The 56,302-nt window shown below is 69.0% G+C and carries 53 protein-coding genes and 7 pseudogenes (1 of these 60 cut by a window edge); 39 read left to right on the forward strand and 21 right to left on the reverse strand.

What is annotated here, in order from left to right:
* A partial coding sequence (locus tag ABZ725_RS49425) for an alcohol dehydrogenase catalytic domain-containing protein (protein WP_358808936.1) occupies positions 1-432 on the reverse strand: 432 nt, incomplete at its 3' end.
* A gap of 1,245 nt (positions 433-1,677) precedes the next feature.
* Positions 1,678-2,495 (reverse strand): IS5 family transposase gene (locus ABZ725_RS49430; protein WP_358808937.1). Its coding sequence is split into 2 segments (ribosomal slippage): positions 1,678-2,153 and positions 2,153-2,495, totalling 819 coding nucleotides; the frame shifts between segments, so codons are not numbered across the junction.
* A gap of 460 nt (positions 2,496-2,955) precedes the next feature.
* On the opposite strand from ABZ725_RS49430, the gene ABZ725_RS49435 reads away from it, so the two are divergent.
* Positions 2,956-3,696: a GNAT family N-acetyltransferase gene (locus ABZ725_RS49435; RefSeq protein WP_358808938.1), complete on the forward strand. Its 741-nt coding sequence runs from the start codon at positions 2,956-2,958 to the stop codon at positions 3,694-3,696.
* 79 nt (positions 3,697-3,775) lie between these two features.
* Here the strand turns inward: ABZ725_RS49435 and ABZ725_RS49440 are convergent, their stop codons facing one another.
* Positions 3,776-4,276 (reverse strand): hypothetical protein, encoded by a 501-nt coding sequence (locus tag ABZ725_RS49440; protein WP_358808939.1) that lies wholly within the window; start codon positions 4,274-4,276, stop codon positions 3,776-3,778.
* Between the two features lie 9 nt (positions 4,277-4,285).
* Between ABZ725_RS49440 and ABZ725_RS49445 the strand changes: the two genes are divergently transcribed.
* Positions 4,286-4,552 carry an alpha/beta hydrolase gene (locus ABZ725_RS49445; protein ID WP_358808940.1) on the forward strand — a complete coding sequence of 89 codons (267 nt, stop codon included), beginning with the start codon at positions 4,286-4,288 and terminating at the stop codon, positions 4,550-4,552.
* A gap of 515 nt (positions 4,553-5,067) precedes the next feature.
* Here the strand turns inward: ABZ725_RS49445 and ABZ725_RS49450 are convergent.
* Positions 5,068-5,529 carry a helix-turn-helix domain-containing protein gene (locus ABZ725_RS49450; RefSeq protein WP_358808941.1) on the reverse strand — a complete coding sequence of 154 codons (462 nt, stop codon included), beginning with the start codon at positions 5,527-5,529 and terminating at the stop codon, positions 5,068-5,070.
* Positions 5,530-5,659: 130 nt separating this feature from the next.
* On the opposite strand from ABZ725_RS49450, the gene ABZ725_RS49455 reads away from it, so the two are divergent.
* The 19 genes from ABZ725_RS49455 to catC all read left to right on the forward strand — a co-directional run bounded on the left by ABZ725_RS49455 (position 5,660) and on the right by catC (position 21,744).
* Positions 5,660-6,286: a hypothetical protein gene (locus ABZ725_RS49455; protein ID WP_358808942.1), complete on the forward strand. Its 627-nt coding sequence runs from the start codon at positions 5,660-5,662 to the stop codon at positions 6,284-6,286.
* 2 nt (positions 6,287-6,288) lie between these two features.
* Positions 6,289-7,149 carry an MBL fold metallo-hydrolase gene (locus ABZ725_RS49460; protein WP_358808943.1) on the forward strand — a complete coding sequence of 287 codons (861 nt, stop codon included), beginning with the start codon at positions 6,289-6,291 and terminating at the stop codon, positions 7,147-7,149.
* Positions 7,150-7,305: 156 nt separating this feature from the next.
* Positions 7,306-7,881 (forward strand): sigma-70 family RNA polymerase sigma factor, encoded by a 576-nt coding sequence (locus tag ABZ725_RS49465; protein WP_358808944.1) that lies wholly within the window; start codon positions 7,306-7,308, stop codon positions 7,879-7,881.
* Positions 7,878-8,486, forward strand: coding sequence for a hypothetical protein (locus tag ABZ725_RS49470; RefSeq protein ID WP_358808945.1), 609 nt, complete (start codon positions 7,878-7,880; stop codon positions 8,484-8,486). Before ABZ725_RS49465 ends, ABZ725_RS49470 begins: the two co-directional genes overlap by 4 nt.
* A 765-nt stretch (positions 8,487-9,251) precedes the next feature.
* A complete protein-coding gene (locus ABZ725_RS49475) occupies positions 9,252-9,695 on the forward strand; it encodes a nuclear transport factor 2 family protein (protein WP_358808946.1) in 444 nt (147 codons plus the stop codon).
* A 35-nt stretch (positions 9,696-9,730) separates the two neighbouring features.
* Positions 9,731-10,003 (forward strand): hypothetical protein, encoded by a 273-nt coding sequence (locus ABZ725_RS49480; RefSeq protein ID WP_358808947.1) that lies wholly within the window; start codon positions 9,731-9,733, stop codon positions 10,001-10,003.
* Between the two features lie 106 nt (positions 10,004-10,109).
* On the forward strand, positions 10,110-10,706 hold the full coding sequence (locus ABZ725_RS49485) for a response regulator (protein WP_358808995.1): 597 nt from the start codon (positions 10,110-10,112) through the stop codon (positions 10,704-10,706).
* Positions 10,707-10,726: 20 nt separating this feature from the next.
* On the forward strand, positions 10,727-12,202 hold the full coding sequence (locus ABZ725_RS49490; RefSeq protein WP_358808948.1) for a PAS domain S-box protein: 1,476 nt from the start codon (positions 10,727-10,729) through the stop codon (positions 12,200-12,202).
* Between the two features lie 452 nt (positions 12,203-12,654).
* Positions 12,655-13,767 carry an acyl-CoA dehydrogenase family protein gene (locus ABZ725_RS49495; RefSeq protein ID WP_358808949.1) on the forward strand — a complete coding sequence of 371 codons (1,113 nt, stop codon included), beginning with the start codon at positions 12,655-12,657 and terminating at the stop codon, positions 13,765-13,767.
* A 14-nt stretch (positions 13,768-13,781) separates the two neighbouring features.
* A complete protein-coding gene (locus tag ABZ725_RS49500) occupies positions 13,782-14,141 on the forward strand; it encodes a hypothetical protein (protein WP_358808950.1) in 360 nt (119 codons plus the stop codon).
* Positions 14,138-15,397 carry an aromatic ring-hydroxylating dioxygenase subunit alpha gene (locus ABZ725_RS49505; RefSeq protein ID WP_358808951.1) on the forward strand — a complete coding sequence of 420 codons (1,260 nt, stop codon included), beginning with the start codon at positions 14,138-14,140 and terminating at the stop codon, positions 15,395-15,397. Before ABZ725_RS49500 ends, ABZ725_RS49505 begins: the two co-directional genes overlap by 4 nt.
* The gene (locus ABZ725_RS49510; protein WP_358808952.1) at positions 15,387-15,914 is read left to right on the forward strand and encodes an aromatic-ring-hydroxylating dioxygenase subunit beta; all 528 of its coding nucleotides are present in this window, start codon (positions 15,387-15,389) and stop codon (positions 15,912-15,914) included. The genes ABZ725_RS49505 and ABZ725_RS49510 overlap by 11 nt, the downstream gene beginning before the upstream one ends.
* A complete protein-coding gene (locus ABZ725_RS49515) occupies positions 15,911-16,672 on the forward strand; it encodes an SDR family NAD(P)-dependent oxidoreductase (RefSeq protein ID WP_358808953.1) in 762 nt (253 codons plus the stop codon). The genes ABZ725_RS49510 and ABZ725_RS49515 overlap by 4 nt, the downstream gene beginning before the upstream one ends.
* 41 nt (positions 16,673-16,713) lie before the next feature.
* Positions 16,714-17,661 carry a PDR/VanB family oxidoreductase gene (locus ABZ725_RS49520; RefSeq protein ID WP_358808954.1) on the forward strand — a complete coding sequence of 316 codons (948 nt, stop codon included), beginning with the start codon at positions 16,714-16,716 and terminating at the stop codon, positions 17,659-17,661.
* A 53-nt stretch (positions 17,662-17,714) separates the two neighbouring features.
* Positions 17,715-18,230, forward strand: a complete 516-nt coding sequence (locus ABZ725_RS49525) for a flavin reductase (protein WP_358808955.1) — start codon at positions 17,715-17,717, stop codon at positions 18,228-18,230.
* On the forward strand, positions 18,227-19,393 hold the full coding sequence (locus ABZ725_RS49530) for an amidase (protein ID WP_358808956.1): 1,167 nt from the start codon (positions 18,227-18,229) through the stop codon (positions 19,391-19,393). The genes ABZ725_RS49525 and ABZ725_RS49530 overlap by 4 nt, the downstream gene beginning before the upstream one ends.
* On the forward strand, positions 19,390-20,493 hold the full coding sequence (locus ABZ725_RS49535) for an enolase C-terminal domain-like protein (protein WP_358808957.1): 1,104 nt from the start codon (positions 19,390-19,392) through the stop codon (positions 20,491-20,493). The genes ABZ725_RS49530 and ABZ725_RS49535 overlap by 4 nt, the downstream gene beginning before the upstream one ends.
* A 79-nt stretch (positions 20,494-20,572) precedes the next feature.
* Positions 20,573-21,424, forward strand: a complete 852-nt coding sequence (gene catA, locus ABZ725_RS49540) for a catechol 1,2-dioxygenase (protein ID WP_358808958.1) — start codon at positions 20,573-20,575, stop codon at positions 21,422-21,424.
* 41 nt (positions 21,425-21,465) lie between these two features.
* Positions 21,466-21,744 (forward strand): muconolactone Delta-isomerase, encoded by a 279-nt coding sequence (gene catC, locus ABZ725_RS49545; protein WP_358808959.1) that lies wholly within the window; start codon positions 21,466-21,468, stop codon positions 21,742-21,744.
* A 156-nt stretch (positions 21,745-21,900) separates the two neighbouring features.
* Here catC and ABZ725_RS49550 read toward each other — a convergent pair.
* Positions 21,901-22,287: pseudogene (locus ABZ725_RS49550) on the reverse strand (alpha/beta fold hydrolase); the annotation flags it as partial.
* A 56-nt stretch (positions 22,288-22,343) separates the two neighbouring features.
* Between ABZ725_RS49550 and ABZ725_RS49555 the strand changes: the two are divergent.
* From ABZ725_RS49555 to ABZ725_RS49580, 6 genes and pseudogenes are all read left to right on the forward strand, one after another.
* Positions 22,344-25,115 carry an AAA family ATPase gene (locus tag ABZ725_RS49555; protein ID WP_358808960.1) on the forward strand — a complete coding sequence of 924 codons (2,772 nt, stop codon included), beginning with the start codon at positions 22,344-22,346 and terminating at the stop codon, positions 25,113-25,115.
* Between the two features lie 88 nt (positions 25,116-25,203).
* Positions 25,204-26,242: pseudogene (locus tag ABZ725_RS49560) on the forward strand (GNAT family N-acetyltransferase); the annotation flags it as partial.
* 280 nt (positions 26,243-26,522) lie between these two features.
* Positions 26,523-26,927 (forward strand): heme-binding protein, encoded by a 405-nt coding sequence (locus tag ABZ725_RS49565; RefSeq protein WP_358808961.1) that lies wholly within the window; start codon positions 26,523-26,525, stop codon positions 26,925-26,927.
* A complete protein-coding gene (locus ABZ725_RS49570; protein ID WP_358808962.1) occupies positions 26,924-27,718 on the forward strand; it encodes an SDR family oxidoreductase in 795 nt (264 codons plus the stop codon). Before ABZ725_RS49565 ends, ABZ725_RS49570 begins: the two co-directional genes overlap by 4 nt.
* 68 nt (positions 27,719-27,786) lie before the next feature.
* Positions 27,787-28,464 carry a response regulator transcription factor gene (locus tag ABZ725_RS49575; protein WP_358808963.1) on the forward strand — a complete coding sequence of 226 codons (678 nt, stop codon included), beginning with the start codon at positions 27,787-27,789 and terminating at the stop codon, positions 28,462-28,464.
* A complete protein-coding gene (locus tag ABZ725_RS49580; RefSeq protein WP_358808964.1) occupies positions 28,457-29,755 on the forward strand; it encodes a HAMP domain-containing sensor histidine kinase in 1,299 nt (432 codons plus the stop codon). The genes ABZ725_RS49575 and ABZ725_RS49580 overlap by 8 nt, the downstream gene beginning before the upstream one ends.
* Before the next feature lie 82 nt (positions 29,756-29,837).
* Here the strand turns inward: ABZ725_RS49580 and ABZ725_RS49585 are convergent, their stop codons facing one another.
* The 6 genes from ABZ725_RS49585 to ABZ725_RS49610 all read right to left on the reverse strand — a co-directional run bounded on the left by ABZ725_RS49585 (position 29,838) and on the right by ABZ725_RS49610 (position 35,139).
* Entirely contained in the window at positions 29,838-30,233 is a 396-nt protein-coding gene (locus ABZ725_RS49585; RefSeq protein WP_358808965.1) for a hypothetical protein, read from the reverse strand.
* Between the two features lie 676 nt (positions 30,234-30,909).
* Positions 30,910-32,343: an aldehyde dehydrogenase family protein gene (locus ABZ725_RS49590; RefSeq protein WP_358808966.1), complete on the reverse strand. Its 1,434-nt coding sequence runs from the start codon at positions 32,341-32,343 to the stop codon at positions 30,910-30,912.
* A 26-nt stretch (positions 32,344-32,369) separates the two neighbouring features.
* The gene (locus ABZ725_RS49595; protein ID WP_358808967.1) at positions 32,370-32,759 is read right to left on the reverse strand and encodes a GMC oxidoreductase; all 390 of its coding nucleotides are present in this window, start codon (positions 32,757-32,759) and stop codon (positions 32,370-32,372) included.
* Between the two features lie 66 nt (positions 32,760-32,825).
* Positions 32,826-33,782: a helix-turn-helix domain-containing protein gene (locus ABZ725_RS49600; protein WP_358808968.1), complete on the reverse strand. Its 957-nt coding sequence runs from the start codon at positions 33,780-33,782 to the stop codon at positions 32,826-32,828.
* A 52-nt stretch (positions 33,783-33,834) separates the two neighbouring features.
* Positions 33,835-33,981, reverse strand: a complete 147-nt coding sequence (locus tag ABZ725_RS49605) for a hypothetical protein (protein WP_358808969.1) — start codon at positions 33,979-33,981, stop codon at positions 33,835-33,837.
* 204 nt (positions 33,982-34,185) lie between these two features.
* Entirely contained in the window at positions 34,186-35,139 is a 954-nt protein-coding gene (locus tag ABZ725_RS49610) for an AraC family transcriptional regulator (protein WP_358808970.1), read from the reverse strand.
* 181 nt (positions 35,140-35,320) lie between these two features.
* On the opposite strand from ABZ725_RS49610, the gene ABZ725_RS49615 reads away from it, so the two are divergent.
* The 3 genes and pseudogenes from ABZ725_RS49615 to ABZ725_RS49625 all read left to right on the forward strand — a co-directional run bounded on the left by ABZ725_RS49615 (position 35,321) and on the right by ABZ725_RS49625 (position 37,162).
* Positions 35,321-35,911 carry a flavodoxin family protein gene (locus tag ABZ725_RS49615; RefSeq protein ID WP_358808971.1) on the forward strand — a complete coding sequence of 197 codons (591 nt, stop codon included), beginning with the start codon at positions 35,321-35,323 and terminating at the stop codon, positions 35,909-35,911.
* Positions 35,912-36,571: 660 nt separating this feature from the next.
* Positions 36,572-36,721: pseudogene (locus tag ABZ725_RS49620) on the forward strand (transposase family protein); the annotation flags it as partial.
* Positions 36,695-37,162 carry a transposase gene (locus ABZ725_RS49625; protein ID WP_358808996.1) on the forward strand — a complete coding sequence of 156 codons (468 nt, stop codon included), beginning with the start codon at positions 36,695-36,697 and terminating at the stop codon, positions 37,160-37,162. The pseudogene ABZ725_RS49620 and the gene ABZ725_RS49625, both read left to right, overlap by 27 nt.
* Positions 37,163-37,756: 594 nt before the next feature.
* Here ABZ725_RS49625 and ABZ725_RS49630 read toward each other — a convergent pair.
* Entirely contained in the window at positions 37,757-38,707 is a 951-nt protein-coding gene (locus ABZ725_RS49630; protein WP_358808972.1) for a beta-ketoacyl-ACP synthase III, read from the reverse strand.
* 112 nt (positions 38,708-38,819) lie between these two features.
* On the opposite strand from ABZ725_RS49630, the gene ABZ725_RS49635 reads away from it, so the two are divergent.
* Positions 38,820-39,422: a TetR/AcrR family transcriptional regulator gene (locus ABZ725_RS49635; protein WP_358808973.1), complete on the forward strand. Its 603-nt coding sequence runs from the start codon at positions 38,820-38,822 to the stop codon at positions 39,420-39,422.
* A 297-nt stretch (positions 39,423-39,719) separates the two neighbouring features.
* On the opposite strand, the gene ABZ725_RS49640 is transcribed toward ABZ725_RS49635, so the two are convergent.
* The gene (locus ABZ725_RS49640) at positions 39,720-40,676 is read right to left on the reverse strand and encodes a helix-turn-helix domain-containing protein (protein WP_358808974.1); all 957 of its coding nucleotides are present in this window, start codon (positions 40,674-40,676) and stop codon (positions 39,720-39,722) included.
* 145 nt (positions 40,677-40,821) lie between these two features.
* On the opposite strand from ABZ725_RS49640, the gene ABZ725_RS49645 reads away from it, so the two are divergent.
* Together ABZ725_RS49645 and ABZ725_RS49650 are read left to right on the forward strand one after the other, a co-directional pair.
* Positions 40,822-41,280 carry a hypothetical protein gene (locus ABZ725_RS49645; protein WP_358808975.1) on the forward strand — a complete coding sequence of 153 codons (459 nt, stop codon included), beginning with the start codon at positions 40,822-40,824 and terminating at the stop codon, positions 41,278-41,280.
* A 52-nt stretch (positions 41,281-41,332) separates the two neighbouring features.
* Positions 41,333-41,416 (forward strand): annotated as a pseudogene (locus ABZ725_RS49650) (twin-arginine translocation signal domain-containing protein); the annotation flags it as partial.
* Positions 41,417-41,492: 76 nt separating this feature from the next.
* On the opposite strand, the gene ABZ725_RS49655 reads toward ABZ725_RS49650, so the two are convergent.
* Positions 41,493-43,790 (reverse strand): SpoIIE family protein phosphatase, encoded by a 2,298-nt coding sequence (locus ABZ725_RS49655; protein WP_358808976.1) that lies wholly within the window; start codon positions 43,788-43,790, stop codon positions 41,493-41,495.
* A 448-nt stretch (positions 43,791-44,238) separates the two neighbouring features.
* Between ABZ725_RS49655 and ABZ725_RS49660 the strand changes: the two are divergent.
* Positions 44,239-44,481, forward strand: a pseudogene (locus ABZ725_RS49660) (transposase); the annotation flags it as partial.
* 159 nt (positions 44,482-44,640) lie between these two features.
* Here the strand turns inward: ABZ725_RS49660 and hpaD are convergent.
* From hpaD to ABZ725_RS49690, 6 genes are read right to left on the reverse strand one after another with little or no spacing between them, the layout of a single operon-like run.
* Positions 44,641-45,654, reverse strand: a complete 1,014-nt coding sequence (hpaD, locus tag ABZ725_RS49665) for a 3,4-dihydroxyphenylacetate 2,3-dioxygenase (protein WP_358808977.1) — start codon at positions 45,652-45,654, stop codon at positions 44,641-44,643.
* Positions 45,651-47,132, reverse strand: a complete 1,482-nt coding sequence (hpaE, locus tag ABZ725_RS49670) for a 5-carboxymethyl-2-hydroxymuconate semialdehyde dehydrogenase (protein WP_358808978.1) — start codon at positions 47,130-47,132, stop codon at positions 45,651-45,653. The genes hpaD and hpaE overlap by 4 nt, the downstream gene beginning before the upstream one ends.
* Positions 47,129-48,061, reverse strand: coding sequence for a 4-hydroxy-tetrahydrodipicolinate synthase (gene dapA / locus ABZ725_RS49675; RefSeq protein WP_358808979.1), 933 nt, complete (start codon positions 48,059-48,061; stop codon positions 47,129-47,131). Before dapA ends, hpaE begins: the two co-directional genes overlap by 4 nt.
* On the reverse strand, positions 48,058-49,494 hold the full coding sequence (locus tag ABZ725_RS49680; RefSeq protein WP_358808980.1) for a fumarylacetoacetate hydrolase family protein: 1,437 nt from the start codon (positions 49,492-49,494) through the stop codon (positions 48,058-48,060). The genes dapA and ABZ725_RS49680 overlap by 4 nt, the downstream gene beginning before the upstream one ends.
* Positions 49,494-50,945, reverse strand: coding sequence for a 4-hydroxyphenylacetate 3-monooxygenase, oxygenase component (hpaB, locus tag ABZ725_RS49685; RefSeq protein WP_358808981.1), 1,452 nt, complete (start codon positions 50,943-50,945; stop codon positions 49,494-49,496). Before hpaB ends, ABZ725_RS49680 begins: the two co-directional genes overlap by 1 nt.
* 29 nt (positions 50,946-50,974) lie before the next feature.
* Positions 50,975-51,478: a flavin reductase family protein gene (locus ABZ725_RS49690; RefSeq protein ID WP_358808982.1), complete on the reverse strand. Its 504-nt coding sequence runs from the start codon at positions 51,476-51,478 to the stop codon at positions 50,975-50,977.
* A gap of 212 nt (positions 51,479-51,690) precedes the next feature.
* Here ABZ725_RS49690 and ABZ725_RS49695 point away from each other — a divergent pair, with 212 nt between their 5' ends.
* The 5 genes and pseudogenes from ABZ725_RS49695 to ABZ725_RS49715 form a co-directional block, all read left to right on the forward strand.
* On the forward strand, positions 51,691-52,230 hold the full coding sequence (locus ABZ725_RS49695) for a MarR family transcriptional regulator (RefSeq protein ID WP_358808983.1): 540 nt from the start codon (positions 51,691-51,693) through the stop codon (positions 52,228-52,230).
* A 104-nt stretch (positions 52,231-52,334) separates the two neighbouring features.
* Positions 52,335-53,273, forward strand: a complete 939-nt coding sequence (locus tag ABZ725_RS49700; RefSeq protein ID WP_358808984.1) for a helix-turn-helix domain-containing protein — start codon at positions 52,335-52,337, stop codon at positions 53,271-53,273.
* 163 nt (positions 53,274-53,436) lie between these two features.
* Positions 53,437-54,447, forward strand: coding sequence for a carbon-nitrogen hydrolase family protein (locus ABZ725_RS49705; RefSeq protein ID WP_358808985.1), 1,011 nt, complete (start codon positions 53,437-53,439; stop codon positions 54,445-54,447).
* Between the two features lie 185 nt (positions 54,448-54,632).
* Positions 54,633-54,914 (forward strand): annotated as a pseudogene (locus tag ABZ725_RS49710) (response regulator); the annotation flags it as partial.
* A 66-nt stretch (positions 54,915-54,980) separates the two neighbouring features.
* A pseudogene (locus ABZ725_RS49715) lies at positions 54,981-55,555 on the forward strand (integrase core domain-containing protein); the annotation flags it as partial.
* 665 nt (positions 55,556-56,220) lie between these two features.
* On the opposite strand, the gene ABZ725_RS49720 reads toward ABZ725_RS49715, so the two are convergent.
* Positions 56,221-56,302, reverse strand: partial view of an HD domain-containing protein gene (locus tag ABZ725_RS49720; protein ID WP_358808986.1) — the 3' portion only. 590 nt of this gene lie beyond the right edge of the window; 82 of the gene's 672 nt are visible here — the last part of the coding sequence; its start codon lies beyond the right edge, outside the window; the stop codon is at positions 56,221-56,223.

A 56,302-nucleotide genomic window follows, 5' to 3' on the forward strand; every position in this document is an offset into this window, starting at 1 on the left:
CGTGTCCGCCGGCCCGGGATCCGCCGCGAACACGCAGGCGTATGCGGTCGTGCCGGCCACGTACAACGACCCGGCCACGTCCCAGGACAGCCCCTTTGGACGCGAGACCACGTCCACGTCGTCGACCACGACGAACTCCGCGTGGCTCGCCCTGTCATGGGTGAAGCCCAAGACCTCATCGCCCACCGCGAAGCCGCGCACCTGCGGGCCGACCTCCACCACGACACCGGCCAGATCGCTGCCCTGCCCGGAGGGGAACGTGGCCGGCCAGCGTCCGTGCCGCGCGCCCTTGCGGATCATCACCTCGCCGGGCTGGATCCCGGCCGCGCGGACCTCGACCAGCACCTGTCCGGGGCCGGGCGTCGGCTGCTCCACCTCCTCCACCCGCAGCACATCGATCCCGCCGTACTCGTGGAACCGCACAGCCTTCATCGCGTGATCACCCCTTTCCCTCGCTCGGACAAGCCTTGGACGGCCACGCGCCGGATGCCGAACATCGACCGTGCCATCGCATTCAACGGCTCAGGGACGGGGTTGTCTTCCCAGGACTGCCGCCGACAGCGATGACGTCCGCGCCGACATCGGCCCCGCCGGGAAAGCACCCCTGGCCTGATCTACACCGTGCAACCCGAGCACGCGGGACGTCGACGGAGAGTGACGGCATAAGTGGCCGTACGTGGGGAATTCTCATCTCCCCGGTGTCAACCTCAGTAGGAGGCGTCCCAGTAGCGCCTGGCGTCCGCTCTCAACCCGACCGTCAGACACCCGATGTTGAGATGTGGTGGCGTGTTTCAGGGAGTGCCGCAGCTGGTGGCTCCGCCGGGGCAGGTGACGCTGTCGTTGGACGCCAAGCCCGCGATCCCGAGCGCCAGGACGATGAGAGCCAGGATGATCAAAGGTACGTGGTCTGCGGCCCAACTGCCGTGCTCGTGCGGAGGTTTCGGAGCGCTGGGCTGTGGGCTCGCATTGTCGCGTGCGGGCTCGGCGCCGGGCCCGTCGTGTCCCGCTGTCGCCATCGTGTCACCCGCCGTCGTTGTCCTTTTCATGATGACACGGCAATCGGGCCTCACCCGTCAAGCCCCGTGCCGCGTGGGCTCTCCGAGGATGTGCGCCTCGTCAGGGTCCTGTCTGTGAATGGGCAGGCACAGGGTGCTCGGGCTCTACGCAGGCAGGGGAGGCCCCGAGGGCAGGGTTGTGTCAGGGGGCCGTTCACGGTGGATCCGCTCGGCCTCCCTGGGGCCGACCCGGCTCACCCGCAGATGCCGACGGATCAACGTCCTGACCCGGTCCAAAGTCCAACGCTGATCCTCGAACCCGTGCGCCCACGGCCCTCACAGAGCTCCTCCTCCAGCACGGCGAACTGGGCGTCGGTGACGGTAGGGGAGTTCGTCGGACCGGCAGAGCGCAAGGCGTCGATGCCGCCCTCGCGCCAGGCGCGGCGTCAACGTTCCACGGATCGCACCCTCACCTGCAGGTCCTTCGCGAGCACCGTGGGCTTCTCACCCGCCGCGAACCGCTCGTCGGCCCGAAGCCGGATCCCATGGAGGACGCGACCGGCCCCGACGAGCCGAACGGCGGGGACGACCTCGTGATCGCCCCGCTGCAGTCCGCCCGTCGCCGCCGCCACGGCTGGTGGCGGTAGTTGACAAATCTGCTAGCGATCACTAAGACCGTGCCCTATGTGGTGAGGCGGACGAGTCGCTTGTAGCAGCAGATGGCGGCAGCAAGTCCGAGAAATGCCAGGTAGTTGCGGGGATGGCGCTCGTAGCGGGGGCTGAGTCTGCGATAGCCGGACAGCCACGACATCGTGCGCTCGATCACCCACCTCCGACGCCCTAAGTGTTCGCTGGACTCGATGCCCTTGCGGGCGATGCGCACTCCGATTCGCTTGCCACGTAGCCATCGTCGCAGGTCGGGTCGGTCGTACGCCTTGTCGGCGTGTAGGCGCTGGGGCTTGAAATGGCGGCCGCGGTGGGGGTCGTGTCTCGTTTGGTGACCCGCCACCATAGGCTTCAGTCCCTCGCTGTCGTGGGTGTTGCCGGCCGAGACGCCGACGAGGAGGGGCAGTCCGTTCGCGTCCGACAAGACGTGCATCTTCGAACCCGGCTTCCCCCGGTCCACGGGGCTCGGACCTGTGTGTTCGCCCCCTTTTTAGCCCTGACGTGGGCGGTGTCGAGGACGACGCGGGTGACGTCGATGAGGCCGGCGTCGTCGAACCGGTGCAGCACAGCCTCATGGAGGCGGCCCCAGACACCGGCTCTCGACCAGATCAGGAACCTGCGGTGAGCCGTCGACTTCGATATGCCGAAACAGGGCGGCAGTTGGCGCCAGGCGCAGCCGCTGACCAGGACGTAGACGATCGCCGCGAACAGCGTCTCATCAGGAGTGTCCTGCGTTCCGCCGCCTTGCGGCCGCACCCTCGAGGGCGGGATCAGCGGCTTCGCGATCTCCCACAGCCCGTCCGGAACAATCCAACTCCACGTACCCCGCCCCATGCACGGACCAACGACCGCCTCACCACATAGGACACGGTCTAAGTGGATGACGCTCTGACCTGCGGATCTAGTGATCGTCGACGGATTTTCGGCTGTGGCGTAATGTGGTCCTGAGCTGGGGTTTCCGGACAGCTTTGGGACCTGAAGAGGCTTCGAAGTGCAGGTTTAGTGATCGTCTTGGAATGTAGTGATCGGCGCAGGATTTCTATGTAACCGCATGGTCCGGGTGCCTAGGTTTGTGCAGGTCAGAGACGGGTCTGGCGGATCGCGCCTGTGGTCGACTACCGAAGAGAAGCAAGGTCACAGGATGGGGGAGTGGACCGTCTACGCGCTGGACAGGCAGGCCGCCAGCGGCTCCCGCCTACCGAATTCGCTGCGCCCAACTCACTGTCCGAACTGCGTGGGCGGTGGAGGCCCCGGTCACAGGGTCCGGCCGCGAGCCCGGGGGTAGTTCTCGGAGATGGCGAAGAAGACGAAGAAGGCGAAGAAGACGGGCTCTTCGGCCGGGCTGGTCCGGCTGACGCGGCAGCAGGTGCTGGACGGCGTGCCCGGACCGGACGGGATGCGGATCGGGTTCGCCGTGCCGGAGGAGGCCGGCACGGTAACAGCATTGTTGAAGACGGCCGCCGACGACCTGGAGACCGGTCATCTCGAGGCGCTCGCCCAGGGGCGGTGCGGGACGTGGCTGCTGGATGCCCTTGCGGGCGCTGACTTGGGCGAGCCGCTCGTACGGGCGACGGCGGCCGGTGAACTTCAGGCTGCAGTAGCCGAGTTGTCCCTGCCGTTGGTTGCTCGGGATGGCAACGGGCAGGTGGTCGGAGCGCTGCTGGGTGTCCCGTCCGGCACGGTAGTCTCCGGGTTATCCCGGGTGCCGGTGTCCCGGCAGCAGATCCTCATGTCGATGCTGACGTACGCGAAGATCAAGGCGGTCGCGGTGTCCGAGGACGCCCGCGGGCGAGGGATCGGAGCCGCGCTGCTCAAACGGTGCATGCAGTTGTACGGGCAACTGGATTACACGCTGCTGTTCGGCGAGTTCGGCACCGGGCGCGATCTGGGGCCGTACTACACACGGCAGGGCTTCAACGTGCTGCGGGCCGGGCAGGCCGTCGACGTCGGGACCCTGCTCACCGGCGTACCGCTCCATCTCGGGGCGGGACCGGGTCTGACGTTCTTCTACCGGTGGCGTGCACGCGGCAGGTGACCGTCTGACCGTGTATCCGCGAACGGCCTGAGCACGGCACCGGGCGGGGCCGCTGAGTGGCGCCCGATGACCGGCAGTATCAGAACAGGTCTCGGACGGGATCGTGTGTGCCGAAGGCGCGGGCGCTGGCGTCCTCCATGAGTCTGCAGAAGGCTTCTTCGTGGTCTTGCAGGGTGCCGGGGGGACGGTTGTTGTCTCTGCTCCAGCGAGGCAGGCCTGAGCCGTCGATGGCTGGTCGAGGGATCGGGGTGAGCCAGTAGTCGCTGGTGATGACGCGGGCGGTTCCGTCATCGCGGTCATATGCGAGGGCCTGGGGGCAGTCGTTGCTGCTGTCTCCTGAGCCAAGAAGCACGGTGGGTGATTGCAGCGCGTCGGCGATCGAGCGGACCTTGCCCACCTCGCTCTCGGTCAGTTGGCGTCCGTGCCGTTTCACCTCGGCGGGAATGATGGTGCCGTCTGCCAGGAGCAGGACGATGTCGGCTTCGCCGATCTGCTGCTTTCCACGGTAGAACTCGACTCCGGGGTGCGCGCCCACCAGGTAGCCGGGCCGGTTCGCCAGCGCTGCGATCAGCCAGCGCATGATCAAGGAGTGGTAGACGGAGTCGCCGACGCGGTGCGGGTGCTGATGGGCGCGGACGACATCACCGACCGGCTCGGTGAGATCACGGTGCCGTCCCTGGTCGTCCACGGCGACGCGGACCAGCCGATCCCGTACCCGCTAGGCAAGGCGCTGGCCGCCCAGCTGCCCGGAAGCCAGGAACTGGTCACGGTCACCGGCGCCGGGCACACCCCGAACCTGACCCATCCCGACCGCGTCACCCCGGCGCTGGCCGCCTTCCTGCGCCGGCACGCCTGACGGGCCTGTGCCCGCGCAGTTCTCTCATCCGCACGACATCCGACCCTGGAAGGAAACCATCATGTCCACTCCCATCACCGACCCGGCGCAGTTCCCCCCGGCCTTCGAGAAGGCCATGACCTCCGGGAACTTCGACGAGGTCATGAGGCTGCTGGCGCCCGGTGCCGTCATGCGCACCATCACCGGTGAGACGGTCACCGGTCAGGCGCTGCGCGACTACACGGCCGGGTCGATCGCCGGCAAGCGCCCGGCTGTCCAACGGCCCGTCGCGTGTCGTGGCCGGAGGGGTTCCTCGCTGATCAGCGAGGAATGGACCCTCGAGATCACCACCCCCGACTGCGACCGCAAGAAGGCCACCGGCACCACCGCCGACGTCGCTCGCCGCGGCCACGACGGCACCTGGCGCATGGCCGTCCTCAACCCCTCGGCACCGCCTGAGCATGCGCGTGAGGCCGGGCTCGCGGGAGCCCTGCCGCACACCGCCGTGAAGGGGCTCCGGGCAGGCATGTGTCGGCTCAGTGCCGTACCTGCGGCGGGTGGGTGCCTCCCACCACGGTCAGGTCCTCGAAGTGGATCTCCTCGCCGCAGGCGGCGCAGTCCGCTCGGGTGTGCAGGATCGCACCGCAGTGGTGCTGGAACTCCGCCGTGGCGAGGCCGTCCCGGCAGTAGGTGTCGCCCCACTCCTTGAGCGCGGCGAGTACCGGGAGCAGGGCCTGGCCCGCCTCCGTGAGCAGGTATTCGTCGCGGGGCGGATGCTCGCTGTAGCGCTGTCGTTCCACGACGCCGGCCGCTTCCAGTCGACGCAGGCGGGTGGACAGCAGCGTCCGGGAGAGTCCGACGGCCTCCGTTATCTCGGAGAAGCGCCGGTTGCCGTACAGCAGCTCGCGCACGATCGGCAGCGAATGGCGTTCCCCGACGACGGCCACCGCGTCGGTTACGGAGCAGACGCGCGGTGTCGGTGCAGATTCAGTACTCACTGTGCTAGATTACCGTCGGGGGTGAGTCCATTTTCTGTACTCACTTCCCGGGTGTGCGCCCGCAGCCCTCGACTGGGCCCGGTAAGGCCGTGCACCGACACCCCTCTACGAACGGCAAGAGGCGAACGCCATGAACAGCGAAGCCAACAAGAAGGTCGTCCTCGCGGCCATCGACGACACCACCGGACGCAAGAACCAGGTGCACCGCGTCCTGGCGCAGGGGGACTTCGTCGTCACGCACGCCACGACCACCTTCCCCGACGGCAGCCGGGCCGCGGCCTTCGATCTCTGGCAGGTCGCGGACGGCCGGATCGCCGGCCACTGGGGTGACCAGGAGCCGGTCGTGGAGCAGACGGCCAACGGTCACACCCAGGTCGACGGCGCCGCCGTCATCGACGTGACGGCCGACACGGACCTCACGCGCAGGGTGGCGGAGGAGACGGTGCGCACGATCCTGGTCGACAACGACTTCTCCGACGTGGGCCACTATCTGGCGGGCGAGTCCTACATCCAGCACAACCCTCGCTTCGCCGACGGCGTCAGCGGACTGGCGGCCGCACTGGGGGAATTGGCGAAGTCCGGTCACTCCCTCAAGTACTCCGATGTCCTGGACGTCGTCGCCGAGGGGGACTTCGCCTACGTCCGTTCGGTGGGTGTCTTCGCGGGCGCCGACTTCGTGTTCCATGACCTGTTCCGGGTGGCGGACGGGCGAGCCGTCGAGCACTGGGACGTCATGGTCCCGCGGGAAGGAGCCTAGTCATGGCCGCCCAGAGCGAGTTGACGTACGACGTCTTCATCTCCGATCCGATCCCCACCAGCGTCACGGATCCCATCCCCAACGGAGAGATGTTCGGCTGGTCGCCGATGTCGACCACGCTGATCCAGGGGGAGGAGAACGCGGTGCTGGTCGATCCGCCGCTGACGATCGAGCAGGCCCAGAAGGTGGGTGACTGGGTCGAGCAGTCGGGCAAGAACCTCGAACACATCTTCATCACGCACGGCCACGGCGACCATTGGTTCGGCGCCGGTCCGCTGGTCGAGCGCTTCCCCGGCACAGTGGTGCTCGCCGGCGAGGACAGCATCCGTCTCATGCGGCAGCAGAGTTCGGCGGAGTTCAGAAGCGCGATGTGGGACAAGCTGTTCCCGGGCCAGATCCCGCTGGCTCCGGCGCTTGCCCAGCCCGTACCGCCGCAGGGGTTCCTTCTCGAGGGCAACCTTCTGCGCTCCGTCGAGGTCGGTCACAGTGACACCGACGGCACCACCGTGCTGCACGTTCCCTCGATCGGGCTCGTCGTCGCCGGCGACGTCGTTTACAACGGCGTACACGCCTACCTCTCCGAATCTGCCGACGGCGGGCGGGAGAAGTGGCTTCAGGCCCTCGACATCGTCGAGCGTCTCGCACCGCGGCACATCGTCTCCGGGCACAAGAACAAGGCACTTCCGGACAGCCCGGACACCATCGAGGAGACCCGGCAGTACATCCGTGACGCGGACCGGCTCCTGAAGGAGTCGGCGAGCCGGATCGAGTTCTTCGACGCCCTGTGCGCCCTGCACCCCGAACGCCTCAACCGGGCGGTCGTATGGCTCACGGCCACCGCGCTCATGGACGAGCAGGGCTGAACACCTGAGACTGTCGAGTCGTCATCGCGCGATGCCCGGCCGGAGAATATCCGGCCGGGCATTCCGCATGGCACGGGCCCTTCGGCTTCGACCGACGGGAATCAGGCGGTGGTGAAAGGAACCGGCCGGTGCCGGACAGGACGGGTTGTGGAATCCATGACGGAACAGGAGATGCGCCGCGGGCGAAAGGCGCGCTTCGAAGGACTGGCGCAGGTGGTGGCCGAACCACTGCACCGGTATCTGCTACGACGGACCAGCCCCGACCTGGTCGATGACGTCCTGTCGGACACGATGCTGGTGCTGTGGCGTCGCCTCGACGACGTGCCAGGTCTCGGGACCGCTCCCGCCCCCGATCCCGACGAGGTGCTGCCGTGGTGCTACGGAGTGGCGCGGGGCTGTCTGGCGAACGCCCACCGCGCCGACGGACGCAGGCTACGCCTGTTGGGGCGGCTGATCCGGACCCGGCAGCCCCCGCCGGCGACGGCCGCCGACCACTTTTTTGACCTGCATGCCGCGCTCGACCGGCTCGGGGAACTGGACCGCGAGGTGGTGCGACTGTGGGCCTGGGAGGAACTGGCGCCGCGTCAGATCGCGGAGGCGACCGGGCTCACCTCCAAGGCCGTCAGCCTGCGGCTCCACCGGGTGAAGAAGAAACTCGCCACCCTGGGGCCGTCACGACAGAACGCCAACCGGGCCGGACACAAGCCGGATGAAGGAAGGAGCAGTCAGTGAACGACGACGAACTGCTGGCCCGACTCAGGGCTGCGGACCCGGCACTGACCCCGAGCGCTCCGCCGCCCGACATCAACCGCCTTGTGGAGGCTGTCTTGAACACCGACACCACACCCCCGTCCGAGAAGACCGTCGACGCCGACACGACCCGCCCTGTGAGGACCGTCGTGGGACGGGGACGTCGCCGTCTCCTCACCCTCGCGGCCGCCGCCGCGCTGCTTCTCCTCGGAGGCGGCATCGCCGGAGGGATCATGCTGAACGACGACAAGGGTCACTCGTCCGCGTCCGCTCCGCTGGCTCTGACCACCGAGAGCAACGGGGCCAGCGGCAAGTGCATGCCACCGACCCCCGATTTGCTGAGCATCTATCCGACGCTCTTCGAGGGGACGGTGACCTCCGTCAAGGGGTCCTCGGTCACCTTCCACGTCGACCGCTGGTTCCGCGGCGGTGACACGGAGACGGTGCAGCTCCAGAACGGCGACCCGAGTGTCTCGGAGACTCTGACGTTCCAGGTCGGAGACCACTACATCGTGGCCGCCACCAAGGACGGCGGCGTCCCGTGGTGCGGTGTGGCCTCGGGGGAGTCCTTGGATCTGTTTCACTAGGCATCGGGGCGCTCCGGCATTCGGCGGGCATGACGAGTGAAGCTGCGCCCGAGGCGACTGGCATGCCGACCGTAACCGGACGGGCTGGGCGGCCGACGGTGAAGGAGGCCAGAGGCTGGCGGGAGGCCGACCGGCGCTCCCTCCCGTTCGGGCGGGACCAGTAGTCACTCCGTGCCGCGCCCGAGAGCGTGCGTGCGCACCGACAGCGTGAGCGGATGGTGCTTCCGGTACCGGAAGGTCAGGTCGCCCGTCCAGCCGTCCCGGGCCTGCGGGAGCGGCCCGTCACCGTCGCGAGGAGGTCTCCCACCGGCCGCCCTACGACCTCGCTTCCTCGCTGATCCCGGCACCCGGTGCCGACCGTCTGTCGGGGACGGACCGGAACGCCTGTGGACAGTCGGCCGCAGAGAAGAAGCGCATGGATGTACTTTTCCATCAGATCACCGTCTGAAAGTCACAGATGTTCCGAGTAGCGCATGCGGCGATCTCCTGTGGCCGGCACATCGGCTGCGGGCGCGAGCTTCCACACCGCGATGGGCGGCCGGCATCCGGGGCGGGGCAGCCGGGAACAGGAGGTCCGCCGTGCTGTCCGGCCCTGAGCTCTTCGCGTCCCCGGGCCGCATGACGGGCGTGCTGTGCTGAAGTAGGGGAAACCTTTACACCGGGAAAGGTTCTTCCCACGTGAATACCCCGATACCAGGGTTGTTCCGGACCCCTCGGATTCTTAGTCTCATTGGAAAGAAACCTTTGGGATTCGAGGAATCGCCCATGGCTTTCCCGCGCGACCGGGTGATGAGCACTCTTACCCGTTACCTGCAGTTGTGTGATGTTCCAGGCCCGGACGGTGCGGAGGGCGGCGAACTCGGCGATCTGTTCACGGACGACGCGGTCTGGGAAGGTGCGGGCCCGAAGTACGGTGAGAAGTTCGGCCGTACTCAGGGCCGGCAGCCGATCATCGACATGATTTCGGCGTACCTGCCGCCGCACAGCCACTTCCAGGAGAACCTTCACCTGCTCTTCCCCGGAAACATCGAGCTCAGTGAATCGACGGCCCGGGGAAGCTGGCTGATGCAACAGCTCTCACGTTATGAATCGGGCGCTGCCGAGATGATGGTGGCCAGGCTGGACGTGACCTTCCGGCTGGACGAGCGGCGGGCGCTGATCCAGCGGTTCCGGACCGAGCAACTCTTCAGCGCTCCGCTGGCGAGGTGAGCGTGGATGTGGGCACGAAGGGAGAAAAGAAGGCGATGACCGACTTGAGCGGCGGGCACACCACCTTCCTGACCTGCTACGACGACCTGCACGGCTACGGCTGGCATCATGTCGACCTCTTCGTCCACGACTCCGTGGGCCGGGAGATCAACTGGGTCCACTGGCAGGTCGCCGAGGACGGGCCGGACGCTGCGGACCGCGAGACCACCCGTGTCGAGCCGGCGCTGCGCCGGACCAGCGAGTGGGAACATGGGATCAGGGCGGACGGCAGCAGCTACTGGACGGCGCAAGCGGCCTGGGACGAGTGAGCCGGAGATGATGACCATGAGTGCCCCTTACACATCCCCGGCACCGCAGGCCCACCAGGCGTCGTCGGGTCCGACGGACAGGCACCCCCCTGGCGTCGTCTACATCATCGACGACGATCAGGAGTTGTGCAGGTCACTGGCCTGGCTGCTGGAGTCGGTGAGGATGCGGCCGCAGTGGTTCACGGACGTGCAGACCTTCCTCGATTCCTACGACCGGGACCAGCCCGCCTGCATGGTGCTGGATGTACGCATGCCGGAAGTGAGCGGCTTCGAACTGCAGGAGATCCTGAACCGGGCCGGGTCAGTCATCCCGGTCATCTTCGTGTCCGCCCACGGCGACATCAGGATGTCGGTGCGGGCCCTGCAGAACGGCGCCGTGGACTTCCTGGAGAAGCCCTACGACCCTCAGCAGATGCTCGAGGTCGTCCAGCAGGCGTTGCGCACCGCGCAGGAACGGTTCGCCTTGGCGGCCAGGCAACAGCGGCTCCAGGCACGCCTTGACAGCCTCAGCCCACGTGAACGCGAGATCCTTCGAATGGTGATCGACGGCGTGCCCAGCAAGAACATCGCGACCCGATTGGGGATCAGCACCAAGACCGTCGATGTGCACCGCACCCGCATTCGGGAGAAGGCCGGTGCCGAGAGTATGGCGACCCTCGTGCGAGACGTGCTCCAGGCAGGTCTCGGCCTGCCGTCCCAGTGATACGGATACGGAGCAGCGGTGTGGCCGACCTCGAACCCGACGACTACCGGGAACTCGTCCAGGCGCTGAAGTACTGCGTGCTGCTGCACGACGCCCAGACGTACGAGATCCTCTGGGCGAACAAAGCAGCCTGCGAACTGCTGGAGTGGACGGTCGACGAGCTCAAGCCGCTCAAGGCGCCGGACATGAGCAAGAACGCACAGCAGTACAGCCGCGAACTCGGACACCGCTGGCTGCGCCGGGCAGCCGACTACGGAGTGAGCGCCACTGAGTGGTGCTATCGGTCGAAGAGCGGTGAGGAGATCCTGACCGAGGCCATCGCGATCCGGGTGGAGCTGCCGTCCCGACCGGTTCTGATGGTGCAGTTCCGCGACATCGCCGAGGAGAAGGCCACCCAGCGGGACCTGTTCCGGACCGAGGGCCGGATGCGGGCGTTTCTGGGCAGTATCGCGGAGGGCATCGTCGTCCTCGACGACGACGGTGTGGTGGCGTTCGCCAGCGAGTCCGCCGCCAAACTGCTGGACGTGGACGTCGCCGCGCTGACCGGATCGGACTTCGCCCGCTTCTGCGATCCCGAGTCCCGGGCGGTCCTGGCGCAGAGCATCGGGAAGACATCCAAGGGTGCACCTCCCCAGGATTCGAGGTACCGGCTGGCCGCGCCCGGTGGCGATCCCCGGTGGTACGCGGGCACCTGCCAGTACATCGACATCGAGAGCGATCTGCGCGGACATCTTCTACTCTTCCATGACATCACCGACCGGGTGCGCGCTGAGGAAGAACACCGCCGGGACACCCAGTACCTCAACCACCTGGCCAGGTACAACGCGATGGGTGACATGGCGATGGCCATCGCCCACGAGGTCAGCCAGCCGCTCGCCGCCGCGTACAACTTCATCGAGGGCGCCCGCAGCAGGCTGGGCGAGTCCGACCTCGCCGATCGCGAGCAGGTCGCCTGGGGGCTGGAGAACGCCAAGCGCCAGATCGAGCGATCGAGCCAGATCCTCAAGAGCCTGAGGCAGTACGTTGTCCGGCTGGAACAGTCCGAGCAACTGATCGACCTCAACGCGATCGTCAGGGACTGCCTGTACTTCATCGACCTGCGAGCCCAGCAGCATTCCGTCGGCCTGGTACTCGATCTGACGGCCGAGCCGCTGCCGGTGCGCTGCGAGAAGGTCCTCATCGGCCAGGTCGTGATGAATCTCGCCTTCAACGCCATCGACGAGATGGCGCGGTGGCCGGTGGAACAGCGCAGAGTCGAACTGGCCACCCGGAGCACACCCGGGTATGCCGAACTGGTCGTGCGCGACTACGGACAGGGTCTCTCCGCGGTGCCCGGGGGCAAGGTCTTCGACGGCGCTTTCACGTCGAAGGAGAACGGGAACGGCATCGGCCTGGCCTTGAGCCACCGCATCGTCACCCGGCACCGAGGCCGCATCGAGGCCACGGAGAACACTCCTCACGGAGCGACCTTCTCCTTCGCCCTCCCCTCGGCCTGAGCACCGGGTTCCCGTAAGGGATTCCTTATCCCTCCTCGCCATGCGTCTCAAGGCGCTGACCGGGTACGACTCAGGTTCCCGTCCGGTCGAGCAGCCTGCGGTCGGTGCGAGCAGCACGGCCGCCAGCTGACCGGAGTGGCGGAGTGGTGAGCCGACGCCCTGCCGGGCCGGACCCGGCAGGGCGTCGGCTCACCAGGCGGCTGCGCCACCAGCGCAGAGCAGGGCCGCGGCCCGACCGGCGAACCGCGCGATCCGGTCCTGGAACAGGGCACCTTCCTCGTCCCCGCCCTGGCCGCTGTCTTCGCCCCTCGCCACCGAGCAGTAAGCAACGAGCGTACGGGAAATCCCCTACACGAAGCATCCAAGTCCCAATGGTGGGAGCGGATCCGCCACACATAACGTGATGACAAGGCGGAGGGAAGAACCGCCCAGAAATGCGAGGAGAACCTCTCATGACGCAGACGCTCGATCAGGTGTTGGCCCTGGTGGCCGAGCGGCGCTCTGAATTCGAGGAAAAGCGGCACGTCCCGCGGGATGTGATCTCGGAATTCAAGAGTGTGGGTATCTACCGGGCCAGCACCCCGAAGCTGTTCGGCGGCGACGCCTTGCCTCCCGCCGAATTCCTTCGCCTCATCGAGCGGATTTCGATGGTCGACGGCTCGGCTGGCTGGGTCGCGAGCTTCGGCTCGTCCTCCGTGTATCTGGCCTCACTTCCCCTGGACACCCAGGCCCAGTTGTACGCCGACGGCCCCGACGTGGCCTTCGCGGGCGGTCTTTTCCCGGTGCAGCAGGCAGAACTCGTCGAGGGCGGCTACCGGGTCTCGGGCCGCTGGAAGTTCGCCAGCGGCTGCATGGGTGCGGATCTGCTCGGCGTGGGCATCAAGGCAGGTGAGGACAGGGCCGGCCGACCGCTCACCGCCGTTCTGCGGCCCGAGCAGGTGGAGATCGCCGAGAACTGGGACGTCATCGGCATGCGAGGCACGGGCAGTCACGATCTGGTCGTCGACGGAGTCGTCGTACTGGAGGAGTGGACGTTCGTCCGCGGCGGTGAGCCCACCGTCGACGAGCCTTTGTACCGCTACCCGACCGTCCCGTACGCCGCACAGGTGCTGGCCGTCGTCGGCCTCGGCGTGGCCCGCGCTGCGCTCGACCTGGCCATCGCCGACGGCGGCCGGGCCGGCTATACCAGCGCACCCAAGCCCGCCGAGCGCGCCACTTACCGCATCGCGGTCGGCCAGGCCGAGGCGCAACTCCGGTCCGCACGCGCCTTCTTCTACGAGGCGACGGAGGAGACGTGGGCCACGGTGGCAGCGGGAGATTCCGCGTCCACCGAGCAGGCCAGCCTTCTGCGACTCGCCTCCGCACACCTGGCCAAGACCTCCTTCGAGGTCGTACGAGCCGCGTACCAACTGAGTGGCATCGCAGCCATCGCCGACGGCAGCCCCATGCAGCGATTCCTGCGCGACGCCTCGGTCGTGCCGCAGCACGCCTTCCTGCAGGAAGGCATGTACGACGGCGCCGGCGCGGTCCTCATGGGCGTCCAGCCCTTCCCCGGCTACCTCTGAAAGGCAGGAAACCCATGCTCGACGCACCACTGAGAGTGCTGTTCTGCATCGGCGTCAACCAGAACTTCTTCGACCTTCCGACCGGTCAGGGCAAGTCAGTCTGGGACGGCTTCACGACCATGCTCACCCAGCTGTACGAGCTGCCCGGCGTCAGTGTCCTCGGCACCGTCGACGACGACCGGCACATGGTGGGCCCGTCCGACTCCTGGCCGTGGACCTGCTACGTCCTCGCCGATGTCGTGGACCAGCAGACCGTCGCCGCGGCCTGCAACCTCTTCCGTACCGTCCAGGTGGGTGAGCACGGCCTGTGGCGCTACATGAAGATCGAGGCGCGCGTCGGCCGGCCGCTTCCTGAGCCGGAGGTGGCCCGATGACCCCCGACGTCTCCTCCCTGGTCGAGTCCGACCGCGTCGCCGGGACTCTCTACAGCGACCCGGCCCTCTTCGAAGGCGAGATGGACCGGATCTTCCACCGCACCTGGGTGTGGGTGGCGCACGAGAGCGAGGTCGCCAAGGCCGGCGACTTCAAAACGGCGTGGGTGGGCCGCCGCCCCGTCATCGTCGCCCGCGACCGCCGTGGCGGCGTCAACGTCCTGCTCAACCGCTGCCGGCATCGCGGCGCCAGCGTCTGCGAGACCCCCAAGGGCAACGGCAACGGCTTCACCTGCCCGTACCACGCCTGGTCGTACGCTCTGGACGGCACCCTGCGCGGCATCCCGTACCCCGAGGGCTACGAGGACGTCGTGGAGAAGAAGGACTTGCCGCTGCAACGGCTCAAGGTCGGCACGTACGCGGGCATGGTCTTCGCCAGCTTTGACCAGGACATCGAGCCGCTGGAGGACTTCCTGGGCGGCGCCCGGCTGTGGATCGACCGCTTCATGAAGCAGGGCGCCGGCTACCCGATCAAGGTGCAGGGCGAGCACAGGTTCCGCTTCCACGGCAACTGGAAGATCCAGCTGGAGAACACCACCGACTGGTACCACTTCCCGATCGTGCACCGCTCCTGGATGTCGTCGGTCGACGCCGAGACCGCGAGCATGCTGTCGATCATGACCGACGAGAGTGCGGTCACCCACGCCCTCGGCAACGGCCACAGTGTGTCCATCTCCGTCGCGGAACACGCCGACCTGGACGTCGACGACGGCACCGAGAAGCTCCAGGACCGCTTCGCCCACATCGTCGAGGAACTGTCCAAGGACATGCCTCCGGAGCGGGTGCGGCGTATCGTCCGCTCCCTGCACGGCGCCGGGTTCAATCTCAACCTGTTCCCGAACGTGGCCATGTCGATGGCGTTCTTCCGCGTCCTGCGCCCGCTCTCGGTCGCGGAGACGGAGGTCCGCCATGTGGCGCTCGGCCTGGACGGCGGCCCGGAGATCGTCAACCGCGAACGGCTGCGGATCCACGAGCACTTCCAGGGCCCGTTCGGCTTCGGCAGCCCCGACGACGCCGAGGCGTGGAACCGCGTCCAGCGCGGCGTGGCCGGCGGCGCGGACATGCCGATCCTGGTCAACCGTGGCCTGGGCCGCGAGAAGCCCAATGACCTCGGGCAGCCCACCTCCCACGCGACCGACGAGACCGGGATGCGGGAGGCGTACGCGATGTGGAAGAGGATGATGACCGATGACAAGTAACGCCCCCGGCACGGCGGTTGCGGAGGTCGCTGAACTTCCGCTCGACGATCCCCGCGCCCTCGCGGCCGTGTCACTGATCTGGCGTGAGGCCCACCTGCTGGACGCCCGAGGCTACGAGGAATGGGACGGACTGTGGTCCGAGGGCGGCGAGTACATCGTCCCCATCGACCGTGAGGCGACCGACTTCGCCTCCCGCCTCAACCTCGTCCACGACGACGACCGGATGCGCCGTATGCGCATCGAGCGCCTCACCGGCGGGTTCTCCATCTCGGCCACTGCCGCGGCCCGCACCGTCCGCTCGGTCTCCCGGTTCGTGGTGACCGGACGTGAGGAGGACGCGATCGAGGTCTGCTCCGCGCAGATCCTGGTCGGCTACAAGCGGGAGGAGACCTTCGTCCTGGCCGCTGACGTCTCCCATCGGATCGTGTTCGGTGCGGACGGCCCGCGTATCTCCCGGAAGATCGTGCGGCTGGTCAACTCCGAGGACGCCGTCACGGCGTCGGGGTTCCTGCTGTGAGCCCGCACGAGGAGGAGATACAGCACGTCGCCGTGGTGACGGGGGCGGCCGGTGGTCTGGGCGCCTGCATCGCGGGCCGACTGTACGACCGGGGTTACCGCGTCGCGCTGACGGATGTGGACGAGGAGGCCGCGGTCAAGGCGGCGGCGGGCCTTGATCCGGAGGGCGGCCAGGCCGTCGGGCTGGCGCTGGACGTCCGCGACAAGGACGCCTTCACCCGGGTCCGCGACCACCTGGTGAAACGCTGGGGCGCGGTTCATGTGCTGGTCAACAACGCCGGGCAGTCCAAGGTCGAAGCACTGATGGAGATCAGCCGCGAAAGCTTCGAGGCGGTCGTGTCGACCAACCTCAACGGCACCTTCTACGGCTGCCAGGTGTTCGGTGCGTACTTCGCCGAGCGCGGCTACGGACGCATCGTCAACATGGCCTCGCTCGCCGGCCAGAACGGCGGCACGGCGACCGGCGCCCACTACGCGGCGGCGAAGGGCGGAGTGGCGACCCTGACGAAGGTGTTCGCCCGCGAACTCGGCCCGCACGGGGTGACGGTGAACGCCATCTCGCCGGGACCGCAGGACCTGCCGGTGGTCCGCGCGATGGTTCCGCCCGACCAGCTCGCCGCGATCGAACAGGCTATCCCCGTACAGCGGTTGGGGCGCCCCCGGTTCATCGCCGACATGGCCGTACTGCTCGCCTCCGAACACGCCGACGCGGTCACCGGAGCCTGCTGGGACGCCAACGGCGGCCTGTACATGCGCTGACAGAGCCGTCAGCCCACCTCAACGAACCCGAAGGCAGACGGATGTTCCCTGTAACCGTCACCGACACCGTCGATGAAACCGACACCATCAAGGTCCTACGGCTCGTCCGCACCGACGGCGCGCCCCTTGCCCCGTACGCGGCCGGCGCGCACATCGACGTGACCGGGCCCACCGGGATCACCCGTCCCTACTCACTGTGCGGTCCGCCGGAAGACACCGGCGCCTACACGATCGCCGTGAAACGCGAAGCCGACTCACGTGGCGGCTCCCGTGCCCTGTACGACAAGACCGCACCGGGCACGGAGCTGACCATCGGTACGCCCCGGCAACTGTTCGGCCTTGCCCAGGACGCGGTCGAGCACCACCTGGTTGCGGCGGGCATCGGCATCACACCGCTGCTGGCGATGGCGTACGAACTGCACAGCAGAAGCGCAGAGTTCACGCTGCACTACGTGGCGCGCAGCCGGGCCGAGGCGGCCTTCGCCGGACTGCTCACGCGATCCGGTTTCACCGACCGGGTCGTGTGCCACTTCGGGCTCGGCCGGGACGCGGCGGGTGAGGCGCTCACCGCGCAACTGACCGGCCTGCCGACAGGAGCACACGTCTACACCTGCGGCCCGCAGAGCTTCATGGACCGTGTCACCGCGCTCGCGGCCCACAGCCTGCCCGAGGAGCAGATCCACTCCGAGCTGTTCCAGGCCGGTGAGCCGTCCGACACGGGCGAGGTCTTCGAGGTCGAGCTCGACACGGGCGAGGTCTACGCCGTACCGCCGGGCAAGAGCATCGCGGAGGTGCTGGAGGAGAACGGCGTCCCGCTGGAGACCTCCTGCCGCGAGGGCATCTGCGGAACCTGCGTGCTGCGCGTGATCGAAGGCGAACCCGACCACCGCGACCACTGTCTGTCCGCGAAGGAGAAGGCGGCCGGGGACCAGATCGCCGCCTGTGTGTCGCGTGCGAAGTCGTCGCGGCTGGTGGTCGAGCTGTGGTGAGCACTCCGAGGTACGACAACGAGAGCTACGACAACGAGAGGAGGAGGGAAACCGTGCCCCCCAGCCGAACCGACTTCCGGGAGGCGATGGCTCACCTTCCGGCAGCCGTCAACATCCTGACCACCAACGGGCCGAACGGCCGTTGCGGTATCACCCTCAGCGCGGTCTGTTCGGTGACGGACGATCCTCCGACCATCCTCGTGTGCGTGAACCGCGGCAGCGCCATGCACGACGTCTTCAAGGCGAACGGACGCGTGGGGCTCAACGTCCTCGGCGGAGACCAGCAGGAACTCGCCCTGCACTTCGCCGGAGCCACCAAGGTCGCCATGGCCGAACGCTTCACCTGGGACGTCTGGGACCGAACCGAGGACGTGCCGGTCCTCAAGGACGCTCCGGTCACCGCGGTCGGCACGATCAAGCACACCGTCCCCATGGGATCCCACAGTGTGCTCTTCGTCGACATCGAGCAGATCCGCACCCGCGCCGGCGGGCAGAGCCTCGTCTACTTCAACCGGGCGTTCCACCGGCTCGACGCCACACCCCTCCTCCCGGAAGGTGCCGGGACATGACCACGGTCGAGGACGCGCTGGTGCGCTTGGAGCAGACCGAGCCGGAGATCCGCGCGTGGGTCCGCGTGGACGCCGACGGCGCCCGCGCGGCGGCGCGCCAGGCACCGGAAGGTCCGTTGCACGGCCTGCCGTTCGGGGTGAAGGACATCATCGACGTGGCCGGGCTGCCCACCGAGTGCGGTTCCCCACTGCGTCGCAGCCGGGCCGCCGAGGGCGACGCCTGGCTGGTGGACCGGCTGCGCCGGGCGGGCGCCGTACCGCTGGGCAAGACGGTCACCACCGAGTTCGCGTACTTCCAGCCAGGCCCCACCCGTAACCCGCACAGCCTCGCCCACACCCCGGGCGGCTCCTCCAGCGGCTCGGCTGCCGCCGTCGCCGCGGGCGTCGTACCCCTCGCTCTGGGCTCGCAGACCGCCGGTTCACTGACCAGGCCAGCCTCCTACTGCGGAGTCGCCGGGTATGTCGCTCCTGTGGGCGCCTGGTCCACGCGGGGCTTCACCGGGCTCAGCCCGAGCCTGGACGCGCCAGGGCTGCTCGCGGCCCGGGTCGCCGATCTGGCCGCGGCGATCGAGGCCGTCGACTGCACCAGGGTCGAAGACCCGCGTGTCATCCGGGTGTTGGTGTGGCGCGGTACCGAACTGGCCGACATCGACCCGGCGATGCTCGACGTACTGGAGCGCACCGCCCGCGCGCTACGGGCGGACGCACTGGATCCCGTCGTCAGCACACCTGAACTGGCCGATGCCCACGCCGTCGTCATGGCGTACGAGGCCGCCAGCTCCCTCGCCGCCGAGGCCCGGCATCCCGAGTCGCTGAGCGGTCACCTGAACGAACTCCTCGAACGCGGCCGCAAGACCTCCGACGAGGAGTACCGGGCGGCGCTCAGCACCGCCCGCACGGCACGCGCCGCCGTCCTGGAACTCCTCACCCGCGTGGACGCGATCCTCGGCCCGGCCGCCACCGGGCCCGCCCCGCGCGGTCTGGACGCCACCGGCAACCCGGTACTCAGCCGTCCCTGGCAACTGCTGGGCCTGCCCGTGGTGACCGTCCCAGGGCACCGCGACCCGCACGGCATGCCACTCGGCCTCCAACTCGTCGGCCACCCCGATCGCGTGGGCCGCCTGCTCGGTGCCGCCCGCAGAGCCGAGGAGTCCATACAGTGAAGATCACCGCGATCGAGACCGTCCCGTACACGATCCCGTACACCAAACCCCTGCGCTTTGCGAGCGGCGAGGCGCACAGCGCCGAACACGTCCTCGTCCGCGTCCACACCGACGCAGGGCTGACCGGCGTGGCCGACGCGCCGCCCCGCCCGTTCACCTACGGCGAGACGCAGGCGTCCGTGATCGGAGTGATCGAGAGGATCTTCGCCCCGCAGCTCATCGGCACGGACGTCCTCGCCCGCGAGCGGGTCCACGCCCTGCTGCACCGCACAGTCGGCAACCCGGCGGCCAAGTCGGCCATCGACATGGCCCTCTGGGACATCGCCGGACAGGCCCTGGAAGTGTCGGTCACCCGGCTGCTCGGCGGCTGGACCGACCGCATGCGCGTAGCCCACATGCTGGGCTTCGACGCCCCGGAGCGGATGGCGGCCGAGGCCGAGCGCATGCGGGACACGTACGGCATCACCGTCTTCAAGGTGAAGGTCGGTCGCCGCCCCGCTCGGCTCGACATCGACGTGTGCCGAAGGCTTCGCGAAGTCCTCGGTGAAGAGGCCGAGTTGTACGTCGATGGCAACCGCGGCTGGACGGCCTCGGAATCCGCCGCCGCACTGCGGGAACTCGACGGCCTCGGCATCACGCTGGCCGAGGAACTGTGCCCCGCCGACGACGTGCTCGGCCGCAGGTGGCTCGTGAGACAGAGCCCGGTGCCGTTCGTCGCGGACGAGTCCGCCACCACACCCGCCGAAGTGACCCGATCCCTGCTCGACGGCGCCGCCACCGCGATCAGCATCAAGACCGCCCGCACCGGCTTCACCCACTCCCAGCGTGTGCTGTTCCAGTGCGAGGGCATGGGCGCGGAGGTCGTGATGGGCAACCAGATCGACAGCGGGCTGGGCACGGTGTGCACCGTCGCCTTCGGCGCCGCCCACGCCGCCTCCGCCCGCCGCGCCGGCGAACTCTCCAACTTCCTGGACCTGAGCGACGACCTGCTCACCGACCCCCTCGCCATCACCGACGGCACGCTCGCCGTACCGGAGGGACCCGGACTGGGCGTGACCATCGACCCGGACAAGCTCGACCGCTATCGCCAGGACCACTGAACGGCCGCTGGAACGGCCCCCTCACCCACCGCAGCAACCACCGCTACAGAAATTCACCCGGCAAAGGAGCCACCCCGCCATGTCCGAAACCACCCTGAAGGCCACCGCAGCCGCCTCCGGAGCGTCAGCCACGGAGCGCTTCCTGACCGACAAGGCCGCCGCTCCTGGCCAGGGTGCCGACAGCAAGCGTGTCGACACCCTGGTCACCGAGCTGATCACTGCGGTCCACGACATCATCCGCCGCCACCAGGTGACATACGAGGAGTACAACGCCCTGAAGTCGTGGCTGATCTCCATCGGCGAGGACGGCGAGTGGCCCCTCTTCCTGGACGTGTGGATCGAGCACGTCGTCGAGGAGGTCGTCACAGCGACCCGCAAGGGCAGCAAGGGCACCATCGAGGGCCCGTACTACGTTCCCGGCGCCCCCACCCTGGCCGCCGCCGGCACCCTGCCGATGCGCGACGACGAGGCCGGCACCCTGCTGCTCTTCCGGGGGCAGGTCACCGGCGTCACGGGCGAGCCGCTCGCCGGAGCATTGCTGGAGATGTGGCAGGCCGACGACGACGGGCTGTACGCACAGTTCGCGCCCGGCATCCCGGAGTGGAACCTGCGCGGCAGCATCGTCACCGACGGCGAGGGCCGGTTCGCGGTGACCACCATTCAGCCCGCCCCCTACCAGATCCCCACCGACGGCTCCTGCGGCCGGCTCATCGCCGCGGCCGGCTGGCACGCCTGGCGCCCCGCCCACCTGCACTTCAAGATCTCGGCGCCCGGACACGAGCCGCTCACCACGCAGCTCTACTTCATGGGTGGCGCGCACATCGAGGACGACGTGGCCGACGCCGTGAAACCCGAACTGATCCTCGACCCACGGCCGAACGGCTCGGGCAACGAGGTCACCTACGACTTCGTCCTCGACCCCGCTTCCTGACCGCCCTACCCCACCCCGATGACCGCCGCCCGGAGGCCGCCGTGCTCTTCGCCGTCCAGATGACCGTGAACCTTCCGCCAGACTTGGACGCCGACGTCCGGGCGGCGACCATCGCCGCCGAGAAGGAATACGCCCAGCAGCTCCAGCAGTCCGGTGAGTGGCTGCACCTGTGGCGCTGCGCCGGGCAGTACGCGAACCTCAGCATCTTCGACGTGCCCGACAACGACCGGCTCAACGACATCCTGTGGGGCCTGCCGCTCTTCCCTCACATGAACATCACCGTGACCCCGCTGACCCGGCATCCCTCCGCCATCCGCTGATGAGCGGTCCCTGAACAGGACCACGACGCCCGCGGCACGACGCTCTGGTCCCCGGGTGCAGGCAGAGAGCCAGCGGACTTGATGGCGGCCGGACGGTCGGCGGCGAGCCGGCCGAGGAAGTCGTCGAGGCCGAGTAACCCCGATCTCGTCCGGGGCAGCAGGTGAAGGGGGTGCCAGCAGCACCGCACCGCGGACCCTGCGCTGCCCGCAGACCCCCAGATAGCACGTCACTTCGCCGGTTCCGGCGCCCACGCCCACAAGCACCGCGGCGCGCAGATCCAGCACCTCCAGGAGCGTGTTCAGGTCCGCCGCGAGGGTGTCGTAGTCGTAGCCGATCGAGGGCCGGCTGGAGGCGCCGCCGCCACGCCCGTCGTAGGCGATGATGCGGTACCCGGCGGGCAGCAGGGCCGCCTCCTCCTTCTCCCACGAGCACGCGTCCGCGAGGTAGCCGTGGATCAGGACGACCGGCGCGCCCGACTCGTGGTCCTGGTGGTGGATCTGGATGTCGCCGGTGTTCTCGCGGCCGACCGTGACGTACGGCATCACGGCCCCGCATGTCATGGGCGTATCCTCGGGCGAGTGCGAGGGACGTATCCGCGATGACCGGCGAGAATCCGAATCTGGTCGGGCGGCGGGAGGAGACGGACCGGCTCCGCGGTCTGGTTGGCCCGCCCTATCCGGAAGGCCGCCGTCTGCTGCTCCTCGGCGACGCGGGCATGGGCAAGACCGTACTGATGGCCGGAGCCGCCGCGCACGCCCGGTCGGCAGGGGTGCGCGTCCTGGCCGCCACGGGCCGTGAGTCGGAGCAGTGCCTGGTGTTCGCCGGGCTGTACCAGCTGCTGCGCCCCGTGCTGGACCGCACGGACGTGATGCCGGTCCGCCAGGCCGATGCCCTGCGCGGCGCATTCGGGATCTCCGCGGACCCGACACCGCCGGACGCCCTGCTGACCGGGATCGCCGTTCTCACCCAGCTGTCTCAACTGGCGGACGAGCAGCCGCTGCTGGTGTGGGTGGACGACGCTCAGTGGCTCGACCGCGCATCGCTCGACGCGCTCGCCTTCGCCGCACGGCGTGTGGCGTCGGAGCGGCTGGTTCTGCTGCTCAGCGCACGCGGGACGGTCCCCCCGGACGGGTTCGAACGAGGCTTTCCGCAACTGCAGTTGGCCCCGCTGGACCTGCCCGACGCCGGCCGGCTGCTGGACGCCCAGCCACGGCCGCCGCGCGGGCGCCCCCGCGAACAGGTGCTCGCCCAAGCGGCCGGCAATCCGCTGGCGCTGATCGAACTGGCCAAGGTGATCGCGCAGGATCCCGACGCGGGCCGCCGCTGGGTGGCCGAGCCGCTTCCGCTGACCACACAGCTGACCACCGTCATGGGCGCCCAGTTCAGGGCTCTGCCGCAGGCCGCGCGTTCCGCGCTGCTGATCGCCGCCGCGGCCGACAGCCCGAACGTCGCGACCGCCGTCCCGGGCCTGTCGGCCACCGCGCTGGCCCCGGCGGAAGCGGCCGGCCTGATTCGACTGGACGCACACGGCCCCCAGTTCACCCACCCCCTCGCGCGCTCGGCGGTGTACCACGCCGCGCCGTTCGCCGAGCGCTCCGCTGCCCACCGGCAGGTCGCGGACGCCCTGCACGACCAGCCCGACCGCCATGCCTGGCATCTGGCCGCCGCGGCGCTGGGGCCCGATGAGGAGATCGCCGTACTCCTCGAGACAAGCGCCGCCCAGGCACAGCGCCGCGGTGGCGTCGCCGCGGCAGCGGCCGCCCTGGAACGCGCCGGTGAACTCAGCGCCGACGAATCCGACAAGACCCGGCGGCTGCTCGCCGCAGCCGAACTCGCCCAGTCCGCGGGGCAGGCCGACTGGGTGCTGGCGCTGGCCGAGAACGTACTCACCCTGACCTCCGAACCGGCCCCGCGCATCGCCGCCCGTCTCGGCATCGGCTGGGCGCTGCAGTGGTCGAACCGCCACACGGAGGCGTTAGAAACCCTCCTCGCCGTCGCCGCCGAGGCAGGCACACGGCTGCCGGAGGTGGCGTGGAGCGCCACCTCCATGGCCGCCACCATCGCCCACCAGACCGGTACCGTCGACACCGTCACCCGGATGCGCGCCGCACTCGACGCCCTGGACCGAGCCGCCCCCGCGCCCGAGGGGAGCGCGCGGGAGTACCGGCTCTGGATGAAAGCCTGCATGAACCCCTACGACGACCGTGACGAGGCCCTTGTCGAACTGTGGCGGCTGCTCGACGCACCCCCCGTCGACCCCGGCCTGGTGGGCGCCGCTGCCTGGGTCCTCAACGAGACCGAAACCGCGGTCGGCCTGATGCGTGAATCCCTCACCGGGCTGCGCGCCTGGGGGATGCGCGGCGCCAGTGGCGGGGTGCTCTCGGCACTGGAATGGGCGTACATCGACAGCGGCCGGTGGGACGAGGCGCTCGCCGCCGCGCGGGAGGCCAACGACATCGCCGCCGCCTACAAGATGGAAACCGTCGCCGGTTCCGCCGACCTCACCCTTGCCACCGTCGCCGCCATGCGCGGCGACCTTGACAACGTAGGGCCGGTACTGACCCGCGTACACGCGGCCGTGGACGCCGCCGAGTACAACGGCTTCGCCGCCAGAATCCGGCACGCCGCAGGACTCGCCGAACTCGCCAGGGGCAATTACATCGCCGCCTACGCACAGCTTCGACGGCACTTCTCCGACGACGGCAGCGCGCTGCACCACACCTTCTCCTACCTCGCCATCGCCGACCTTGCCGCCGCCGCGGCCCGTACCGAACGCCCCCTGGAAGCACGGACACTGCTGGAACGCGCCCTGACCCGGATCAGCCCCCGACCAGGTCCCCGGCTGGATCAGCTCGCCGCCCGCGCGCGAGGTCTGCTCGCCGCCTCCGACACCGCCGAAAAGTACTTCGCCACCGCACTGGCCGACCCCGTCGGTGAGGCCTGGCCCTTCGAACGCGCCCAGCTCCAGCTGGACTTCGGGGAGTGGCTGCGCCGGCAGCGACGCATCAACGACGCCAAACCCGTTCTCGGCGCGGCCCTGGAGACCTTTTGCCGTCTCGGAGCGAGCCCCTGGACCCGGCGCGCGGAGTCGGAACTGCGCGCTTGCGGTGTGAACGTCCAAGCCCCGCGTGCCGTGAGCGCGCTGGACGAACTCACCGCCCAGCAACGCGAGATCGTCGTCCTGGCCGGCAGTGGACTGACTAACGGCGAAATCGCCGACCGGCTGTTCCTGTCGCCTCGCACCGTCGCATCCCACCTGTACCGCTCCTACCCCAAACTCGGCATCGCGGGCCGACACCAGCTTCGCGACCTGATCGACGGGCACACTGCGGACGGCGGCTACAGTAATCCGGGGCCGTGGAGCAGCTGATTCGTTTGACCGGGCCACGGGTCAACGCTGCATGGTGGCCTGGCACCATCAGCCGTGGTGCCGGTATCCCGAGGAGGCAGCGGCAGCGATCGAGATACCTCCCACGACCGATGAGGATTTCGACGTCTTCGTCGACACCGTCCATGCCGCGTTCGGGCACTTCCCGGAAACCCCGGTCGAGGACGGCGGGCTGCGGTGATCGGCGCTCGCAACGGACCGCTGCTGCTCGCCCTGCCGGCGGACGGGCGGCCCGCCGGCACCGCCGCCGCGCACTCCTTCGAGCTCACCCTGCCCGGCGAGACCCTCGTCCCGGACTCCGGGGTGACCGCCGTCGGAGTCCTGCCCTCGCACCGGGACGCGGCGCGCCCAGCGCGATGATGCGGCATCAGCCGCCCGGTTCCGGGCGCGCGGAACCGCCGACGCGCCGGTCACCGGCTTGGTCGGGGTGCTGCGTCGTGCTGGGTGCGGCGAGATCCTGGAGGAGGTCTGCGGCCAAGATCGCCGCGCTGTCCCGGCCGCACCGCTGGTGGGCCCTGCGCGCGGGGCAGCCCCCGATCTCGTCGGCGCCGCGTTACCTCGCCGTCCACCGGGACGCCGACGGTGTCCCGGACGGGTGCGCCGGCCACTCGATCGACGAGTCCCGGATCCCGTCGGTTCGACGAGACCATCGCCGGTGACGACGCCGTCTTCACGGCCCTGGCCCGGTTCGCGCTCGGCCACGACCTGGTCAACACCCTCGTGTTCAAACAGGTCCCCACCACCCGCTGCGCTGGCGGCTCGCGGACTTCCGGGCCGACGAGGTCAGCGGTGCCATGGACTGGCTCTCTGTGCGGCTCCGTGACATCCCGCGCGCGCTGACCGCGCGCAGCTGGTTCACGGACGGCGAACTCGTCCTCGACGTCGAGAACCCTTCCTCGGCGTGCACGGCCACTACCCGCCGACCATCCGGGACAGCAAGGCCGACTGCGCCCCCACCGACCGCGAGCCCGATCTGTCCCTGGACGTGCGCGACCTGGGCTCGGTCTGCCTCGGCGGCACCGCCCCGAGCACCCTCGTGCGCCGGACACATCCGGGCCCACCACCCGGACGCCGGCAGCCTCGCCGACGCCCCGTTCCGCACCGACCGCTCCCGCACTGGTTCTGACCGCGCATGCCACTGCAGTCAAGTTGCTGATGCCATCCTCGAACGTCCCGCTGTTAGCTTTCGATCAAGAGCCGACAGCGGGGATAGGCCGAGGTTCCGGGCCACTCCCTCTCGCCTTCGCCGCGAGCCGTGCTGCCGGAGCCGGTCCTCATCTCCATCGACCTCTCCGAGCTTTCCGTCACCTGGCACCGAAGCGCGCTTCACCGTCAGGCCGGAATTCCTCCCACCTCACCGTTTCCCCGCGACAGTCCCAGGAGCACTCCATGCATCTGACCCTTGACGAGGCTCAGGCCATCATGCAACGGGGGCAGGAGGAGGCGACCGCCCTCGGCGTGCCCATGAACATCGCCGTCGTCGACGGAGGCGGCCACCTCCTGGTATTCGCCCGTATGGACAAGGCGATCCTCGGTTCGATCGAGATCGCGCTCGCCAAGGCGAAGACATCCGTCCTCTTCAACGGCCCCAGCGAAAACCTCTGGGAATTCTGCAAGCCCGGCGGCCCCGCCCCCGCCACCGAATACACCAACGGCGGACTGATCCCCTACGCGGGCGGCATCGCCCTCCATGGCGAGAGCGGTGACCTGATCGGTGCGATCGGCGTTTCCGGCGGAATGCCCGTGCAGGACGGACAGGTCGCGCGCGCCGCGGCCGGAAAGAGCGAACAGTGAAGAAGATCCTCATCACGGGTGCTGGCAGCGGTCTGGGGCGCGGCACGGCTTTCGGGCTTGCGCACGCCGGCCACCAGGTCATCGCGACCACCCAGATCTGGCCCCAAGTCACCGATCTGCGCCGGCAGGTGGCGGACTCGGCTCTCGACGGGCGGATGGCGGTCGACAAGCTCGACGTCCTCGACGAGCTGGATGTGGCCGCGGTCGCCGACTGGGACTTCGACACCTTCGTCAGCAACGCAGGCATCGGCGAGGGCGGCCCCCTGGCCGAGATGCCGGTCGACCTGATCAGGCGCACCTTCGAGACGAACGTCTTCGCCAACCTGGAGCTGACTCAGCGAGTGGTCCGCAAGTGGGTGGACGAGGACACCGCGGGCCGCATCCTCTTCGTCAGCTCGATGGGCGGCATGCTGACCGCCTACGGCCTCGGCGCCTACTGCGCGAGCAAGCACGCGCTGGAAGCCGTAGCGGCGGCACTGCGCGACGAACTCGCGTCCACCGGCATCACCGTGCAGACGATCAACCCTGGGGCGTACGACACAGGGTTCAACGACCGGATCGGCGAGACCACTTACCACTGGCAGGACGACGCGCTCCACTTCAACCAGGAAGCCGACATCCGGGCACACTTCGCGGAGATCATGAAGGGCCAGCACGACCCGCAGGACATGATCGACAAGATGGTCGAGATCATCGGGGCGGACACCGGGAAATACCGGAACGTCTGGCCGCCCTCCACCGAGGAACTCATCAAGCAGGTGCAGCACGACGCCTGGACCAGGACGGTCTGACAACGAGATTGAGCATCCTGAAGATCCTCTTCAGCGCCCGGCGCGGCACGTAAGGCAAGGTGGATGCCATGCGCGTGCTGGTGATGGACGACGATGTCAGACTCGTGGACCTGCTCCACCAAGGGCTGCGGGCGGCGGGTTTCGCGGTCGATGCGGCGACTGACGGCCTGGACGGAATCGCCAGGGCGACATCCGACAACTACGACGTGATCATTGTCGATGTCATGATGCCCGGCCTGAACGGCTACAAGGTCTGCGCCCATCTGCGTTCCGTCGGCGACAACACCCCGATCCTGATGCTGACGGCGAAGGACGGGGAGTACGACGAGGCGGAGGGGCTGGAGACCGGCGCCGACGACTATCTGACCAAGCCGTTCTCGTTCGTCGTCCTCAACGCCCGGCTGCGGGCCCTGATCCGCCGGACACGCCCCGAACGGCAAGTCGTGCAGCACTTCGGCGACCTGGAGATCGACACGGGTGCCCGGCGCTGCCGCCGTGCGGGCCAGGACATCGCCCTGACTCCCCGCGAGTTCGATGTCCTGGCGCTGCTCGCGGCGACCCCGGACATCGCCATCGGGAAGACCGCCATCCTCGACCAGGTCTGGGACAGCGCCTATGAAGGCGGTGCGAACATCGTGGAGGTCAACGTCAGTGCTCTGCGCCGGAAAATCGACCGGCCCTTCCACCGGGCCAGCATCGAAACCGTGCCCGGCGGGGCCTACCGGCTCCGATCCGACGGTGCCTGAGCGCGGCGGACGCCGCCGACGGCTGAGGCTGTGGCCGCGGACGGTGCGTGGCAGGGCCACGGTCGCCGTCGCGGCCGTGGCCAGCCTCGCGCTCGTCGCCTGCTCGGCGGTCCTGCTCTACGCCGTGCACACCAACCTGGTCAACTCCGCCCATGCTGCGGCTCGCGACCACGTCGAGGAGGCGGCCCGGCAACTAGCCTCGGGCATGCCGGCTTCCGAAGTGCAGGCCGCGCTGCCGGACGTCGTGACCTCCGTCGCCACGTCGGCGACCACCGAGGCGTCGGACGGGGGCGTCAGCGCCGAGGTGGACACCTCTTCGGGGACGGCCGTGGTGCAGGCCTACCCCAACGTCGCTCCCGCCGACACCGCTGTCATCACGCTGACCTGGGCCCTGGTCCCCTGCACCGCCTTGCTGGTCATGCTGGTCGCCGGTTTGACCTGGTACGCCATGGGCCGCGCTCTTCGACCGGTCGAGGACATCCGGGCCGAGTTCGCCGCCATCAGTGCGCACAGTCTCCAGCAGCGCGTGCCGGTTCCCGACTCGCACGACGAAGTCGCGCTGCTGGCGGAGACGATGAACGATACGTTGAACCAACTCCAGCGTGCCGTCGGCCGCTTGCGGACCTTCACCTCGGACGCCTCGCACGAACTGCGCGGCCCGCTCACCACCCTCAAAGCCCGCCTCGAACTCGCCCTGGCCGTTCCCGACCGCGCCGAATGGACCACCGTCGGAGGCGAGGCACTCCTCGACACCACACGGCTCGAGGAGATCGTCGCCGACCTGCTGCTCCTCGCCCGCCTGGACGCGCGCCAGCCCCTGAAGCTGCGACCTCTGTACGTGACCGACCTCGTACGACGCACGATCGCCGAGCGCTACCCCCACCAACCCGTGACCCTTCTGACGGACCCGGCCCCCGACACGGCCATCCCGGGCAGTCGCACAGCACTCGCCCGCCTTCTCACGAACCTTCTGGACAACGCACTGCGCCACGCCCACAGCGGCGTGGCCGTCGAAATACGGCACACCGAGCGAGAGTTGGTGGTCGAGGTCACCGACGACGGTCCAGGCATTCCCGCCGCCGACCGTGACCGGGTCTTCGACCGCTTCACCCGACTGGACAACGCGCGCACCCCCAGCGCCGGCGGCACCGGTCTGGGCCTCGCCATCGCCCGCGACATCGCCACCGCCCATCGGGGAATGCTCACCGCCGAAGCGCCTACTGCGCAGGGCTCCGGCGCCCGCATGGTCCTGGCTCTGCCCTTGCCGGCCCCGTCTGTGCCCGGGCCGTAGCACGAGAACGCCCGGCCGGGAAGTCCCGGCCGGGCGTTCCTTGATACGACTCGGCGCCCGTGCGCCTGGCTGCGTTCCCGGGTTACCGCTTGTGGCCCGGAACGGTCACAGTGTCGGGGTCGACCGTGGTGCCTCCGTCGCCGACGACGACCGGGTCGCCCTCGACCGGAGTGGCCTCGGCGGGCTCCCAGCTGTCCGGCTCCGCGCCGGGCACCTCTTCGACCGAGGGCTTCTCGTCCGTGGTCTGGCCGCCCTCGCCGATCGTGACGCCCTCCACCTCCTTGGCGGTGCCCGGCTCGACGTGCTTCGGGTGCGGGTTGCCGGGCACCTCGGCGACCGTGCTGCCACCAGGCTCAGAGGTGCCGCCGCCGGCCGCCGCCGATGCCGCGGCAACCCCGCCCGAGGCGAGCAGTGCGGCCACCACGCCGGCCATGACCATGCCCCGACGGCGTGAGATGCGGTGCCATTGCGTGCTCATGTGATCAGCTCCTTGGTGAGCGGAGGGACGCGGGGAGCCGGTCTCGATCCGGCCCCGGCCCTACCGGGATCAGGTACGAGGCAACTCTCGCTCCCGGCGGCTGAGGAACTGCTGAACGTCCTGAAGACCCGCTTCAGCGCCGGCCGAGCCGGCGGGACCGCGTGGCTCCCGGTCCTGTGCGATGTGGTCGCGGCGGTCGTCCGGTTCACGCCCAACAGGGTGCGGTCGGCGCCCTGGATGTGGGCTGTCTGGCGGGCGAACATCCGGCGCGATCCCCGCTTCGCCGACGGCATCAGCGGACTGGCGGTTGCACAGGCGTGTCGGCGAAGCCGGGCCAGTCCTTCAGGTACTCGACGTCCTGGGCATCGTCGCCGAGGGGAATTTTGCCTAGCGCCGTTCCGGCGCGGAACGGAGAAGCGGTGACGTGGTCCGGTCCGTCGTCCTATGGAGTTGCCACCCGGCATCACCGCACGGAGGCGGCCACTCTCCCAGCCGGACCAGCGGCTCGGAGAGTGGCAGATCGACCCGACGGGACCCCGTGCTGATCACCCGACGTCGGTCGGCAGAGGATGTGCCGTCGCGAAGCCCCTTCAGGACGTCGTCGGCGGCGCCCGAGGAACGAGCCCGAAATGGACTCCGCCCTGGTCGCCACCCGCCCCTTGCGGGCCGAGCCCGGCTATGCCAGCGACGTCCAGACGCTCTTCACCTCGGTGTACAGGCCGAGGGCGCCGCTGCCCATTTCGTTGCCCCATCCGCTGGCCCCGAAGCCGCCCCAGGGCGCTGCGGCGTCCGTGGGGTTGGGCATGTTGATGAAGACGGTTCCGGCGTGGACGGCGCCGGCGACGCGGTGGGCGGCGGCCAGGTCCCGGGTCCAGACGGCGGCTGCGAGGCCGTACTCGGTGTCGTTGGCGCGGGCGATGGCCTCGTCCTCGTCGTCGTACGTGAGGATCGTGAGTACGGGGCCGAAGATCTCCTCCCGGGCGATGCGCATGTCGTCCCGGACGCCGGTGAAGACGGTGGGCTGGAAGAAGTAGCCCGGCAGGTCTGCCCGTGAGCCGCCCGTGAGCAGGGTCGCACCCTCGTCGACGCCACTGCGGGCGAGTGCGTCGACGTGCGCCAGATGGTCCGCGGAGACCAGCGGGCCCAGGTCGGTGCCGGGGGCGCTGCCCGGACCGAGGCGCATCTGGCCGACCGCCTTGGCGCAGCGCTCGGCGAACTCGTCGGCCAGCGAGCGGTGGACGAGGAAGCGGCTGTACGCGGCGCACACCTGTCCGCTGTTGAACAGCCCGCCCTGCACACAGCCCTCGACGGCCGCGTCGAGGTCGGCGTCGGGCAGCACGATGCTGGGCGCCTTGCCGCCCAGCTCCAGGGAGACCCGCTTGAGGTTGCCCGCCGAGGCCCGCACGATCGCGCGGCCGGTCTCGGTGGAGCCGGTGAAGGAGACCTTGTCGACGCCCGGGTGCTCGACCAGTGCGCGACCGGTCTCCGGGCCGCCGGTGAGCAGGTTCACCACACCATCGGGGATGCCCGCCTCCTGGCACAGTTGGACGAGCCGGACGGTCGTCATGGGCGTCTGCTCAGCGGGCTTGACGATCACCGTGTTGCCGCATGCCAGCGCGGGCGCGATCTTCCAGCTCGCGATCAGCATGGGGAAGTTCCACGGGGTGATGAGCGCACACACCCCGACCGGCTCCCGCTTGGTGTACTGCAGCACGTTGGGGTGCGACAGGGGAGCGGTCTCGCCGTAGAGCTTGGTGACCCAGCCCGCGTAGTAGCGGAAGTGATCGGCTGTACGACCGACGCTCACCATCCGCGCGATCCCGATCGGCTGGCCTTGATCGAGGGTCTCCAACTGGGCGAGTTCCTCGGCGTGCTCGTCGATCAGGTCGCCGATGCGCCACAGGATGCCAGCCCGCTCGGGCGGAGTGAGACCCGCCCAAGAGGGGCTGTCGAGCGCCGCCCGCGCGGCTGCGACCGCCTCGTCCACCTCCGGTCGCCCGGCATCGGCGCAGCGGGCGTGCGCCACACCGGTCGCCGGGTCGAAGGTGTCGAACTCGGCGCCGGACGCCGCCGACTGCCAAGTGCCGCCGATGAAGAGGGTTTTGCTCATTTTCCGTACTCCTCGGATCTGTGGTGTCAGTTCTTTGCGGTCAGGACGACGTTGGCGCACCGCTCGCCGATCACCACGGCGGATGCACGGGTGTTGCCGGACGTGATGGTCGGCATGACGGAAGAGTCCACAACCCGCAGACGCGCGACGCCCAATGCCGACAGTCGCAGCGGTGCCCGCGGATATGGATCATGCGGTTGAGGGCGCTGGATTTGCTGAGACCTTGCTGCTGCCGGTTTGTCGTCCCGGCTGCCCGTCTCGATCAGCAGAAGGCTTGGGCCGGAGTCGACGACACTGCGCGTTACCGCGCAGCACGCGGACCGACGCCCACCACGATGTGGTCGTGGACAGAGTGTGCGGCTCGCATGCGGCGAGCATCGCTTGACCCGGACGCTCTGGATTGTGGCGGCGTGCACGGAGTCTTGTTGAAGCGGGTATGAAAGGCATGCCGGCGGAGTGCCCGTCGCTGTCGCGGCGGAGCACTACTGCTGCTGAGCTGCCTCACGGGTCTGACCAGGGGGCATTCCGTACGCCGCCTTGTAGACGTGGCTGAAGTGCGCCGCGTCGGGAAAGCCCCAGCGGCCGCCCACGGCACCGACGGAGAGGTGGGCGAGCGCGGGATCGGCGAGGTCGCGTCGGCACTGTGTGAGACGCCGCTCCCGGATCCAGCCGGAGACGGTGTGGCCCTGTTCGGCGAGGAGCTTGTAGAGGTAGCGGCGTGAGATGTGGTGGGCTTCGGCGATCCGGTCCGGGCCCAGCTCGGGGTCGGCGAGCCGCTGTTCCATGTAGGTGAGGATGCGCTGTCTGAGCGCTTCCCGCCCGCCGTCCTCTTCGTGAGCGGCCGCGCTGCCGTGCTGTGAGAGCAGGGCACCCACGAGATCGACAGTACTGTTCGCGAGGCGGTGTTCGCCCACGTGATCCAGCTTCTGGACCTGACGGGCCAGACCGCGCAGGAACGGCTGGACGACCGGGCCCAGTCCCTCTCGGCATGGGATGGTGGTTGCGTTGACCCGCGTCAGATCCTGTTCCGTCAGCCGCAGCAGGGCGCGCGAGAACATCAGCACGAGCATGCGGTACGGCAGGTCGAAGTCGAGTGTGTACGGGTGGCGCGTGTCGTAGACGGCCAGCTCGCCGGGGTTCAGCAGCGCCTGGCGGTCCCCCTGGTTCAGGCGGCAACGGCCCGACAACTGCAGACTCACCTTGACGAAGTCGGGCTGGTCGGCAGCGATGTGCCGCAAGGTGTGGGTGACACCGTGCGGCTGCGCGGTCACGACGGACACCTGCACGGCGCCGATGTGGGAGGTGTGCAGGGACGCGTGGAAGTCGGAGGTCTCACCTGGTACGGCTTCCAGGGGCACGAAGCTCCGGCGGGAGACCTCACGCCAGAATTCGAAGCGTCCGGCGGACGTGTCGTCCCGCGGCGTGGTCACTGTGGGCATGGTGCTCTCCTGTGCGGAAGGGGGCCCCGATCTTCGGTACCCCCGCCGAGACTCAGCCGAGTCCGTCCGCGCCGACCCGGACGGCCGACTCGTCCAGGAGGGCGTCGGAGACGGGCTGCGGCCGCCCGTCGAGGTCAAGGACCGGGGTGGCCTCCGTGTTGTCTCCAGGACCCGATGACCGCGTTGCCTCAGAAGCCATGGCGACGGTCGTCGTGTACGTTCCAGCGGTACGTCTCGTGGTCCGGGTCGCCGGTGCAGCACTCTGAAGTGTAAATCTCCACCCTGTGACCATCAGGGTCAAGGAGGTAGAGGTAGAAGGCGTTGGAGACGCCGTGACGCCCTGGGCCGCGTTCGATGTGATGCTGCTCCTTGCGCAGGAAGCCGCCGCTTGTGGGAGCGGCCCTCACCGGCCAGGTCGCCTGGTGTCGGGCGCTTCGCTCCCGCCGTCCTTCGAGGAGCGGCCGCGGACGGTCGCGCGGAAGGCAAGGGGAGACTGGTCGGTGCGCTGGTGGAAGAACTTGCTGAAGTTGGTGGCGCTGGTGAAGCCCAGTTGGGCCGCGACACGGGAGGCCGGCTGGTCGCCGTGCGCCAGAAGGCGTTTGGCTTCCAGGATCACCCGCCGGTCGATGAATTCCTTTGCCCCCACTCCCGCGCCGGCCAGGGTGGCCCGGGAGAGGGTGCGGGGCGAGTAGCCCAGAGCCTGGGCGTAGTCCTCCAGACGGCGTGTGCGGGTGAAGTCGCGTTCGACCGCGTCACGGAAGTGGAGGAATGTCTCCCCGGGGTCCGGGGCCGGACTGCCGGCGGGCGCGGTGCGCTGCGAAAGGCGCAGCACGAGGACCGCCAGCAGGTGACGCAGCACCACCACATGCGATTCCAGGGAGATGCCACGCAGCGCCTGGAACTCCAGCGCGAGATGGTTCACGGCCATCTCCAGCGCGTGACGGTCCTCGGTGTCGGGAACATGGAGCACGCGGGCGTACGGGTCGTCCATCCGCGCCGCGGCCACGGTGGCCGGATCCAGGAAGTCGCCCTCGAAGAGGACCAGGGTGCCCTCGGCCTCGTGGAGATCACCCCATTGCTGCACCTGACCGGGCCGGATCCACAGCCAGGAGCCCGGCTCGAGGGCGTAGCCGGCGAAGTCCACCGTGTGCCACAAGGAGCCGCTGGTGAGGGTGATCAGGTGGTGGAACGTCGGCCGCTGTGGTGCCCGTAGCCCTGCCCTGCCCATGCGGACGGCGGCCCGCTCCCTCAGTTTCGCCAGGGACATGATTTCGACGCCGGCCGGTGTGCCGACCGCGGGAGCAAAGCCGATGTCCGCGATCTCGCGCGGTTTACTCTGTCGTTTTCTCACCGTCACCAGTCGTCACCGCCACGCAAGAAATCTGGCCGATGCCAGCGTAACCAAGAGGAGCGTCACTCACCCATCATCCCTGGTGTCGGATTTTTACCATGAGCAGTCCGCCTCCTACCCCGTTCGTCTCCGAGGACGCCAATAGGTTGAATCTCGAAGCTTTCATTTTCAAGCGTAGGAGGTAGTTGTGATTTCGCCCGTCGTGTCCATCGCCTATCACTCCGGCTACGGCCACACCGCCGTCATCGCCGAGGCTGTCCAGCGTGGCGCCAAGGAGGCCGGCGCCATCGTGAACCTGATCGCCGTCGGTGAGATCACCGACGCCCAGTGGAGTCAGCTGGACGCCTCGGATGCGATCATCTTTGGTTCCCCCACCTATATGGGAACCGCTGCCACCGCCTTCCACGGTTTCGCGGAGGCCAGCTCCGAGCGTTGGTTCGGGCAGGCTTGGAAGGACAAGCTGGCGGCAGGATTCACCAACTCGGGTTCCAAGGCGGGCGACAAGCAGTCGACCCTCCAGTACTTCGCGACGCTGGCGGCGCAGCACGGTATGCACTGGGTCGCGCTCGGTCTGCATGGTGGCTGGAACTCGTCAAAGGGGAGCGAGGACGATCTCAACAGGCTGGGCTTCTTCCTGGGTGCCGCTGCTCAGTCCAACTCGGATCAGGGGGTCGAAGGGGTGACGGCCAGCGACATCGCCACCGCCGAGGCGCTGGGGCGTCGTGTCGCGGATGCCGCCGCCACGTGGGTGGCCGGCCGCACCGCACGCGCCGCCTGATCGCGGGCCCTTCACTCCGGCCAGGGGTTCCCCTACGGCGCCGGGGCACGTGGCAGATCCTTGGCTGGGCTGCCGACAATGCGAGCCGACGGGGTCTCCACAGGAGGAGACCCCGTCGAGTTTCGTGTGCGTGGTGGGCTACGCGCCGCATACGCAACCAGCGGCATCGAGATCGACCTGGTGATGCCGTCGACTCGCTGGCAGCTGTGAGGTTTCGCGACCTGCGAGTTCCCGGCGAACTATCGACACGGCGGCCGACACGGACGCCACGGGCAGGGCGGCGGAAGAGACAGTGTGCACGATCCTGGTCGACAACGACTTCTCCGACCTGGACCACTACCCTGGCGGGCGAGTCCTGCATCCAACACAACCCCCGCTTCGCCGACGGCATCAGCGGACTGGCAGCCGCACTGGGGAGTTGACGAAAGCCAGCCAGTCCCTCAAGTACTCTGCCGTACTGGACGTCGTCGCCGAAGGGAACCTCGCCCACGTCCGTTCGGTGGGCGTCTTCGCCGACGCCGACTACGTGTGACGACCTGTGTCCGTACTCGTGTGAGTGGCCCTGGCAAGATTTCCGTGAAGCGGGGATGTGCCACCGTGTGCCGGTGACGCTCCGTCACGGCTGGCGGCACTGTCGGCGAGTGTGATGACCTCGCACGGATCGTGTCTCCGCACCTGGATGCGGTGCGGGTGGCGTGTCCGGACTGCGGTCGCGGCTCTGCGCGGGTGCACAGCCGCTATTGCCGCACGCTGGCCGATGTCGCCGTGGGCGGCCGCCCGGTGGTGATCGGGCTGTCGGTGCGGCGGTTCACCCCCGATGTTGAGGTTGTCTGCCGGGACGGCTCGCTGGTCTACCGCCAGGGCATCGCTGACGGTGCCCCGGACGCGGTACAGGTCATCGACCGCTTTCATCTGTGGCAGGGGCTGTCAAAGAGTGTCGGCGATGTTGCCGCCGCCCACCGAGAATGCTTGTCCGCTGCGGTCCCCGAGCCCGCAGCGGCGCCGCCGACGACGAGTCCGGCGGGACTGTCCGACGAGGCCGATACTCCCGCCCGCCGACACGCGAAGCGGCTGTTCGAGGTGATGCGCGCGGTGACCGACACTGGCCGCTCGCTGAACTCGGCAGCCCGCGAATTGGGTCTGAACCGTCGCACCGTGAGCAAATACGCCCGGGCAGCCACCTGGCAGGAGTCGTACGCCGCACCCGGTCTCGCTGGCCGACGAGCCTCGATCCATACCTGGACTACCTGAGGCAGCGCTGGTGGGATGGCGAGCACACCGCGACGGTGCTGCACCGGGAGATCGCCGCCAAGGGCTACGGCGGCCACTGCCGACGAGTCAGGATGGCCATCGCACCGCCAGGTCACCCGCTGGATCATCACCGCACCATCTCGACGCGACCTGCACACCACCGAGGCCCCCAGGCGACTGCTCGACCGCTGCCCGGAACTGGCGCGAACCCACAGCCTTCTCCCCGTGGACGAGCGTGGCCGACATCGGCGACCAGGAGAACGGCTCTCCGTTTGGAATGGGTTCTCCGTGACGCTGGTGGGGATCGGATCTGCTGTAGTGGTCAGGACAGCCGTATGCCGTGGCTACCGCAGGTGCTTGCGCCTGCGGCAGCCTCGAGTTCGGTCTCCACACCCGCACGTGGCGAGGAAGGGACCGGGCGCGGGGTCAAGAGCGCGATGACGATGCTGTCGATGAACGACAGGTGATTGCCGGCGAGGATGAACGGGCCGCGCAGTGGGACATCGTCGAGGCCGCGGATGGCGGGCCGGTGGATCGGTCGCAGTGGCGGGGCGAGTACGACTCGGGCGGGGGAGCAGAGCATCGGCCGGCCTTTCAAGGGCAGGTGACGACCTGGCCGGCCCAGGAGAGGCCGCCGCCGAAGGCGAGAAGCAGCATCGGGGCGCCGGAGGGTGCTTCACCGCGTTCGACGAGCTTGGACAGCGCGATCGGGACGGAGGCGGCGGATGTGTTGCCGGAGTCGACGACGTCCCGGGCAATGACGACGTCATCCCTCAGGTCGAGGCGTCGGGTCAGTGCCTCGATGATCCGCAGATTGGCCTGGTGGGTGACTACTGCGGCGAGGTCGGTGGTGGCGATGCCGGCCCGGTGGCAGGCGCTCTCGGCGATGGCAGGCAGCTCGGTGGTGGCCCAGCGGAAGACCGTCTGGCCCTCCTGCGCGAACTTCGGCTGCCAGGCGTGCTGCAGTCGCACCGCGTCCCCGCGGGTCGGGTCGGAGCCCCAGACGACGGGGCCTATGCCCTCATGGTCCGTCTCCGTCGCACTGATCAGGGCGGCGCCTGCGCCGTCGCCGAGGAGGATGCAGGTGCTGCGGTCACTCCAGTCGGTGACGTCGGACATCTTCTCGGCGCCGATGACGAGCGCGTGTCGGGCCGCTCCCGCCTTGAGTGAGTGATCCGCGCAGGCCAGGGCGGTGGTAAAGCCGGCGCAGCCATTGTTCAGATCGAAGCAGACTGCGGCCGGGATTCCCAGGCGAGCGGCGACCTGGGCGGCGATGGAGGGGCAGCGGTCGATGGCGGTGCAGGTCGCGACGGTGACCAGGCCGATCTCCGCTGGTGCGAGGCCGGATGTGACCAGGGCCTTCGCCGCGGCGGCTGCGGCCATGTCGGTGACGGACTCGTCCTCGTCCGCGATCCTGCGGGTGGCGATCCCGGTGCGCTGGCGGATCCAGGCGTCGCTGGTCTCCACGAGCTGCTCCAGATCCCCATTGGTCAGCACACGGGACGGCTGATAGTGCCCAAGGGCGGCGATACGGGTTCCGGGCATGACGATCTCCCTCGGTCGGGCTGCGCGGTGGGACGGACGGGGTGTCCTGCCGGAATATAGCAACCGATCGGTCGGAAGCTAAAGAGGTGGTGGGCGGCTACCATGCCATGTCATGAGTCCTCGCAATTCCGTCCTTGAGGCCGGCCGCACCCGCCAGCGCATCGTCGACCGTGGTCTGACTCTCGCGTCCGTGGACGGCCTGGAGGGGCTGACCATCGGCCGACTGGCAACCGGGCTGGGGATGAGCAAAGCCGGTGTGCTGGGCCACTTCGGCACGAAGGAGAGCCTGCAACTCGCCGTCGTCGACGCCGCGGCGGAGATGTTCGCCCGCGAGGTGCCGCAGCGAGCCCGGGGCGTGCTGCCGGGACTGGCGCATCTGCGTGCGCTGTGTGAGGCGTGGGTGTCGTATCTGGAGCGGCAGCTGCTGCCCGGCGGCTGCTTCTTCACCGCAGCGGCGGCGGAGTTCGACGGCCGCGGCGGACCGGTGCGCGATGCCCTCGCCGGCCTGGACTCACTCTGGCGCCGCAACCTGAGTATCCACATCCGTCGCGCCGTCAACGTTGGCGACCTGCCGCCGGAGACCGACCCCGACCAACTGGTGTATGAGCTGGTCGGGATCATGCTGGCTCTCAACTACTCCCTGCAGCTCCATCGCGACAAGCAAGCATCTGGACGCGCCCGCTGTGCAGTGCAACGGCTTCTGGAAGCCCACTGACGAAACGTCACGTGCCTACGCCTCAGTCGCCGGGCGTGAAGGTCTTTGGCCACCGGCGCGATCCACGGGTGCGCCCCATTACCCGGGGACTGCCTCCCGCCTGTGCCGCGCGCCTCTTCGACGCACACACCGCTGGGGCTACCCGAGCAACAGCTCATGGACATCGTGGCCGAAGGCATCCAGGAGATCTGCTTCAAGGATCGCGGATGCAGCGCACACGGCCTGCTGGTCGGGCTCACCGGCATCGACTACCTGGACGTCGACTACTGACCATGCAGCCAAGCCGGAAGACACCCCCTAACCGACTGAACTGCGGAATGCCCGCCGGTACGCCTGCGGGCTCGTCCCGACGACCCTGCGGAACCGCTCCCGGAACGCCGTCGGCGAGCCGAAGCCGGCCTGGGCGGCGATGCGCTCGACGGGGTGGCCGGTGGTCTCCAAGAGGTGCTGGGCCCGGCGCACCCGGGCCCGGTGCAGCCACTGCAGCGGGGTCGTGCCGGTCTGGTCGCGGAAGCGCCGGTTCAGGGTACGGGTGCTCATGCCGGCCTGCGCCGCGACCTCGTCCAGGGTCAGGTCTCGGTCGCAGTTGTCCTCCAGCCAGGCCAGGAGAGGCTCCAGGGCGGCGCCGGCGGGGGCCGGCGGCTGGTCGTGGGCGATGAACTGGGCCTGGCCGCCCTCACGTTCCAGCGGCATGACCGCCATCCGCGCCGCGTGCGCGGCGACCGCCGATCCGTAGTCCTTGCGGATCATGTGCAGGCACATGTCCATGGCCGCGGCCGCGCCCGCCGAGGTCAGGAACTGGCCGTTGTCGACGTACAGGACGTTCGGGTCCACCTCGATCCCCGGGTGCAGCTCGGCCAGGGTGTCGGCAGCGGCCCAGTGCGTGGTCGCGCGCAGGCCGTCGAGGAGGCCGGTGGCCGCGAGGACGAACGCCCCGACGCAGACCGACGCGATCCGCGTGCCGTTCGCGGCCGCCGTGCGCAGGGCGTCGGCGACCTCGGTCGGCAGGGCGAGGGTGGGATCCGCGAGGCCCGGCACGATGATCGTGTCCGCGTCGGCCAGCGCGTCCAGCCTGTACGGCGCCTTGATCGTGAACGCGCCGCCCGCCGCGGCCACCTCGTCCGCCGGCCCGCACACCCGTACCCGGTAGGCGGCCCGGCCGTTGGGCAGCCGGGCCCGGCCGAAGGTGTCGATCGGCACGGTGAAGTCGGACGGGATGACCTGGTCCAGGACGAGTACGGCGACGGTGTGCATGGCAGGAACGTAACTGGTCGACGGGTTATCGCAAATTATGGTGGCGATTTTCTGGCATCTGTGCAGATAAGTCTGACGAGATTCCGTTGAATGGTGGCAGTAATGCCGCTTCTGCAAGATCCTCCGGCCGCCTACGGTCGAGGCCGTGACCAAGTTCCTCCTCTCCGTCCATGTCCTGGCTGTGATCGTCGCCATCGGTCCCGTTTGCGTCGCGACCAGCATGTTCCCGCCCGCCGCCCGCCGCGTCATCGAGGCGCCGGACGACGTCCGGGCCGCCGGGACCCTTCAGCTGCTGCACCGGATCTGCAAGGTGTACGCCGTCGTGGGCGTCGTCGTCCTCGCTTCTGGGTTCGCCACGGCCAGCAACATGCGCATGCTCGGCAGTGCCTGGCTGAACACGTCGATCGCACTCACCGCGCTCGCGGCCCTCGTGCTCGTCGCGCTGGTGCTGCCTCGGCAGAGTGCGCTGGTGGAGGGTGGCACGGGTGGTGCCACCCGGCAGGCCACCGTCCAACTGGGCATGTTCACCGGGGTGTTCAATCTGCTGTGGGCCGCCGTGACGGTTCTGATGATCGTGCGGCCGGGGTCGACGACCGGCGCCTGAGCGCCTTCGCGGGTTTCTGTTGTCGCGGGGCGTGCCGGGTCGTCTCCGGGTCATGCACACGACTCGACAGATCAGCCGCCGAAACATGCTGAAGGCCTCGGGAGTGGCGGTGGGGACCGCCGCCGGGACCGCCGGCGGTGCCTTCGCCCATCCTGGCCTGCTGACCGCCGACCACCACGCGCAGAGAACGAGCCATAGCGGCGCTCCACGGCTCATCGGGTGGAGAGGAGTTGCTCGGCCCAGATGGTCTTGCCGGTGGAGGTGTAGCGGGTGCCCCAGCGCTCGGTCAGCTGAGCGACGAGGAGCAGGCCGCGGCCGCCCTCGTCGAAGACGCGGGCGCGGCGAAGGTGAGGGCTGGTGGCGCTTCCGTCGGAGACTTCGCAGATGAGGCTTCGATCGCGGATCAGCCGCAGCTTTATGGGGGGTTGGCCGTATCGGATGGCGTTGGTGATCAGCTCACTGACGACGAGTTCTGTCACGAAGACCTCCTCCTCCAAACCCCAGTCGGCGAGGCGTTCGCGGGCCCGCTTGCGCGTCTCGGGAACGACGGCGGGATCGCTGTCGAGGTCCCAGGAGACCACCTGGTTCTGGTCGAAGACTCTGGTGCGGGCGAGGACGAGGGCAATATCGTCGGCGTGCGGTCCCGGGGCGGTATTCAGAACGCTGTCAGCCAGTGCGTCGAGGGACAAAGCAGGCTGGGTGAGAGCACGGCGCAGGTCAGAGACGGCCTGCTCGACGTCGCTGCCGCGAGTGTCGAGGAGCCCGTCGGTGAAGAGGGCGAGAAGACTGCCTTCGGGCAAGGTGAGCTCGGTCGCCTCGAAAGGCAGACTTCCCAGGCCCAGCGGCGGGCCGGGGGGAAGGTCGATGACGCTGCTGCTGCCATCCGGATGGACCAGCACAGGGGCTGGGTGACCGGCCCGGGCCAGAGAGCAGGCGCCCGAGACTGGGTCGTAGACGGCGTACACACAGGTGGCGCCGATGTCACCAGGGATCTCACAGGTGGCGTCCGCTTCTCCGTTCCGGTCGCGCTCGTCGTGGGTCACTATGTCGTCGAGGTGGGTGAGGAGTTCGTCGGGGGGCAGGTCGATGTCGGCGAGGGTACGCACCGCGGTGCGGAGCCGGCCCATGGTCGCCGCGGCGTTGATCCCATGGCCGACGACGTCACCGATGACAAGGCCGACCCGCGCCTCGGGCAGTGGGATCACATCGAACCAGTCTCCGCCCGCTTCCGTCCCGTCACTGGCCGGCACGTAGCGGACAGCGGTCTCGATGGCCGGATGCACGGTCGGTCCCTGCGGCATCAGACTTCGCTGCAGTGCCAGCGAGATGCCGCGCTCGCGCGTGAATCGCCGGGCGTTGTCCAAGCAGAGCGCGGCCCGCGTGACCAGGTCCTCAGTGACGGTCAGATCATCGCGGTTGAAAGGCTCGCGAGACGCTGTCCGGACAAATAGGGCTGCGCCGAGGATGCCGCCCGGGGCGCGGATGGGCACGGCGATCACCGAGGGTGTCCCAAATGCGTCGGCGAGCGCAGCGTGGGCGGGGTCCTCGGCCAGCCAATGGACGACCTCAGGAGCTTCAGGGTTGTACATGACAACCCTATCGTCGGCCAGACACCGGGCGACCGGTGACGACTGCGGAGGAGTGTGTGACTCTCCGGGATTGGGCAGACCAGCGAACAGCGGATACTCGAACGCCGATCGCTGCGCTGTCCGGCGCAGCGCGTGGGGATCGTGAAGGGACGGCGACGGCAGCTCGCCTCCGTACACCGGATGCAGAATGTCGACGCTGACGAAGTCGGCGAAACGGGGGACAGCGACCTCGGTGATCTCCTGGGCGGTTCGCACGATGTCCAGGCTGCTTCCGATATGGGTCCTGGCCTCGCTCAGAAGAGCGAGTCGCTCCCGGGAGCCGTACTGTTGGGAGAAGTCGGACACCGCGAAGCCCACGGCGCGCACTTGGCCTGCCGAATCCTTGAGCGGAAAGATGTCGACCACCCAAGCGTGCGCCTTGGCCGCGCCGGGGAGCTTGACGAACTGCTCGAGGGCCTCCGCCCTTCCGGTCTCCGCCACTCTGAGGAGTCGCTGTTCCGCCTCCTCGAACGCGGGACCGAAAAGGAACTCGGTCTGGCGTCGGCCGTGAGCTTCGTGCTCGGTTACCCCGGTCATCTGCTGCATCGGCTCGTTCATGCGTAGCACTCGTGCCTCGAGGTCGAAGATCACGAGGGCGGGAGGCTGCTGCTCGAACATCCATTCAGTGAGTGCGCTGTCCGCGTATGTGCCCGTCATTGTTCTGTGCGCGATCGTCAACAAAAGGCCGGCCTTGTGCTCGGCGTCCAGCAGCGGGGACAGATGAATCTGCGTGTTCAGGAGATGGCCGTCTCGGTGCCGTGGTGTGCCATCGGAGGTGAGGAGCGCGGTCACATGCTTCCCGGTCGCCTCGGCGGGGGTGTATCCGAACACGGCTTCCGCGTCGCTGCTCCAATAGGCGATGTTGCCGTCATGGTCTGTCACGGCGATACCGGCGTTTCCGCCCGGCGGAGGCGTGAGTCGGCCTGTCTGCTGACCCCATTGGTTCATGGTGTGTACCTGACCCTCCTGCACAGGTGCAGGACATTCATCCACGATGATCCCCTCGCGGCCAGATGGCAAGGTGGGCTGTCTGCGTCCTTGCGACCTGTGGCCGACGCCGGGCCCCTCTCGGTCGGCGGCCCGGCCGATCGACCTTGGACGGCCGGGCGCCGGCCGGGGGCCCGCACACTGCTGTGGGCCTGTTCCCGACTGCGGGCGGAGGGGGCGGTTTAGGTGTACGAGGCAGATGAGCGGCGCGGGCGAAGCTCATGGTGCAGGCCTGGCCCCGGAGCCTCCGATTCAGGGAGCAAGAGCTGCCTCGTACTCGATCCCGGTGGGACCGGGGCCGCAATGAATTCGGCACCGCTTGTCCCTTCCGCTGCCGAAGGAGCTGATCACCGTCGGCGACGGCACCGGCTTTCCCACCACCGCCCACCTCGCCTCCTACGCCAGCTTCGCCCCGGCGGCGCAGCCGTCCGGACCTCGGTCCACGGCGAATACGGCTCCAGAGGCGGCAACCGGCAGCTCAAGCGCGCGATGTTCCTGTCCGCGGCCGCCGCCCTGCGCGATTCCGGCCTCCCGCTCCTGCTATGACCGATGCCGGGCCCGCGGAAAGATCCACACCCAAACCCTCCGCCCGCCGGGTCGCCGGGGCACGGAGCTCCGGCGGACGACCTCGCGCCGGAACCCGAAGCGTGCCGCGGGACGTGTCGTCCCGCGGCGTTGCCGCCGGGGCCATGTTGCTCTTCTCTGCGGAACCGGCAGCCCGGTCCTTCGGGGCCCCAGGGCAGACTCAGCCGAGTCCGTCCGCGCCGACCTGGACGGCAGACTCGTCCAGCAGGGCGTCGGAGACGGGAAGCGGCCGCCCGTCGAGGCCGAGGACCGGGGTGGCCTCCTTGTACCAGGACTCGATCACCGCGTTGCCCCAGAAGTCACGGCGCCGGTCGTCGCGCACGTTCCAGCGGTACGTCTCGTGGTCCGGGTCACCGGTGTAGTAGTCGGAGGTGTAGATCTCGACTCGGTGACCGTCCGGGTCGCGCAGGTAGAGGTAGAAGGCGTTGGAAACCCCGTGCCGGCCGGGCCCGCGCTCGATGTGGTGCTCCTTGCGCAGCGCGCCGAAGATGTCGGCGCAGCGCAGGACTTGGTGCGACTCGTGGGTGGCCACGCCCAGGTGGTGCAGCTGGGGCCCGGCACCGCCGGTGAAGGCGACGTCATGGACGGTCTGCTTGCGGTACATCCAGGCCGCGTACAGCTCGTGCTCGTCGCCCTCGATGGTCTCCGAGCAGCCGAAGCCGAGGGACTTGTAGTGGTCGTAGGCGGCCGGGATGTCCGGGGTGCAGATGTTGAAGTGGTCCAGGCGGGCGATCTCGGCGCCGCGGTGGAGGTCGTAGCGCTGGATCAGGCGCTCGGCGCGGTCGATCTCGTGGAAGAACTCGACGGGGAAGCCGAGCGGGTCGATGACGCGGACGGCGTCACCGACTCCGTGCGTCCCCTCGCCCCTCTTCAACCGCTTGACCGGGCAGCCGAGCTCGGTGAAGTACCGCTCCGCCTTGTCGACGTCCTCGGGCGTGCGGACCCGGTAGGCGATGTGGTCGAGGGCTGCGATCTCCCCCTTGCGCAGGACCAGCGAGTGGTGGGTGAGCTCGTCGGTGCCGCGCAGATAGAGGGAGTCCGCGTCCTCGTACTGGATGTGGAAGCCGAGCATGTCGGCCCAGAACCAGCGGGCGGCACCGAGGTCGGTGACGGCGAGTTGGGCGTAGGCGGACCGGATGACGTCCGGGGCGTCCGGGTGCGGATGCGTGCTCATGACGAGGCTCCGAAGCGGGGGGTGTGGACGTCGCCCATGGCGACGTGGACGATCTTCGACTCGCTGTAGAAGTCGATCGAGTGCGCCCCGCCCTCGCGGCCGACGCCGGACGCCTTGACTCCGCCGAAGGGAGTGCGCAGGTCGCGGATGTTGTGGGAGTTGATCCAGACCATGCCGGACTCCACGGCGTGCGCGATGCGGTGGCCGCGCTTGAGGTTCGAGGTCCAGATGTAGGCGGCCAGACCGAACTGAGTGGCGTTGGCCAGCTCGATCGCCTCAGCCTCGTCGTCGAAGGGCGCGACCGCCACGACCGGGCCGAAGATCTCCTCCTGGAAGATGCGGGCGTCGCGCTCGACGTCGGCGAAGACGGTGGGCTGGAGGTAGTTTCCGTCACTCAGGTGGTCGGGACGGGCGCCGCCCGCGACCAGCCGGGCCTCCTTCTTGCCGATCTCGACGTAGTTGAGGACGCGTGCGTAGTGTTCGGGGTGGACCAGTGCGCCGACCTCGGTGGCCGGGTCGGAGGGAAGCCCGACGCGTACGTTCGCGGCTCGCTCGGCCAGTCGGCGGGTGAACTCCTCGTACACCGGCCGCTCGACCAGCACGCGCGAACCAGCCGTGCACCGCTCGCCGTTGAGGGAGAACACCCCGAACACGACCGAGTTCAGGGCGGCTTCCAGGTCGGCGTCGGCGAAGACGACGGCAGGGGACTTGCCGCCCAGTTCCATCGAGGTGGTCTTCAGGTGCTGCGCGGAGGAGCGGATGATGTGCCGGCCGGTGTCGGTGGAGCCGGTGAAGGAGATCAGCGGCACGTCCGGGTGGTCGACCAGGGCCTGGCCCGCCTCCTCGCCGATGCCGTGCACGATGTTCACCACTCCGGCGGGCACGCCGGCCTCTTCGAAGATCTCCTGCCACAGACTGGCCGACAGAGGCGTCCACTCGGCCGGCTTCAGCACCAGCGTGCAGCCGGAGGCCAGCGCGGGCGCCAGCTTCCAGCTCTCCAGCATGAAGGGGGTGTTCCAGGGCGTGATCAGCCCGGCGACCCCGACCGGCGTGCGCCGGACGTAGGAGAACTGTTCCTCGCCCTGCCGGAACGCCTCCTCGACGAGCGCGACGATCACGTCCGCGAAGTAACGGAAGTTCTCCGCCGCGCGCCTCGCCTGGCCCTTCGCCTGGGTGATCGGCAGGCCGGAGTCGTACGTCTCGAAAGCGGCGAGCCGGTCGTGGCGGGCCTCCACGGCGTCCGCGACGCGGTACAGGGTGTTCGCGCGCTCGCGGTTGGACAGACCCGCCCAGCCGGGGAAGGCGGCGCGGGCCGCGGCCACCGCCCGGTCGACGTCCGCCGAGGCTCCTCGCGCGGCTTGGGCGTAAACGGCGTTGGTGGCGGGCTCGCAGACGTCGAACGTCCGCCCGTCGGCGGCGTCGACGAGCTCGCCGCCGATCCAGTGCCGAATGGTCGAAGGCAGGTTTTCGGGCTTCACTTGTCGATTCCTGTCTGTGCGGTGAGGTCGCCGCCCTCGGCGAGCAGCGCACGAATCTTCGTCAGCCCCTGCTCGGTGGGCGTCACCAGCGGCGGACGTACGAAGTCGGAGGCAATACGTCCCTGCTGAGCGAGGACCCACTTGGCGGGTGCCGGGTTGGTCTCGACGAACAGCAGGTCGACGAGCGGGTGCAGGCGGTAGTGCAGGTCACGGGCGGCATCGAAGTCGCCGGCCTCCCACAGCTCGTACATCCGGGCCACTGCCGCGGGTGCGAGGTTGGCCACGGCCGAGACGAACCCGGCTCCGCCCAGTGCGAGCAGCGGCAGGCACAGCAGCTCGATGCCGGACCAGACCAGCAGGGAGCGGCCGCAGGCGTGCAGGACGCGGGAGAAGTGCTCGAAGTCCTTCGTCGTCTCCTTCACTCCGACGAAGTTCTCGAAGTCGGTGAACAGCCGCTTCACCGTCTCGGGGGCGATGTCGACGGCGGTGCGGGAGGGGACGTTGTAGGCGACGATCGGCAGGCCAGGGAACTCCCGGGCCACCGTCGCGTACCACTGGTACAGCGCTTCCTGGGTGGGCCGCGCGTAGTAGGGGGTGATGACGAGCGCCGCGTCCGCGCCCAGTTCCTGTGCCGCAGCGGTGATTTCGAGGGTCTCGTCGAGCTTGTGGGAGCCGGTGCCGGGCAGGAACGGTACCCGGTCGTCGATCTCCTTTGCCGTCGTACGCATCGCCGCGATGCGCTCGGCGACGCTCTGAGCGCTGGGTTCGCCGGTGGAACCCCCCAGCGAGATGCCGTGCGAACCGGACTCCAACTGCCAACGCACCAGAGCGCGCAGGCTGTCATGGTCGACGGCGCCGTCCGCGGTGAACGGCGTGACGACCGGCGCGATGGACCCGCGGATGGCCGACGGGTCGCTGCGGAACTTCACTGTGACTCTCCCTTGCACCAGGTCTCGTACGCGGTCCGCCAGGCCGGTCCCGGCGGATACAGGCCGTCGACACTCTCGCCGGCGGCCACCTGCTCGGTGATGAAGCGCTCCTGCCGCTCCTGCTCCCGGCAGTCGGCGACCAACTCGTCGGCGAGGTCGGGCGGTACGACCACCACGCCGTCCGCGTCGCCGACGATGAGGTCGCCGGGCTGGATGAGGGCTCCGCCGCAGGCGATCGGCACACCGGTGTCCCAGGGGACGTGCCGACGCCCGAGGACGGAAGGATGGGCGCCGGCCGCGTACACCGGCAGGCCCAGGTCCGCGATGGCGGCGCTGTCACGGACCGCGCCGTCGGTGACGACTCCGGCCGCCCCCCGCTTGTACGCACGCAGCGCGAGGATGTCACCGAGCGTTCCGGCGGTCGGATCCCGTCGGGCGTCCATCACCAGCACATGACCGGGACGCAGCTCCTCGATGGCCCGCTTCTGCGCGTTCATGCCCGTGCCGTACCGCTTGAACAGGTCCTCGCGCAGGGGCAGATAGCGCAGTGTGTGCGCTGTGCCCACCATCGTCTGGCCGCCTGCGGCGCTCACCGGTCGTACGCCGTCGATCGACATGTGCGGCAGACCGCGTGAGCGCAACTGGGCGCTGAGCGTCGCGACGGCGACGGACTTCAGCCCTTCGGCGAGGTGCGGGTGGAGCAGCGGCTCGGGCTCGTAGGCCGTCCCGTAGGCGGCCTCTCGTTCGGCCTGGTCCACCTTGGGCAGCGCACCGTACGCCTCCAGGGCGGGCCCCTCGGCGATCGGATTGCGCAGCCGTCCGCTCGACAGTTCTCCGGAGGTGACCTCCACCTCGACGAGGTCACCGGGACGGACGACGGAGGCGCCCGCCGGGGTACCGGTGAGGATCACGTCACCGGGTTCCAGCGTGACCAGCCGCGACAGATCGGCGACGAGCTGCCCGAAGGGGAAGAGCAGCGTGTCCGTGGTGTCGTCCTGCACGAGCTCGCCGTTCACCCACGTCCGTAGCCGCAGCGCGGACGGGTCGAGCCGGCGTGCGTCGAGCAGACGCGGCCCGAGCGGCGTGAAGCCGTCGGCTCCCTTCGAGCGCAGGTTGGAACCGCGGTCGGCATGGCGCAGGTCGTACACGCCTGCGTCGTTGGCGGCCGTCACCCAGCGGACATGGGACCAGCCGTCCTCGGGCCGCACCCGCTGGGCACGGGAACCGATGACGAGCGCGATCTCGCCCTCGAAGCCCAGCAGTTCGCAGCCGGTCGGCCGGACGATCGCCTCCTTGGTGCCCGCCAGTGACGACGGCGGCTTGAGGAAGTACGACGGCTGTGCGGGGATGCGCCCGCGTTCCCTGGCCCGGCTGGGGTAGTTGAGGTGAACCGCGACAATCTTCGTCGGCGGGTTCCCGAGCGGATGGGGCATCAGGCACGCTCCAGGAACGCCTGCACCTTGGCCTTGTAGGGCTCGCGGTCGTACGACTTGACGTAGGCGCCGGCCATGCGGACCGGGTCGCCGAAGAAGTAGTACTCGTACAGGGCCTGGCGGCTGGAGAAGGCGGAGATGCAGGTGTCCCATACGAGGCGGAACAGCTTCACGCGTTCGGGGCCGGTCAGGGTCGCGGACTGCAGGTAGGCCTCGATGTCGGCGGCGGCCGGGCCGGTGATGTCGAGTTCGGTCGGGGTGGCCATCAGGCCGGAGGCACCGAGCTTGCGCAGGATCTGTGGGAAGCGCTGGTAGAGCTTGGGATAGAGGTTGCGGGCGGCGTTGAGCGGGGCGAAGGCCGGGGTGAGGACCCCGTACTCGTTGATCTCGGCGTCCGCCTCGGCGGCACGCAGGAAGGCGCGCAGCATCTCCAGTGTGGTGATGACCTCGGCGATGTCCTCCTGGACGTGCTGGAACTGCTCGATGCCGATCGCCTCGGTCAACAGCGACACCAGGCCGAGGATGTACTCGGTCTTGGCGGTGGTGCGGGTGACGACCTGGTGGGTCATGTGGTTGACCGAATTGGTCTGCGAGTAGAAGCCGTTGCACAGCTCGGCGTCGCCCATGGCGAAGACGCGCTCGTACGGCACGTGCACGTTGTCGAAGACGACTACGCAATCCGATTCCTCGAAGCGGGAGGAGAGAGGGTGGTCGTGCCGGGGCCGGTTGTAGTCCAGCGGCTCGCGGGCGATGTAGCGCAGGCCCGGGGTGTCGTTGGGGATGGCGAAGGCGTAGGAGTACGGCTTGTCCTCCGGGGTGCCGCGCAGCACGGTCGAGGGGAAGACCAGCATCTCGTCGGCGAACGGCGCGATGGTGGCGAGCATCCGCGCGCCGTGGACGACTATGCCGTTGTCGTCCTCCTTCACGATGCGCGCCGCGAGCTTGCCGCCCGCCTGCTGGGTGCCGGCCACCGCGCGGTTGACCTGTGGCGGGATCAGGGTGTGTGTGGCAAGGAGGTCCTCTTCGCGGGCCTTCTCGTAGTAGCGGCGGATGTTTTCGCCGAACGCGGGGTTGGCCTGGGCGAACCAGTCGGCGGCCGAGTTGAGGGCCATCAGGGAGGCGTTCATGTAGTCGCCGGTGCGGCCGAGCATGCCGTTGCTGTGGTCGGCCCACACCTTGTACGCGTTGCGGCGCTTGACCAGGTCTTCCGGGGTCTTCGGAGTGAGGAAGGAGGTGCCGACGGGCTCCCCTGACGTGGGCGAGGTGTAGGTGAGGGCGTCCTTGTGCTCGGCGCTGTGCTGGAGGTCGTACAGCTCGGCGTAGGTGCGCACCACGTTGCGGAAGGCCGGGTGGTCCTGGATGCCTCCGGTGACCGTTTCGCCCTGGAGGTGGACGGTGGGGCGGGAGGCGGAGAGTCGCTCGAGGTATTCCTTGCCGGTGCGTGCGGCCATGGTGGTACTCCTGAAGAGGGTGAGAGGCGTCAGATGAGGTGTTCGATGCCGTTGGATACTTCGCCGACCGTGCCGAAGCGACTCCATGCGTAGGTGAGGGCGTCGCCGTCGCGGTGGCCCAGGTCGGTGACCCGGCCGAGGACGAGGGTGTGATCGCCGCCGTCGTACGCACGCCAGGGATCGCATTCGACCCAGGCGAGCGGGTGGGCCAGGCGCGGGACGCGGGCGTCGGCGGCCCAGCGGGGCTCGGCTGCGTCCCGCGCTCCGGCGAACTGCCGGGCCAGCGGCTCCTGTTCGGCGCCGAGGATGTTGACGCAGAAGGGCCGGTCGAGCAGTTGGTCGTGGCAGCGGGCTCGGCGGGCGACGCTGATCAGCACCAGCGGGGGATCGGTCGACACCGAGGTGAAGGAATTCATGGTGGCCCCACGCGGGCCGTCGTCCCCTTCGTACGTCACGACGGTGACGCCGGTGAGGAACCGGGACATGCAGGCGCGTAGCGCGCCGGGGGCGGGCGGGGCGAGGGTTTCGGGCATGGCTGGCTCCCTTGGCCGGGAGGATCTGCCCCTGTCGGGTGAACAGACAGCAAGGGGGCAGAAGTGTGGATATGAAGACCAAAGCAAGTAATAAAAGCTTTGATTAATTGGGGACCGTACCCCCCGAGACCGAGGCTTGGGAACCCCTGCAGGGAGAAAGACCTGCTACTCGCCGGAAACCTCGCGCCCAGGTCCGGGCCTAGACTCCCCGTGTGACCCAGGAACAGCCCGACACCGAGCATCTGCACTTCTGGTCGTTCATCGACCACGCCGTCGAGCGGGCCGGCCGGGAACTGTCCGGTGTCGATCCGCTCGCGATGCGACTGGTGCTCACCCTGCACCGGGCCGCCAATATGGTCGTCTACGACCTGGAGTCGACCGTGCACCGGCCGCGCGGCTGGTCGTGGCCCGGGTTCCGGGTGCTGTTCGCGATCTGGCTGGCGGGGCCCGTCGAGGCGAAGAAGGTCGCGGAGCTGTCCGGCATGAGCCGTGCGGCCGTATCGGCCCTGGTGAACACGCTCGAGCGAGACGGTCTGGTGCGCAAGGAGCGCGCGCCGTACGACGGACGCGCGGTCCAGCTGAGCCTCACCGACGTCGGCCGGGACTCGATCGCCTCCGCCTTCCAGGCGCACAACGAGCGCGAACGGCAATGGGCGGGCTCGCTCAGCCAGGACGAGCTGCATACCCTGATCGACCTGCTGGGCAAGTTGACTGCCCACTCCACCCACTTCGGCGCCCGGCACCGGGAGTGACCGATGCCGGACACAGCCGCGGAGGCCCCGACGGTCCCGGGAGCCGTGGCCTCTGCCGTTGAGGCGTTGACACCGGCGAGCATCCGCCGCGCATACTCGGGCGTATGGGAGTCCTTGTCGCCAAGAGTCCGGACGAATGGGCCCAGGTCATCACCAAGAGCTTCGTGCCGCTGTCACTGGGCTCCGTGTCCGGGTCCTTCCGCGGTTCGGCGCGCTCCAGCGTTCTGGGACCCGCAGTCACGCTCACCGAGGTGCGCACACAGGGCGCCTCCGTCGTGCTGCGGTCGGCCCACCTGGTGCGCCGCGAGCCGAGCGACGACTTCCTGTTCTCGCTGCACCTCGAGGGGGATGGGGCCGTCCTCCAGGAGGAGCGCGAGGCAGGGCTGTCGTGTGGCGGCGGTGCGCTGTACGACGCCTCGCGGCCGTACGAGCTGCGGTTCCCGACAGACACGCGGCAACTGGTTCTGCAGATGCCCCGAAACCAGCTGCGCGAGCGGGTCGGCAGGCCGGAGGACCTGTGCGGGCGAGCGCTGCCCGCGCAGCACGCCACGGTTCGGGTTCTGGCCGCGTACGTGCGGGAACTGGCCGAGGCCTGCGACGACCTCAGGGGCGACCAGCGGACCGAAATGGGTCTGACGGCCGTCGACCTCCTGGCCACCGCATTGCGTGCGGTGGCGGGTGAGGGATTCGGCGTGCCCACCGGACGTGAGGCTCTGCTCGCCTCCATGCGGGCCTACGCAAAGCAACACCTGGCCGATCCCGGGCTGACCCGTGAGTCCCTCGCTCGCCACCACCGGGTCTCGGTGCGATACGTTGCCGAGCTGTTCGCCGCCGCCGGCACCTCGCCCGCCGCTTTCATCCGCGACGAGCGCCTGCACGCCGCCCATCGCGCCCTGACCGACCCCCGGTACGCCGGCATGACGGTGTCCGCGGTCGCGGCCCGCTGCGGCTTCATCGACCGCACCACGTTCACCCGTGCTTTCGCCCGCGCCTACGGACGTACGCCCGCCGAGGTGCGAGCGGCGTACAGCCGGGAGCCCTGACGCCCCGCCGCTTTGATCGGCCCGGTGCAACTGCCGGGCGAGCGCTCTGGAGGCGACGACTGCAGAAAACGCCGCCCACCAGTGCACGCAACGCCGCATCCCCCCATGCGCGGCCTCCTAAGGTCAGGGCACTTCGCGTATCGACACCGACCAGGAGGCCCCCGTGCCGACCACGTATCGTGTTGCCGCCGTCCAGGCAGAGCCCGTGTGGCTCGACGCCGGCGCCACCGTCGAGAAGACCATCGGCCTCATCGAGGAGGCCGCTGACCAGGACATCTCTCTGATGGCCTTCCCCGAGACCTGGATCCCGGGCTACCCGCTGTTCCTCTGGCTCGGCCCGGTCGCCGGTCAGATGCCGTACATCGCCCGCTACCACGCGAATTCCCCGACCGTCGACAGCGCGCACCTCACCGCGATCCGGCAGGCCGCCCGCCGCACCGGCGTCGCCGTCGCCCTCGGCTACAGCGAGAAGGACTACGGCAGCCTCTACATGGCCCAGACCCTGATCGCGCCGGACGGTTCCGTGCTCCTGCACCGCCGCAAGCTCAAGCCCACCCACGTCGAGCGCAGTCTCTTCGGGGAAAGCGACGGCAGCGATCTCAAGGTCGTCCAAACCCCGCTCGGCCGTATCGGTGCGCTCAACTGCTGGGAGCACCTGCAGCCGCTCAACAAGTACGCGCTGTACGCCCAGCACGAGCAGGTACACATCGCCGCGTGGCCCGCCTTCGGCCTCTACAAGGGCATCGCCTACGCGCTGGGCGCCGAGGCGAACATGGCCGTCACCCAGACCTACGCCCTGGAAGGAGGCTGTTTCGTCATCGCTCCGACCCAGGTGCTCAGCGAGCGCGGCATCGAGACCTTCGCGACCACCGACGAGCAACGCGCCCTGCTCACGGCAGGGGCCGGCCGCGCCTGCATCTTCGGCCCCGACGGCAGTCCCCTGGGCAAGCCGCTCGACGAGCACGCCGAGGGCCTCGTCGTCGCCGACATCGACCTCTCCCTGATCGACCTGGCCAAGAACGCCGCCGACCCCGCGGGGCACTACGCGAAGGCCGATGCCACCCGACTGCTGCACGACGATCGGCCCAAGCGCGCCGTGGTGCGGCCGGGCGAGATCGCGGGCCCCTACTTCCCCGACCTGGACGAGCCCTCGGTGGAAGACACCACCGCCTGAGGCAGAACCGATCGGCGCCCTCGCGAGCCCTGCCCGCCGTACGGACGACACGTCGCCCGCACGGCGGGCAGGGCAGGTGTCCATCGCCTGAATGATGGGCCGTGGGAGCTGCGCATGGTCCGGCTCCAGCGGGTCGGGTACCTGGCTTCAGTGCTCAGCGGGATCGGTAGGACGTAGTGGATGGCATGCGTGTGCTGGTGATGGACGATGACGCCCGGCCTGTGGAACTGCTGCAACAGGGGCTTCGCGCGGAGGGTTTCGCCGTGGATGTCGCGAGTGACGGCCTGAAAGGGCTGGCCGGAGCGGCAGCCGGCAACTACGACGTGTCGTCCAGGATGTGATGGTGCCGGGCCTGAACGGCTACAAGGTCTGCGCCTACCTGCGCGCGGTCGGCGACAACACCCTCATTCTGAATGCTGACGGCGAGGGACGGGGAGTACGACGAAGCAGAGGGGCTGGAAACCGGGCGTTACCCCTTGATCGTGGACACCCTGATCATTGGATCGCGAGGATCCGAAGGACAGCAGTTCCCGTTGGGGACGTCGAAGCACTCGCCTGAGTTCCGGGCGGACGCCGTCGCGCTGTACCACGCCAGTCCGGGTGGGACGTATGCGTCGGTGGCCAAGGACCTGGGTGCGGGATGCCGAGCAGGCGGCCCGGCCCGGGTCGGGCGAGGCCACCGCGATGGAGAAGCAGAACCGGCAGCTGCGGGCGCGGGTGAAGGAACTCGGGCTCGAGCGGGAGATCCTGCGGAGGGCCGCGAAGTATTTTGCGGGCGAGACCAGCTGGTGAGCAGCCGCTTCCAGTTCGTCGACGATCACCGTGTCGCCTTCGGTGTCACGTCGAGTCCGACGGAACCTACGGGGCTCGAGGACCTCGGTGTGTCAGGTCGCGCGGTGCGGTGGGCGCCGGCGCGGACAACGCTGCCGCGGAATCGCTGAACGCATCCCTGAAACGGGAGACGCTGCAGGGGAAGAAGCGGTGGACCGGGGCGCGCGAGGCCCGGCTCGCGGTCTTCCGCTGGGCGAGCCTCTACAACACCTGGCGAATGCACTCCCGCCTCGGCCAGATCAGCCCGATCGCCTTCGAGCAACGATCAACTACGCTGGGCCGCTGCCGCATGACAACCGGTGTCCACGATCAAGGGTCAAGGCCCAAGCACCCCGCGCCACCGACCGCGGTGCCCGAATGGTCCTCACCCTGCCCTTGCCCACCACACAGCAACCGCGCAGCACGTCGCGCTCCCGCGGCGGATGACGCGCACTACTCGACCGAGGACGGCGTCGGCCATGAGGCGCTGGATGGTGGCCTGCAGGGGAGGAGCGGCGCCTGACAGCAGTTGGATCAGGGCGATGTACAGCAGGCTGTACTCGGGGTCGACCCAGAATCAGGCACCCTCGGCGCCGTCCCACACGCAGGTATCCGCGGCTGACCGGGCGTGCGGTGAGCGGCGGGTCGCGCACCAGCAGACTGACGACACGCCCGCTCTAGGTCCCACCACCGGTGATCAGACGCCTTCGACACAGGATGCCCCTGCAGAACCATCGCGGTGTCGAACGTGGCCTTGGCCAAGGACGGAACGGTGCCGTGACGTTCGGTGCTGCTGACCGGGCGAAACCCGGTCAGCAGCACCTCGGAGGTCGCTGTGCCGACGTGGCCGAAGGCGTCCAGCCCTTAAGCCGTCGCACTGTCAAATGTGAGTACAGCTCCGACCGGAGGTCGAACATTTGGTGCGTCGGCTCGCATTCCGCGTACCCGCGTGCTGTTGCCGCGTCAGTGCGGAAGCACCGGGGCGGCGACAAGGTCGGCCAGCGCGGGGAACGGATTGGCCGGCCGGTGCTCGCGATACACGAGG

This window comes from Streptomyces sp. NPDC006872 (assembly GCF_040635845.1).
Taxonomy (GTDB): domain Bacteria; phylum Actinomycetota; class Actinomycetes; order Streptomycetales; family Streptomycetaceae; genus Streptomyces.

What these genes read in the sequence shown, in the direction of transcription:
- ABZ725_RS49435 (WP_358808938.1), top strand. Translation starts at nt 2,956, where the DNA reads ATGGCGAAGAAGACGAAGAAGGCGAAGAAGACGGGCTCTTCGGCCGGG.
- ABZ725_RS49440 (WP_358808939.1), bottom strand. Translation starts at nt 4,276, where the DNA reads ATGCGCTGGCTGATCGCAGCGCTGGCGAACCGGCCCGGCTACCTGGTG.
- ABZ725_RS49455 (WP_358808942.1), top strand. Translation starts at nt 5,660, where the DNA reads ATGAACAGCGAAGCCAACAAGAAGGTCGTCCTCGCGGCCATCGACGAC.
- ABZ725_RS49460 (WP_358808943.1), top strand. Translation starts at nt 6,289, where the DNA reads ATGGCCGCCCAGAGCGAGTTGACGTACGACGTCTTCATCTCCGATCCG.
- ABZ725_RS49465 (WP_358808944.1), top strand. Translation starts at nt 7,306, where the DNA reads ATGACGGAACAGGAGATGCGCCGCGGGCGAAAGGCGCGCTTCGAAGGA.
- ABZ725_RS49475 (WP_358808946.1), top strand. Translation starts at nt 9,252, where the DNA reads ATGGCTTTCCCGCGCGACCGGGTGATGAGCACTCTTACCCGTTACCTG.
- ABZ725_RS49480 (WP_358808947.1), top strand. Translation starts at nt 9,731, where the DNA reads ATGACCGACTTGAGCGGCGGGCACACCACCTTCCTGACCTGCTACGAC.
- ABZ725_RS49495 (WP_358808949.1), top strand. Translation starts at nt 12,655, where the DNA reads ATGACGCAGACGCTCGATCAGGTGTTGGCCCTGGTGGCCGAGCGGCGC.
- ABZ725_RS49500 (WP_358808950.1), top strand. Translation starts at nt 13,782, where the DNA reads ATGCTCGACGCACCACTGAGAGTGCTGTTCTGCATCGGCGTCAACCAG.
- ABZ725_RS49505 (WP_358808951.1), top strand. Translation starts at nt 14,138, where the DNA reads ATGACCCCCGACGTCTCCTCCCTGGTCGAGTCCGACCGCGTCGCCGGG.
- ABZ725_RS49510 (WP_358808952.1), top strand. Translation starts at nt 15,387, where the DNA reads ATGACAAGTAACGCCCCCGGCACGGCGGTTGCGGAGGTCGCTGAACTT.
- ABZ725_RS49520 (WP_358808954.1), top strand. Translation starts at nt 16,714, where the DNA reads ATGTTCCCTGTAACCGTCACCGACACCGTCGATGAAACCGACACCATC.
- ABZ725_RS49530 (WP_358808956.1), top strand. Translation starts at nt 18,227, where the DNA reads ATGACCACGGTCGAGGACGCGCTGGTGCGCTTGGAGCAGACCGAGCCG.
- catA (WP_358808958.1), top strand. Translation starts at nt 20,573, where the DNA reads ATGTCCGAAACCACCCTGAAGGCCACCGCAGCCGCCTCCGGAGCGTCA.
- ABZ725_RS49555 (WP_358808960.1), top strand. Translation starts at nt 22,344, where the DNA reads ATGACCGGCGAGAATCCGAATCTGGTCGGGCGGCGGGAGGAGACGGAC.
- ABZ725_RS49565 (WP_358808961.1), top strand. Translation starts at nt 26,523, where the DNA reads ATGCATCTGACCCTTGACGAGGCTCAGGCCATCATGCAACGGGGGCAG.
- ABZ725_RS49575 (WP_358808963.1), top strand. Translation starts at nt 27,787, where the DNA reads ATGCGCGTGCTGGTGATGGACGACGATGTCAGACTCGTGGACCTGCTC.
- ABZ725_RS49585 (WP_358808965.1), bottom strand. Translation starts at nt 30,233, where the DNA reads ATGAGCACGCAATGGCACCGCATCTCACGCCGTCGGGGCATGGTCATG.
- ABZ725_RS49590 (WP_358808966.1), bottom strand. Translation starts at nt 32,343, where the DNA reads ATGAGCAAAACCCTCTTCATCGGCGGCACTTGGCAGTCGGCGGCGTCC.
- ABZ725_RS49600 (WP_358808968.1), bottom strand. Translation starts at nt 33,782, where the DNA reads ATGCCCACAGTGACCACGCCGCGGGACGACACGTCCGCCGGACGCTTC.
- ABZ725_RS49605 (WP_358808969.1), bottom strand. Translation starts at nt 33,981, where the DNA reads ATGGCTTCTGAGGCAACGCGGTCATCGGGTCCTGGAGACAACACGGAG.
- ABZ725_RS49630 (WP_358808972.1), bottom strand. Translation starts at nt 38,707, where the DNA reads ATGCCCGGAACCCGTATCGCCGCCCTTGGGCACTATCAGCCGTCCCGT.
- ABZ725_RS49635 (WP_358808973.1), top strand. Translation starts at nt 38,820, where the DNA reads ATGAGTCCTCGCAATTCCGTCCTTGAGGCCGGCCGCACCCGCCAGCGC.
- ABZ725_RS49640 (WP_358808974.1), bottom strand. Translation starts at nt 40,676, where the DNA reads ATGCACACCGTCGCCGTACTCGTCCTGGACCAGGTCATCCCGTCCGAC.
- hpaD (WP_358808977.1), bottom strand. Translation starts at nt 45,654, where the DNA reads ATGAGCACGCATCCGCACCCGGACGCCCCGGACGTCATCCGGTCCGCC.
- ABZ725_RS49680 (WP_358808980.1), bottom strand. Translation starts at nt 49,494, where the DNA reads ATGCCCCATCCGCTCGGGAACCCGCCGACGAAGATTGTCGCGGTTCAC.
- hpaB (WP_358808981.1), bottom strand. Translation starts at nt 50,945, where the DNA reads ATGGCCGCACGCACCGGCAAGGAATACCTCGAGCGACTCTCCGCCTCC.
- ABZ725_RS49690 (WP_358808982.1), bottom strand. Translation starts at nt 51,478, where the DNA reads ATGCCCGAAACCCTCGCCCCGCCCGCCCCCGGCGCGCTACGCGCCTGC.
- ABZ725_RS49700 (WP_358808984.1), top strand. Translation starts at nt 52,335, where the DNA reads ATGGGAGTCCTTGTCGCCAAGAGTCCGGACGAATGGGCCCAGGTCATC.